56 protein-coding genes and 3 pseudogenes (1 of these 59 only partly in view) are annotated in these 55,536 nt (G+C 70.5%); 27 read left to right on the top strand and 32 right to left on the bottom strand.

The annotated features are described in order from the left end of the window. The 4 genes from AB0K37_RS00295 to AB0K37_RS00280 all read right to left on the bottom strand — a co-directional run. On the bottom strand, positions 1-102 hold the start of the coding sequence (locus tag AB0K37_RS00295) for a carboxylesterase family protein (RefSeq protein ID WP_363972437.1). The gene continues 1,413 nt to the left of window position 1, outside the view; the window shows 102 of its 1,515 coding nt (coding positions 1-102); the start codon lies at positions 100-102; the stop codon falls past the left edge of the window. 100 nt (positions 103-202) lie between these two features. Then, the gene (locus tag AB0K37_RS00290) at positions 203-616 is read right to left on the bottom strand and encodes a hypothetical protein (RefSeq protein WP_363972434.1); all 414 of its coding nucleotides are present in this window, start codon (positions 614-616) and stop codon (positions 203-205) included. A gap of 395 nt (positions 617-1,011) precedes the next feature. After that, the gene (locus tag AB0K37_RS00285) at positions 1,012-1,323 is read right to left on the bottom strand and encodes a hypothetical protein (RefSeq protein WP_363972431.1); all 312 of its coding nucleotides are present in this window, start codon (positions 1,321-1,323) and stop codon (positions 1,012-1,014) included. Positions 1,324-1,568: 245 nt separating this feature from the next. Beyond that, positions 1,569-2,372, bottom strand: coding sequence for a class I SAM-dependent methyltransferase (locus tag AB0K37_RS00280; RefSeq protein WP_363972428.1), 804 nt, complete (start codon positions 2,370-2,372; stop codon positions 1,569-1,571). A 473-nt stretch (positions 2,373-2,845) separates the two neighbouring features. On the opposite strand from AB0K37_RS00280, the gene AB0K37_RS00275 reads away from it, so the two are divergent. Then, positions 2,846-3,391, top strand: coding sequence for a hypothetical protein (locus AB0K37_RS00275; protein ID WP_363972425.1), 546 nt, complete (start codon positions 2,846-2,848; stop codon positions 3,389-3,391). 241 nt (positions 3,392-3,632) lie between these two features. On the opposite strand, the gene AB0K37_RS00270 is transcribed toward AB0K37_RS00275, so the two are convergent. Next, positions 3,633-4,622, bottom strand: a complete 990-nt coding sequence (locus AB0K37_RS00270) for a DJ-1/PfpI family protein (RefSeq protein WP_363972422.1) — start codon at positions 4,620-4,622, stop codon at positions 3,633-3,635. A 172-nt stretch (positions 4,623-4,794) separates the two neighbouring features. Here AB0K37_RS00270 and AB0K37_RS00265 point away from each other — a divergent pair, with 172 nt between their 5' ends. Continuing rightward, a complete protein-coding gene (locus AB0K37_RS00265; protein ID WP_363972419.1) occupies positions 4,795-5,379 on the top strand; it encodes an HD domain-containing protein in 585 nt (194 codons plus the stop codon). A gap of 336 nt (positions 5,380-5,715) precedes the next feature. Here the strand turns inward: AB0K37_RS00265 and AB0K37_RS00260 are convergent, their stop codons facing one another. Continuing rightward, positions 5,716-5,958, bottom strand: coding sequence for a hypothetical protein (locus AB0K37_RS00260; RefSeq protein ID WP_363972416.1), 243 nt, complete (start codon positions 5,956-5,958; stop codon positions 5,716-5,718). A gap of 17 nt (positions 5,959-5,975) precedes the next feature. On the opposite strand from AB0K37_RS00260, the gene AB0K37_RS00255 reads away from it, so the two are divergent. Further along, positions 5,976-6,452 carry a hypothetical protein gene (locus AB0K37_RS00255; RefSeq protein ID WP_363972413.1) on the top strand — a complete coding sequence of 159 codons (477 nt, stop codon included), beginning with the start codon at positions 5,976-5,978 and terminating at the stop codon, positions 6,450-6,452. Here the strand turns inward: AB0K37_RS00255 and AB0K37_RS00250 are convergent. Beyond that, complete coding sequence (locus AB0K37_RS00250) at positions 6,447-6,794, bottom strand: hypothetical protein (protein WP_363972410.1); 348 nt, start codon at positions 6,792-6,794, stop codon at positions 6,447-6,449. The two genes, AB0K37_RS00255 and AB0K37_RS00250, sit on opposite strands and share 6 nt — an antisense overlap. A 452-nt stretch (positions 6,795-7,246) precedes the next feature. Between AB0K37_RS00250 and AB0K37_RS00245 the strand changes: the two genes are divergently transcribed. From AB0K37_RS00245 to AB0K37_RS00230, 4 genes are all read left to right on the top strand, one after another. Continuing rightward, positions 7,247-7,732 (top strand): hypothetical protein, encoded by a 486-nt coding sequence (locus tag AB0K37_RS00245; protein WP_363972407.1) that lies wholly within the window; start codon positions 7,247-7,249, stop codon positions 7,730-7,732. 242 nt (positions 7,733-7,974) lie between these two features. Then, a complete protein-coding gene (locus tag AB0K37_RS00240) occupies positions 7,975-10,647 on the top strand; it encodes a LuxR C-terminal-related transcriptional regulator (RefSeq protein ID WP_363972404.1) in 2,673 nt (890 codons plus the stop codon). A 79-nt stretch (positions 10,648-10,726) separates the two neighbouring features. Then, a complete protein-coding gene (locus tag AB0K37_RS00235; RefSeq protein WP_363972401.1) occupies positions 10,727-11,974 on the top strand; it encodes a M24 family metallopeptidase in 1,248 nt (415 codons plus the stop codon). Continuing rightward, positions 11,971-12,393 (top strand): SRPBCC family protein, encoded by a 423-nt coding sequence (locus tag AB0K37_RS00230; protein ID WP_363972398.1) that lies wholly within the window; start codon positions 11,971-11,973, stop codon positions 12,391-12,393. The genes AB0K37_RS00235 and AB0K37_RS00230 overlap by 4 nt, the downstream gene beginning before the upstream one ends. 567 nt (positions 12,394-12,960) lie before the next feature. Here AB0K37_RS00230 and AB0K37_RS00225 read toward each other — a convergent pair. Together AB0K37_RS00225 and AB0K37_RS00220 are read right to left on the bottom strand one after the other, a co-directional pair. Beyond that, complete coding sequence (locus AB0K37_RS00225; protein ID WP_363972395.1) at positions 12,961-13,272, bottom strand: histidine kinase dimerization/phospho-acceptor domain-containing protein; 312 nt, start codon at positions 13,270-13,272, stop codon at positions 12,961-12,963. 42 nt (positions 13,273-13,314) lie between these two features. Then, entirely contained in the window at positions 13,315-13,947 is a 633-nt protein-coding gene (locus AB0K37_RS00220; RefSeq protein ID WP_363972392.1) for a TetR/AcrR family transcriptional regulator, read from the bottom strand. 820 nt (positions 13,948-14,767) lie between these two features. On the opposite strand from AB0K37_RS00220, the gene AB0K37_RS00215 reads away from it, so the two are divergent. Then, positions 14,768-15,760: a hypothetical protein gene (locus AB0K37_RS00215; RefSeq protein WP_363972389.1), complete on the top strand. Its 993-nt coding sequence runs from the start codon at positions 14,768-14,770 to the stop codon at positions 15,758-15,760. Positions 15,761-15,900: 140 nt separating this feature from the next. Next, complete coding sequence (locus tag AB0K37_RS00210) at positions 15,901-19,569, top strand: helix-turn-helix domain-containing protein (RefSeq protein WP_363972386.1); 3,669 nt, start codon at positions 15,901-15,903, stop codon at positions 19,567-19,569. Positions 19,570-20,020: 451 nt separating this feature from the next. Here AB0K37_RS00210 and AB0K37_RS00205 read toward each other — a convergent pair. The 5 genes and pseudogenes from AB0K37_RS00205 to AB0K37_RS00185 all read right to left on the bottom strand — a co-directional run. Next, positions 20,021-20,386: pseudogene (locus tag AB0K37_RS00205) on the bottom strand (hypothetical protein); the annotation flags it as partial. A 99-nt stretch (positions 20,387-20,485) separates the two neighbouring features. Beyond that, entirely contained in the window at positions 20,486-20,767 is a 282-nt protein-coding gene (locus AB0K37_RS00200; protein WP_363972383.1) for a hypothetical protein, read from the bottom strand. 447 nt (positions 20,768-21,214) lie between these two features. Then, the gene (locus tag AB0K37_RS00195) at positions 21,215-21,523 is read right to left on the bottom strand and encodes an MFS transporter (protein ID WP_363972381.1); all 309 of its coding nucleotides are present in this window, start codon (positions 21,521-21,523) and stop codon (positions 21,215-21,217) included. Positions 21,524-21,633: 110 nt separating this feature from the next. Then, positions 21,634-22,464, bottom strand: coding sequence for an SDR family NAD(P)-dependent oxidoreductase (locus AB0K37_RS00190; RefSeq protein ID WP_363972378.1), 831 nt, complete (start codon positions 22,462-22,464; stop codon positions 21,634-21,636). Further along, positions 22,461-23,801 carry an NAD(P)-binding domain-containing protein gene (locus tag AB0K37_RS00185; protein WP_363972375.1) on the bottom strand — a complete coding sequence of 447 codons (1,341 nt, stop codon included), beginning with the start codon at positions 23,799-23,801 and terminating at the stop codon, positions 22,461-22,463. Before AB0K37_RS00185 ends, AB0K37_RS00190 begins: the two co-directional genes overlap by 4 nt. A gap of 131 nt (positions 23,802-23,932) precedes the next feature. Here AB0K37_RS00185 and AB0K37_RS00180 point away from each other — a divergent pair, with 131 nt between their 5' ends. Together AB0K37_RS00180 and AB0K37_RS00175 are read left to right on the top strand one after the other, a co-directional pair. Beyond that, complete coding sequence (locus AB0K37_RS00180) at positions 23,933-25,060, top strand: helix-turn-helix domain-containing protein (protein WP_363972372.1); 1,128 nt, start codon at positions 23,933-23,935, stop codon at positions 25,058-25,060. Positions 25,061-25,123: 63 nt separating this feature from the next. Then, positions 25,124-25,918, top strand: a complete 795-nt coding sequence (locus tag AB0K37_RS00175) for an SDR family oxidoreductase (protein ID WP_363972369.1) — start codon at positions 25,124-25,126, stop codon at positions 25,916-25,918. A 473-nt stretch (positions 25,919-26,391) separates the two neighbouring features. Here the strand turns inward: AB0K37_RS00175 and AB0K37_RS00170 are convergent, their stop codons facing one another. The 3 genes from AB0K37_RS00170 to AB0K37_RS00160 form a co-directional block, all read right to left on the bottom strand. Continuing rightward, positions 26,392-26,985, bottom strand: a complete 594-nt coding sequence (locus AB0K37_RS00170; RefSeq protein ID WP_363972366.1) for a hypothetical protein — start codon at positions 26,983-26,985, stop codon at positions 26,392-26,394. A 218-nt stretch (positions 26,986-27,203) separates the two neighbouring features. After that, positions 27,204-27,335: a hypothetical protein gene (locus AB0K37_RS00165; protein WP_363972364.1), complete on the bottom strand. Its 132-nt coding sequence runs from the start codon at positions 27,333-27,335 to the stop codon at positions 27,204-27,206. Between the two features lie 409 nt (positions 27,336-27,744). After that, positions 27,745-29,031: a hypothetical protein gene (locus tag AB0K37_RS00160; RefSeq protein WP_363972361.1), complete on the bottom strand. Its 1,287-nt coding sequence runs from the start codon at positions 29,029-29,031 to the stop codon at positions 27,745-27,747. A gap of 154 nt (positions 29,032-29,185) precedes the next feature. On the opposite strand from AB0K37_RS00160, the gene AB0K37_RS00155 reads away from it, so the two are divergent. From AB0K37_RS00155 to AB0K37_RS00145, 3 genes are read left to right on the top strand one after another with little or no spacing between them, the layout of a single operon-like run. Continuing rightward, positions 29,186-29,593, top strand: a complete 408-nt coding sequence (locus AB0K37_RS00155) for a site-specific integrase (RefSeq protein ID WP_363972358.1) — start codon at positions 29,186-29,188, stop codon at positions 29,591-29,593. 14 nt (positions 29,594-29,607) lie between these two features. Beyond that, the gene (locus AB0K37_RS00150; protein ID WP_363972355.1) at positions 29,608-30,066 is read left to right on the top strand and encodes a hypothetical protein; all 459 of its coding nucleotides are present in this window, start codon (positions 29,608-29,610) and stop codon (positions 30,064-30,066) included. Between the two features lie 54 nt (positions 30,067-30,120). Further along, positions 30,121-30,720 carry a hypothetical protein gene (locus AB0K37_RS00145; RefSeq protein WP_363972352.1) on the top strand — a complete coding sequence of 200 codons (600 nt, stop codon included), beginning with the start codon at positions 30,121-30,123 and terminating at the stop codon, positions 30,718-30,720. 81 nt (positions 30,721-30,801) lie between these two features. Here AB0K37_RS00145 and AB0K37_RS00140 read toward each other — a convergent pair whose 3' ends face one another. Next, positions 30,802-31,524 carry an alpha/beta hydrolase gene (locus tag AB0K37_RS00140; RefSeq protein WP_363972349.1) on the bottom strand — a complete coding sequence of 241 codons (723 nt, stop codon included), beginning with the start codon at positions 31,522-31,524 and terminating at the stop codon, positions 30,802-30,804. 145 nt (positions 31,525-31,669) lie between these two features. After that, the gene (locus AB0K37_RS00135; protein ID WP_363972346.1) at positions 31,670-32,728 is read right to left on the bottom strand and encodes an alpha/beta hydrolase; all 1,059 of its coding nucleotides are present in this window, start codon (positions 32,726-32,728) and stop codon (positions 31,670-31,672) included. Between the two features lie 264 nt (positions 32,729-32,992). On the opposite strand from AB0K37_RS00135, the gene AB0K37_RS00130 reads away from it, so the two are divergent. From AB0K37_RS00130 to AB0K37_RS00100, 7 genes are all read left to right on the top strand, one after another. Continuing rightward, positions 32,993-33,790 (top strand): alpha/beta hydrolase, encoded by a 798-nt coding sequence (locus tag AB0K37_RS00130; protein WP_363972343.1) that lies wholly within the window; start codon positions 32,993-32,995, stop codon positions 33,788-33,790. Then, positions 33,787-34,473, top strand: coding sequence for an ATP-binding protein (locus AB0K37_RS00125; RefSeq protein ID WP_363972340.1), 687 nt, complete (start codon positions 33,787-33,789; stop codon positions 34,471-34,473). The genes AB0K37_RS00130 and AB0K37_RS00125 overlap by 4 nt, the downstream gene beginning before the upstream one ends. Before the next feature lie 78 nt (positions 34,474-34,551). Continuing rightward, positions 34,552-35,475 (top strand): alpha/beta hydrolase, encoded by a 924-nt coding sequence (locus tag AB0K37_RS00120; protein WP_363972338.1) that lies wholly within the window; start codon positions 34,552-34,554, stop codon positions 35,473-35,475. Positions 35,476-35,660: 185 nt separating this feature from the next. Next, entirely contained in the window at positions 35,661-35,861 is a 201-nt protein-coding gene (locus AB0K37_RS00115) for a hypothetical protein (RefSeq protein WP_363972335.1), read from the top strand. Positions 35,862-36,114: 253 nt separating this feature from the next. Then, positions 36,115-36,960: a Bax inhibitor-1/YccA family protein gene (locus AB0K37_RS00110; RefSeq protein ID WP_363972332.1), complete on the top strand. Its 846-nt coding sequence runs from the start codon at positions 36,115-36,117 to the stop codon at positions 36,958-36,960. Then, a complete protein-coding gene (locus tag AB0K37_RS00105) occupies positions 36,960-37,412 on the top strand; it encodes a nuclear transport factor 2 family protein (protein WP_363972329.1) in 453 nt (150 codons plus the stop codon). Before AB0K37_RS00110 ends, AB0K37_RS00105 begins: the two co-directional genes overlap by 1 nt. Further along, the gene (locus AB0K37_RS00100) at positions 37,409-37,846 is read left to right on the top strand and encodes a hypothetical protein (protein WP_363972326.1); all 438 of its coding nucleotides are present in this window, start codon (positions 37,409-37,411) and stop codon (positions 37,844-37,846) included. The genes AB0K37_RS00105 and AB0K37_RS00100 overlap by 4 nt, the downstream gene beginning before the upstream one ends. A gap of 303 nt (positions 37,847-38,149) precedes the next feature. On the opposite strand, the gene AB0K37_RS00095 is transcribed toward AB0K37_RS00100, so the two are convergent. The 5 genes from AB0K37_RS00095 to AB0K37_RS00075 form a co-directional block, all read right to left on the bottom strand. Further along, a complete protein-coding gene (locus tag AB0K37_RS00095) occupies positions 38,150-38,494 on the bottom strand; it encodes a hypothetical protein (protein WP_363972323.1) in 345 nt (114 codons plus the stop codon). Positions 38,495-38,563: 69 nt separating this feature from the next. Further along, positions 38,564-39,421: an SDR family NAD(P)-dependent oxidoreductase gene (locus tag AB0K37_RS00090; RefSeq protein WP_363972320.1), complete on the bottom strand. Its 858-nt coding sequence runs from the start codon at positions 39,419-39,421 to the stop codon at positions 38,564-38,566. A 30-nt stretch (positions 39,422-39,451) separates the two neighbouring features. Continuing rightward, complete coding sequence (locus AB0K37_RS00085) at positions 39,452-40,309, bottom strand: oxidoreductase (protein ID WP_363972317.1); 858 nt, start codon at positions 40,307-40,309, stop codon at positions 39,452-39,454. 79 nt (positions 40,310-40,388) lie between these two features. Continuing rightward, positions 40,389-41,840 (bottom strand): NAD(P)/FAD-dependent oxidoreductase, encoded by a 1,452-nt coding sequence (locus AB0K37_RS00080; RefSeq protein ID WP_363972315.1) that lies wholly within the window; start codon positions 41,838-41,840, stop codon positions 40,389-40,391. Positions 41,841-41,881: 41 nt separating this feature from the next. Next, on the bottom strand, positions 41,882-42,322 hold the full coding sequence (locus AB0K37_RS00075) for a VOC family protein (protein WP_363972312.1): 441 nt from the start codon (positions 42,320-42,322) through the stop codon (positions 41,882-41,884). Positions 42,323-42,784: 462 nt separating this feature from the next. Here AB0K37_RS00075 and AB0K37_RS00070 point away from each other — a divergent pair, with 462 nt between their 5' ends. Both AB0K37_RS00070 and AB0K37_RS00065 read left to right on the top strand, forming a co-directional pair. Continuing rightward, positions 42,785-44,404 (top strand): DUF6351 family protein, encoded by a 1,620-nt coding sequence (locus tag AB0K37_RS00070; protein WP_363972309.1) that lies wholly within the window; start codon positions 42,785-42,787, stop codon positions 44,402-44,404. A gap of 96 nt (positions 44,405-44,500) precedes the next feature. After that, positions 44,501-45,076 carry a hypothetical protein gene (locus AB0K37_RS00065; protein WP_363972306.1) on the top strand — a complete coding sequence of 192 codons (576 nt, stop codon included), beginning with the start codon at positions 44,501-44,503 and terminating at the stop codon, positions 45,074-45,076. A 175-nt stretch (positions 45,077-45,251) separates the two neighbouring features. Here the strand turns inward: AB0K37_RS00065 and AB0K37_RS00060 are convergent, their stop codons facing one another. From AB0K37_RS00060 to AB0K37_RS00045, 4 genes and pseudogenes are all read right to left on the bottom strand, one after another. Continuing rightward, a complete protein-coding gene (locus AB0K37_RS00060; protein WP_363972645.1) occupies positions 45,252-45,479 on the bottom strand; it encodes a helix-turn-helix transcriptional regulator in 228 nt (75 codons plus the stop codon). A 2,116-nt stretch (positions 45,480-47,595) separates the two neighbouring features. Beyond that, positions 47,596-48,024: pseudogene (locus tag AB0K37_RS00055) on the bottom strand (ATP-binding protein); the annotation flags it as partial. Positions 48,025-48,075: 51 nt separating this feature from the next. Beyond that, positions 48,076-48,699 (bottom strand): TetR/AcrR family transcriptional regulator, encoded by a 624-nt coding sequence (locus tag AB0K37_RS00050; RefSeq protein ID WP_363972303.1) that lies wholly within the window; start codon positions 48,697-48,699, stop codon positions 48,076-48,078. Positions 48,700-48,762: 63 nt separating this feature from the next. Continuing rightward, positions 48,763-49,704, bottom strand: coding sequence for an SDR family NAD(P)-dependent oxidoreductase (locus AB0K37_RS00045; RefSeq protein WP_363972300.1), 942 nt, complete (start codon positions 49,702-49,704; stop codon positions 48,763-48,765). A 201-nt stretch (positions 49,705-49,905) separates the two neighbouring features. Here AB0K37_RS00045 and AB0K37_RS00040 point away from each other — a divergent pair, with 201 nt between their 5' ends. Then, entirely contained in the window at positions 49,906-50,451 is a 546-nt protein-coding gene (locus AB0K37_RS00040; protein WP_363972297.1) for a TetR family transcriptional regulator, read from the top strand. A 192-nt stretch (positions 50,452-50,643) separates the two neighbouring features. Here AB0K37_RS00040 and AB0K37_RS00035 read toward each other — a convergent pair whose 3' ends face one another. Next, on the bottom strand, positions 50,644-51,117 hold the full coding sequence (locus AB0K37_RS00035; protein WP_363972294.1) for a MarR family transcriptional regulator: 474 nt from the start codon (positions 51,115-51,117) through the stop codon (positions 50,644-50,646). A gap of 90 nt (positions 51,118-51,207) precedes the next feature. Between AB0K37_RS00035 and AB0K37_RS00030 the strand changes: the two genes are divergently transcribed. Then, positions 51,208-52,155: a zinc-binding dehydrogenase gene (locus AB0K37_RS00030; protein WP_363972291.1), complete on the top strand. Its 948-nt coding sequence runs from the start codon at positions 51,208-51,210 to the stop codon at positions 52,153-52,155. A gap of 680 nt (positions 52,156-52,835) precedes the next feature. Here the strand turns inward: AB0K37_RS00030 and AB0K37_RS00025 are convergent. After that, entirely contained in the window at positions 52,836-53,081 is a 246-nt protein-coding gene (locus AB0K37_RS00025) for an SAM-dependent methyltransferase (protein WP_363972288.1), read from the bottom strand. On the opposite strand from AB0K37_RS00025, the pseudogene AB0K37_RS00020 reads away from it, so the two are divergent. Together AB0K37_RS00020 and trpD are read left to right on the top strand one after the other, a co-directional pair. Further along, a pseudogene (locus tag AB0K37_RS00020) lies at positions 53,066-53,548 on the top strand (Wadjet anti-phage system protein JetD domain-containing protein); the annotation flags it as partial. The gene AB0K37_RS00025 and the pseudogene AB0K37_RS00020 overlap by 16 nt on opposite strands. Next, positions 53,545-54,618: an anthranilate phosphoribosyltransferase gene (gene trpD / locus AB0K37_RS00015; RefSeq protein WP_363972285.1), complete on the top strand. Its 1,074-nt coding sequence runs from the start codon at positions 53,545-53,547 to the stop codon at positions 54,616-54,618. The pseudogene AB0K37_RS00020 and the gene trpD, both read left to right, overlap by 4 nt. Positions 54,619-54,670: 52 nt before the next feature. Here the strand turns inward: trpD and AB0K37_RS00010 are convergent, their stop codons facing one another. Beyond that, positions 54,671-54,982, bottom strand: coding sequence for a histidine kinase dimerization/phospho-acceptor domain-containing protein (locus AB0K37_RS00010; RefSeq protein WP_363972282.1), 312 nt, complete (start codon positions 54,980-54,982; stop codon positions 54,671-54,673). 40 nt (positions 54,983-55,022) lie between these two features. Next, on the bottom strand, positions 55,023-55,536 hold a 514-nt coding region (locus tag AB0K37_RS00005), incomplete at its 5' end, for a TetR-like C-terminal domain-containing protein (RefSeq protein WP_363972279.1).

Below are 55,536 nucleotides of genomic sequence, written 5' to 3'. Positions count from 1 at the left end.
CTGGGCGTAGGGAATGCCCTGATAACGCTCCATGCGTCCTGTCACGACTCCGCGCACCGGACCCAGATCGGTCTGCACCACCGGGTCTGCCCCACCCGTCATGACCGACGCGCCGACCGCCGGGACGCTCAAGGAGACTGTCAGCAGAGCCGTCACGGCCCATACCGGCTTGGCCGTCCGCCACCTTCTTCCCATGCCCGGCTCAGCCATCGCCCGACACCAGCCAGCTCTTCAGCAGGCGGGCCCACTTGCGGTTGGCGGTGGTCTCCAGGAACGTCTTGTGATCCACCATCAGGTAGATCTCGCCGGCCGTGACCGTTTCCACGATGAGCGGCCTGCCCGAGTTCAGCAGCCCGCCGACGAACCGTCCGTACAGGTCGGTGTACTCATTGGCCACCGACCTCACCTCCTCCGGCCGCAGCACGAGATCGGACCCACCATTCCAGCCGCCGATCACGAGGCGGTCGGGATGGAGCTCCAGCCGGCCGGTCCGCGAGAACAGCACCCGCTGGTCCACCCCCGCGGCGATCCGGTGACCTCGCTTGCGCCCGGCGAGCTCCTCGGCCGGGGAACCGACGTACGAGCCCGCCGCAAGGGGAACCTTCGATTCGCTCATGATCCCAGGCTCCCGCCGTGCCCGGGGTGCCCACAGCCTCCAAAAGAAGGCAACGCGATACCGACTTTGGTCGGCCGGAGCTGTCCGCCTGGTCGATCAGGCGGTACACGGCGTCGCCGTCGAGCCTGTACGGCTACGCCTCCCGGGTGATGGATCGCCGCCCCGCAGCTCCTTACGGTCCCACCGCCCCGGACGGGGACGTCGGCCGAGATGCTGCCGGTCTCCGCCCTGCGTTCGCCGAGCCTCCCGAGCCGGGACTTGATCAGCTGGTCGAAGAGGCGTTCAGCGAGGCGTCCACATGGACACAACACACCTCGTTGGACACGTTCGCGGCCGAGGATTCGATCAGGCCCGGTGTCGGCTGGTCGTGACCGCCTCTCCGCTGGTGGTAGTCGTCAGCACGGCCCTCGGTAGTCGGTGACTGTTTTACGCGCCGCCGAAACCTTGTCGCTCATCAACCCGGCTACCGCTTTGTCGGGTGGTGTGCCGGACGCCAGCTTCTTCGCCGCCTTGGCCGCGGCGTTGAGGACGATCGTCAAATCATCGCGTACCTGCTCTGGCACCTTGGCCACCAGTTGCGAGCCTGACTGCTGCATGAGGAGAACGGCACTGGTCAAGGCCTCGCGCGATGGCTTGTGATCTTTGTTCATAAGCCCGGACGCCGTCATTTCGAACGCGGGGCCGGCGGCTGTACTGAAGGAGTTCAAGTGTCCACAGAACTCGGCTATCGATTGAGGGGAACTCGACGATGGCGACGCCGGAGAAGCCGCCGATCGTGTGGGTTGCTGCTCGCTGCCACACGCTGAGGCGCCCGCCAGCAGAATCATGAGGGCCGGCAAGATTCTGTTTCTCACGCCCGCCAGCCTATAAGCGTGGGCCGGGTCCGCTCCCGGAGAATATGTATTAGGTCAGGGCCCGACTAAGCCCGAGATCTGGGTCAGCGGCGGCTCCTTCAATCGTCGAGGCGTCGGCCGATCGTGAGGACGGCTGACCAATGCCGGGTCAGCCGTCGGTCCGGGCGGAGGGCGAGGCGGCGGCGTATCTCCTGGTAGAGGTGTTCGCGTTTGGCGGGCTCCATGGCGATGTGGCCGGAGAAGGTGTCGAGCAGCGCGATGTATTGGTCTGCGGTGTAGTGCCGGGTCCAGAGGTAGCGGCGTGTCGCGGCGACCGCGAAGTGGCCGGACGCCTCGAACTCGGTGGCGGTCGGGTCTGGCTGGTCCTCGGGTGGTGGTGGCGGCCAGGAGCCGCCGTCGCCTTCGCCGAGCTCGTCGTAGACGTGCTGGATCTCGGTGAAGAACGGGTCGAAGCCCGTGGGGAAGGCGTGCCCGGCGCCCCAGACGGCCAAGTGGCCGCTCTGGGGGAGGAGGGCGGCGGCCTTGGCGTACTTCACTTCCGGGTCCACCCATTTCCAGGCGGTGGCCGCGTAGACGAGATCGAAGCGGACGCCGGTCGGCGGCTCCCAGTCCTCGAAGGACGAGGTGACCACCGAGGCTTCGGGGAAGTCGGCGAGGTTGTGCCGTGCCTGCGCCGCCAGGGCGTCGCCGAGTTCGACCGCGGTGATCCGGAAGCCCATCTGTGCCAGCGGCAGCGTGGCCTTCCCCGGCCCGCATCCGACTTCGAGCAGGTGCGCCGGCGGTTCGACCCCTGTGATCGCGACCAGGTCGCAGAACAGCTCGGCCGGGTAGTCGGGGCGCGCGCCTTGGTAGAGGGCGGCCGCATTGTCGAAGGTGGTTCGCAGCCGGTGGTCGTTGGACATGCTCCCCATGGTGCATGGCCAGCTGATCCGGGCGAGGGAGCTAAGTTCGTCGAGACGATCCCCGAAGTGCTCGCCGACGTCGTCGACGAGCGAGGCGGCGTCGCCGCTCTCGCCGAGGGGAGGGCCGGGTCTTGGGCAGGGGCGACGGGCACACGCTGCGACGACGAACGAACGATGAACATCGGTCCGTTACGAGAGTGAGCCTGCGGCGCTTGCGTGACCACCGCGTGCTCCGGACTTCGGCCCAGCGGCCCTGCATCGGCAGTACGGTCGCCCTGCCAGGGTCTCGACCATCAGAGCTCAACAATCAGCCAGTGCGGGTTTGATCAACGACCCGGACGACACCGAAGAAGAGGCCACACCATGCGTGCGAACATTCAGGTCTATGGCGACAACGCCGCCGAGGACGTCAAGAACTGGCGGGTGGCCGGATGACTAGCGCGAGCCCGGGATCGTCGCGTCTGATCGAAACGGTGGACGCCCTGCGTGCGGCGCTGGCGGAGAGCACGGACCTGCTTCGGTTCACGCTCGGCGGGACCGTCGATGAGGAGACGGCGGCCGCCGCGGAGGCCGAGGGGGTGCCCCGGGAGTTCCTGGACTTCTGCCGGGTGCTGGACGGTGTGAGTTGCGGGCCGTCCGTGCAGCTCTTCGGCTTGGAGGAGGCCGAGGAGCATCAGTTCTATTGCGGGCCGGTGGTCGACTCCCCGCTGGATCTGTCCCCGGAGAAGCTGTTCTGCGTCGGGTTGATCGGCGACACACCGGTCTTCCTGGACCGCGCGGGCCGCGGCATCCTCGGTATCCCGGACGAGCACTGGGAGTGGGTCGACGCGGAGCGCTTCGAGCGGCTCGCGCCCGGGCTGGAGGCGTTCTTCCTGGAGCGGTTGGCCACTCCGGAATACGCACGCCTTACGCGGATCGACGAGGAGTTGGTGGAGTACGACGACTGGCTGAAGCTGCTACGACGAGCCGGTCTCGTCGGCGAGCGCGGCGAGGCCACCGCGCAAATCCGCGCGCTCTGACAACGCGCACCAGCAGCAGACCACCGACGGGCAGGACCGCGCAAGCGGCCCTGCCCGTCCGCGCGTATCCCCGTTTGGGGGCGCCGTAGTACTCGGGAAAGATCGGGCGAATTACCCAGACCGCGGAAGTCGGCGCCACGTGCTTGGTGGCCTCCGGTGAGTGCGGCCCGCTGCAGCCTGCAACGCTCGGGCAGTTCATCGACCGGTCGGCCCGGCGCGGCCGGCCGAGGTCACAGTTCGGTCATGCTCTTCGGGTGGTGAACCGCTCCCGATAATCCGCAGGTGTGACGCCGAAGCGTTGCTTGAACAGCCGGTGGAGCGTCTCGAGCGAGCCGAGCCCGACCGCGTTCGCGATGGCCCTGAGCCCGTTGTCGGTGTGGAGGAGTCGCCGCGCGGCGGCGTCAACACGGACCGACTCCACATACTGTGCAGGCGTCACCCCGACCTGCTGACGGAAGAGGCGCGAGAAGTGCCGGACGCTGAGGTTGGTCCGGCGCGCGAGCGCGTCGTTGGACAGGTCCTCGGTGAGATGGTCCGGAATCCATGCCTGCAGGCGGGCGATCTGGGCATCGGTGGCCGATGGGTAGGCCAGAAGCTCGCTGAACTGGCTCTGACCACCCGGTCGCCGCATATACATGACGAGCCACCGGGCGACACGACGGGCCAACTCGGCATGGTGGTCGTGGGCGACCAGGGCGAGCGCGAGGTCCATTCCCGTGGACACGCCCGCTGAGGTCCAGACGTGCTCGTCACGCACGTAGATCGCGTCGGGCTCGACGGTCACCTCGGGATGGTCGGCGGCGAGCTGACCCGCCGTCGCCCAGTGCGTCGTCGCCCGCCGCCCGTCGAGCAATCCGGCGGCGGCCAGCATGTGCGCACCCGCGCAGACCGAGACTATTCGAGACGTTCCATGAGTGGCGGGGGTGGCCAGCCACTGGACAAGCGGCTCTGCCTCCAGCGCCTTCACCCCGCTCTCATCCAGCACCAGGCCACCCGGCACGACGAGAGTCCCGATCTCGCGAGGCAGTTCCTTCCATGAGACGTCGGCTGCGATCGAGGTACCCCCGGCACAGCGAACGAGTCCGGGCTGGGGGCCGGCGACCAGTGTTCTGTAGCCGGGGACGTCCTCATGCAGCAGGCGATCAGCGGTGGAGAACACCTCGAGCGGTCCGGCGACGTCGAGAAGCTCGACGCCGTCGAACACGGTGATCACGACGAGGTGAGGGGTCATGTCACCAACTCTGCTGGATCACCGAGTACGTCCGCAATGACAAGAGCATGTCACATCCGGACATGGCCCGCCGACCCAGCCGTGTCCGGATCTGACATATCCGCGTCCTTGCGGACACGGGTCGCGACGCCGACGATGGTGATCGTTCAATTCCTGACGAACGGACCAACCGATGATCCCCACGATCCCTCGAACGCCCACAACTCGGGCAGCCGCCGACCTCGCCGCCGAGGCCGCACCCCCTTACCTGCTCAATCACAGTTACCGCACGTACCTCTTCGGCCGGTGCCTCGTGGTCGACCCCGAAGTCGACCACGAGGCGGCCTTCGTCGCTGCGATGATCCACGATCTCGGCCTCACCGACACCTACGCCGGCGAGCGCGAGTTCGCACGCGTCGGCGCCGATCTCGCATGCCACTTCCTCGAAGGGCGCGGATGGGACCTCGAGCGCATCCACGTGGTCGAGGAAGCGATCCTGCGACACACCAACCTCATGGCCGAGCAGGTGCCCGTGTTCCGGTTGGTCCAGGCGGGGGCGGCCGTCGACGTCGCCGGACTCGGCTGGGAAGGGCTCGCCTCTGATGATCTCGCCGACATCTTGACGGCCTATCCGCGGCTGGACTTTGCAACAGGCATGCGAAGCAGCTTCCTCGATGAGGCCCACCGGCATCCGGAGGGCGCCTTCGCCCACCTGGAACGGGTCGTCGCGCTCTCCGACCGATTCGGCAGCAACCCGATCGACGCTCCGAGAGCGTGAATCCACCACATCGCCAAAGCGATCCCGATCCGAGCCCGCCAACGCTCACGGCCGAGACATCCACAACCTGCCCCATGATCAATGAGACGCGACTTCATTGATTCGTCCCGGGGCGACGACTCCTGAGAAGCCACCCAACGGCAAGACCTCATCAGCCACGCCCCACTGTCCCGGGCACCCGGAACACCCAGCTCCGCACGTCCATTCTGAGGCACCGCAGCTCATGAGGTTTCCATAAGGTTGTGGTTCGTCGTCCGGCCCGGCGGGGCCAGGTCATACCGCTGCAGCGCGCTGACCACATCCCGGAGCGCCACAGCAGCGTTCGCCCAGGCCCGGTCACGGAGCGAGCCGCCAGGCGAGCGAAGTGGGCCGGGACTTCGAAACACTGCCAGCGAAGCCACAGAACGCTCCGTCCAACGCATCGCGACCGAGAACGGCACGCTCAAGCAGCGCATCCACCAACTCACTGAGGACAACCGCACCCTGGGGGAGAAGCTCCAGGCCGCCCGATCCAACAACCGTTTCCTCGACAAACGTATCGCTGACCTGGAGGCCAAACTGGCCGAACACATCGGACATTAAGGCACACTCATCCCGTGATCGACTTCACCGACGAGTTTCTCAACCTCGAACCCGGCACCATCACCTACTCCCCGAGTGACCCCGACTCTCCTGGCGCCGGGACCTGGAGCATCGACATCCCCCTGGAGCCCTTCTCCGCGGACGACGAATATGCGCCGGAGACCTTCCGGCCCGGGCAAGCAGGGCCCGAGCTCGTTAAGACAGAGTTCCGACTCGACTGCATCAGCCTCCCGGCGGCGGACCTCTCCGAGCTCAGCGGCCGCATGTTCACGTTTCCAGTGAACCCCGAAGAGCGCTACATCGATGGGTCGATCTACATGGTCGCCACCCACAACCCCGTCGACATCACTCGAATCGAGTTCGGCCCAGCGACGCACGACGAGATCTCCGCGACCCTCCACGCCGAACTCATCCTCGAGACCGCCGAGATGAACAACCGGACCGCGGTCCTAGAGACGACGTTGCGTTTTCGCGAGCTCGCTACGTCATGAACATGTCCATGACGTCAACCCGCAGGTCACAGGGTCAATCGAACAAGAGCGCTTAGAAAAGCCCACATCCCGCATCTGCGGGCACAGCACCACCCGGGAAGTCCCGGGCAGGCCTGCTGGGAGTTGCTCTAGAACCTCGCGGCGCAGCCACAGCGGCGCGGGACGGTAGTCGACGCCCGCGGTCTCCAGCACGTCCCACACCACGTAGTGGCACGGCTCGGACGCCGCAAGCGCGGCGCGTCGATGGCCGGCGACGTGGCGGCGCTGGAGGGCCGCGAAGTCCAGCCACCCGTCCCGGCCCCAGCGGACGATCTCGCCGTCCACCACCGTCCCGGGCGGCACAACGTCGAACAGTGCGAGCTCGATCTCGGGAAGGCCTCGTCCAGCCGCTTGAGACGGCGTGACCAGAGCTGGACGTCGCCGTCCTCTCCCACCCGGGCAACGCAGCGGAACCCGTCGAACTTGGGTTCGTATCGGCATCCGCCCGGGCACCCGTCCTCGCCGGGAATGGTCTCGATGCTCGCCACCGCCATGGGCGCGATGGGGCGCCGGATGTGCATCGTCGGTGCCCCTTTCTGCGCTGGTCGTGCGGGAGGCTGACGGGGTACGCCTACCCGCGGGCCGGTGCGAGCCGCGGGACCAGGGGAGCCTTGGCCGGGGGTTGACCCTCGCGTGCCCGTGGGCCCGATAGGTGCCGGCAGTGCGGGGCCGGCATCGCCCCCCGGGGGCGCCTCTATGTGGTTCGTCAAGGGAATCGGGCTGCGTTCGGGGAACTTGGTGGGCAGCATGGTGGGGTGCCGGATCTGTTGTGGGATGACGTCAGGAACTTCTTTGATCCTGACTTGATGGGTGCTCTGCCGGATGTGTCCGTGGCGGCCACCTCGGTGGAGGACTGGCAGGCGCTGTTCGATCTGGTCCGGTTGAGTGATTGGTCGTGGGAGTACTCGGTGGGCGGTGCTGCTGAGCCGTTGCCTCCCGCTGCGGACGTGCTGGCACGCCCCGTCGATGCTGAGACGGCTGTCCTGCGGGTCTGGCCGGTCCCGAGGGTGCTGGTGATTTTCCGTCCGAGGTCCGCCGAGGAGATCGACTTCGATGTCGACCTTCGCGAACTGCAGGGCCAGGAAGGAGTGGACGTCCTGTGCCGGCTTTTGACCGTCATGGGCCGTCGGCTGCGCAAGCCGGTGATCATGAGGGCCGAAGGCGACTACGGAAACCCGGTCCTTGGGTTCGATCCCGCGGCCGACCGCGTGGTGCTCAGGCCGGACCCGCAGCTCAGCTAACCGCCGCGGCCGTTCGGGACTGTTAGAGGGTGCGCGGAGCCGTGCGAACAGCACGCTGATGCGGTGCCGGGCGAGGCGGATCAGGGCCTGGGTGTGGTTTGACGGTGCTCACGTGCGCGACTTTGACGCGGTGCGGGCGGCGCCCTCGCCTTTCTCGTCCGGCCTCGGATGAAACGTGACGACCAGCTCGCCTCCCGGCCGTCGCGGTGCGGCAGACTTGGAACGTGCTACATGGCCGCGAGGTGGAACAGGCGACGATCGATCGGCTCATCGCCGGCCGCACGGGTGTGCTCGTTCTTCGCGGCGAGGCCGGAGCGGGAAAGACAGCCCTGCTGGACTATGCCGCGGCCACCGCCCCTGCGCGGGTCCTGCGGGTGAGCGGGGTGGAGTCGGAGTCGGAGTTGCCGTTCGCCGCCCTGCACCTGCTGCTGCGCCCGATGCAGGACCGCATCAAGGCGTTGCCCGCGCAACAGGCGGACGCCCTGACGAGCGCGCTGGGGCTCGGTCGCGCAGCGTTCGGTGACCATTACCTCATCCGGCTCGCCACTTTGAGCCTGCTCACCGAGCTGGCGTCCGACCGGCCGCTGGTGTGCCTGGTCGACGACGCCCAGTGGCTGGACCGGGAGTCGGCGGACGCACTCCTGTTCGCGGCCCGGCGTCTGCACGCCGAACCCATCATCGTGGTCTTCGCGGCCCGCGATGGCCGCACCGCCTTCGCGGCTCCGGGCCAGCCGGAGCTGCGGCTGACCGGGTTGGACCCGGAGGCGGCGGCTAGCCTGCTGGCCGAGCAGGCCGGGGACCTGGCACTGGCCGTGCGGGAGCTGATCGTCGCCGAGGCGCAGGGCAATCCGCTGGCGCTGCTGGAGTTGCCGCGCACGCTCACGCACGAGCAGCGGGCAGGAGCCCTCGCGCCGCTGGTCTTCTCCCTCGGCGGCGCCGAACCGATCTCCGGCCGGGTGCTGGCGGGCTTCCGCGCCAGGGTGCAGGAGCTTCCCGCCGCCTCCCGGTCCTGCCTGCTGGTGGCGGCGCTGGACGACAGCGGCGACCTCGACGTCCTGCACCGTGCCCTGGCCTGTTTGGGCGTGGCGCTCACCGACTTCGCCGCCGCCGAACGCGCGGAGCTGGTCCGGGTCACCGCGGCGGGCGTGGACTTCCGGCACCCTCTGGTCCGCACGGCGGCGCGGCTGGCGGCGGACGTGGCCCAGCGCGTGGCCGCCCATCGGGCGCTGGCGGCCGTCACCGACCTGGACCGCCGCGCCTGGCATCTGGCGGCGGTCGCCACGGGGCCCGACGAGGAAGTGGCCGGCGCGCTGGAGGAGACCGCCCTTCGCGCCGCGGGCCGCGGCGGCCAGGCGGCGGCCTCGGCGGGCTACGAGCGGGCGGCCCGGCTTTCAGCCGATCCTGCGGCGCAGGCTCGGCGTTGGGCCGCGGCGGCGGCCGCCGCGCTGGACGCCGGACTCTGGCAGCGGGCGGAGGACCTCACCCGCCGCGCCTCGCCGGCGGCCGCGGAACCGCGGGTGGCGGCCGAACTGGCCCGGGTGCGGGCCGTGCTGGCCTTCCAGGCGGGACGGCCGCTGGAGGCCACCCGGCTGATCCACGACGGGGTCGAAGCCCTCGGAACCGGCGACCCGGAGGCGGTGCTGTCGATGCTGTGCCTCGCTTGCGTGTACACGTGGAGCAGCAGGCCGCATCCGGATCAGGTCGCGCTCGCCCGCCGCACCGCGTCCCTGACCCCGCTCGTCGAGGGACGGCTGAGCGTCCTGCACGAGTTCAACGAGGCGGTGATCCGCCTGATGGGCGGGGACGACATCGCCGCCGTCATCGTGCCGTCCGTGCTGGGCCACCAGTCGTTGATCCCGTTCGAGCTGCGGGTGATGGCCGCCAGCCTCGGTCTCGTCCATGGTGACGTGCACACGATGCTGCGGGACGCGAGTGCCCTGGTGGCCGATTGCCGGCGGGCGGGGAGGGTCGGGCGGCTGCCGCAGGCCATCATGCTGCAGATTGCGGCCGAGATACTCGCCGGGCGCCATCAGTCCGCGCGGGCCGGCGTGAGCGAGGGACTCCACATCGCCGCCGACATCGACCAGCCGCACTGGCACAACTACCTCACCGGCGTCTCCGCCTGGCTCGCCGCCGCAGCCGGAGCGGAGGAGGAGTGCCGCGAGCTGGCGGCCGAGGCGCTGGACGCGGACACGTGGATGACGGGCGCCGGATGGGCGATCTACGCTCTCATCATGCTGGACCTGGGAGCGGGCCGCTACGCGTCGGTGCTGGACCGCATGGACGCGATCGCGGCCGGACCCGCGCGGCACGCGTTCGTCTGGCGGTTCGCCTACCCCGACTACGTCGAGGCGGCCGTACGGTCAGGTTCCGCGGGGCGTGCGGAGAAGATGTTCGACGACTTCGCCGCCTGGGTAAGGGCCAGCAAGCCGCCGTGGGCGTGGGCTGTGCTCGAGCGCTGCCGGGCGCTGATGACCGGCGACGCCGCGGCGTACGAGCGCGCCCTCGCCTTGCACCAGGAGAGCGATCATCCCTTCCAGCAGGCCCGCACGCAGCTGCTCTACGGTGAATGGCTTCGCCGCCATCAGCGCCGCGCCGAGGCCCGTGCGCATCTGAACGCCGCCATGGACGCCTTCGCCCGGCTCGGCGCCGATCGATGGTCGGAGCGCGCCGCGGCAGAACTGCGCGCCACCGGCGCCTCGCTCTCCGGCCGGAGCCGCGGCCGGGATCCGCTGACGGCGCTCACCCCGCAGGAGCTCAATGTGGTCCGGCTGGCCGCGGGCGGCGCGTCCAACCGGGAGATCGGCACGCAGCTGTTCCTCAGCCCGCGCACGGTCGCCTACCACCTTTACAAGGCGTTCCCCAAGCTCGGCATCGCCTCCCGTGCCGAACTGGCCAGGTTCACGATGACCTAAGCACTCGGTCGCGCAGGGCCAGCGACTACCGTCATGTGACGGAGGCGGCCCGGCCGCGTGCGTTTCTAGCGTTAGCGGCATGGACATTCCTTCTTATTCACTGGCGGAGCGGGACCGCCGCTGGCAACTCGCCCGCGACATCATGGAGGCCGAGGGCGTCGAGGCGCTCATCGCCTACGGCGAGCACGAGTGCGCCGACCTGGCTCCGTTCGCGCCCGACGCGTACTTCACCAACGACCGGCCTGGCGCGATCGTGGTCTTCTGCCGCGACGCCGACCCCGTCGAGCTGACCTGGTCCACCCTTGCGGTCGCCGACCACATCGAGGCGACCAAGCGGGGCGACGAGCTGTGGATCCCCCCGGAGCGCATCCGCGTCGCCAAGCACGCGGCGGGCGTCGTGGAGGTCCTGCGCGAGCACGGCCTGGACGGCGCGGCCGTCGGCGTGCTGGGCCTGGACCCCTACCCGCCGTTCCACATCAATCCGATCATGCCGCACGGGCTGTGGAACCAGGTGCTGGCCGAACTGCCCGAGGTCGCCTTCAAGCCGGTCGGGCTGAGCTACCTGTTCGCCACCATCTGCCAGTCCGAGGAGGAGCTCGCGGTCGTCCGGCATTCGGCCGAGACCGGCGACGCGATGGCGGAGGCCATGCTGGAGGTCGCCCGGCCGGGCGCCACCGAGGCGGACGTGTACGCGGCCGGCATGGCGGCGGCCTACCGGCGCGGCCTGGCCGCCCCCGGCATGCTGCTGTCCACCGGGCCCGGCTTCATCTCCTGGGGTCCTCCGGCCTGGTCCTACCGGCCGCAGGCGCCCCGTGTCATCGAGGACGGCGACGTCATCATGGCCGAGGTGTTCTGCCGCTTCGGCATGAAGGAGACCCAGCACCAGGTCGCCATCGCCGTCGGTGACCCGCACCCCGACATCGAGGCCGCCGCGACGGTGGCCCGTGCCAGCTACGAGGCGGGACTGGCCGCGGCCCGTCCGGGCAACACCTTCGGCGACCTGGCGGACGCCATGCGGGCGCCGCTGCTGGAAGCCGACGCCTGGAACATCCACCCGCTGGTCCACACGCTCAACCCGATGGGCCCGGTCTGCGGCTTCGGCGAAGGCCTGCGGAGGATGCCCGAGGCGGCGAACTACGGTCGGCTGTTCGACCTGCCGACCATGGGCGGCGAGCTGCCGCTGGCGCCCGGCATGACGTTCGCCTTCGAACCCAACGCCGTGATCGGCGGCCACCTCACCAATATCGGCGGCACCGTCGTGATCGGTGAGGACGCCCCCATCGAACTCAACCCCTTCACCGCACAGCTGCTCAGGAGCAAGTCGTGATCATCGTTGAGCACAACGCCGACTTCCCGTACCCCGCGTCGGCCGTTTTCACCGTCCTGGCCGATCTGGAGCGCTATCCGGCCTGGCAGCAGGACGTCCTGGAGGCTCAAGTGAACGGCCCGGTACGTGAGGGCGCGGCCGTGGCCCAGGTGCGCAAGGTGATGGGCCGCCGTACCGAGCTGTCCCTTACCGTCACCGAGTACGTTCCCGGCGAGCTCATCGCGATCCAGACCGTCGCCGGTACCAGACCCGCTGTGACGCAGAGGTACGCCGTGCACGCGTCTGGTGCCGGCTGTCGCGTGGAGTTCCTGCTGGAGCTCGACGGCGTGCCGAGGATGGCGGAGCACCTGGTCCGTGCGCAGCTCGGCAAGCAGGTGCCGCAACTGTTCCAGCGGCTCGGCTCGCTCCTGGAGGCGTGAGGACGACGCGCTGGGGCACCGCCGTAGCCCTCGGCCCAGCTGCCCTGGCAGGGCGGGGGCAACGGCGGTGAAGGCCCGGTCGCTTCTCGCTCGGGCGTGAGGACCGGGGAAGTGTTCGCGGTCCGCCTGGGTGATGGCGGGTGTGCGGAGGCGACCGGACTTGATGAGCCGTGGTCATCACGGCGGTTCGCAGTTCGGGGATCGGCGGTTGCGGGGACGGCTGGTGCCGTGGTGGTGGTCGGAAATGGCGGGCAGATCTGACCGGTGTACACGGCCGCCTGGTCATTGGCGAACACACCTGCCAGCTCGCCGACTGAATGATCTTCTGAGTGTAGCGCTGGTCGGAGATCGAGATATTCGCCCTCTGGATGGACTACTTCCGGAGGACGTTGTCGCTGACGAAGCGCGGGCTGTGGCGTGCCGACTTGCCTGCTGGAGCGACTTCTCGGTCTGCGGGTGGTGGAGGATCTTCAAGGTTGCCGAGACCGTCGTCCAAGCGCGCGTGGAATGCGCGATGTTGCGGGCGAGTGGGTGTCGGTATAGGTGTCCGGGTGGGATGCCTGCAGCCTAAGGGCGCTCCGAAGCGTCCTTTTGGAGCGACCAGAGCAGGGCGATGACCGTGTTCTCCAAGCGCTCGACGCTCTGCAACGCTTCCTTCAACGCCGCGAAGGGGTCGGCGACATCCCTGTTGGTGAGGGCTTCTTCCAACTCCAGTCGCAGCGCGGCAAGCGGTGTGCGCATCTCGTGCGAGGCCTGGACGACGAATCGGCGCTGCCTCTCCGCCGGTGCCTCGCCGTTGAACCAGGCGAGCCGGTCGGCGTCGAAGCTCTTGCGTGCCTCGGTCGTCCCGGCCGAGATGAACTCGATGTCCTGGCACATTGTGCGGGTCCTTTCGCTGGTGTGGCGGGTGTGCGCCGCGGCCTATGGAGGGCCGGGGGATCGGGCGGGGGTGAAGGCGCCGCTGAGGGCGGCGGCGTAGGCGGCTGCGGCGGCGCTCTCGGCGACCTGGTCGTCCACCGGTCCGCGGGTGATGAGCATGCGGTAGTAGATGGGGGCGCCGACGGCGCTGGTGATGGCGATGCCGTCGGTTCCCGGGGGCAGTTCGCCGCGTCCCACGGCCCGTTCGACGATCCGGGAGGCCAGGCGGTTGCGTTCGGCGATCACCGTCGCCCAGGCGGTGGACGCTTCGGGGGACCGGACGGCGGCGGCCACGACGCCCTCGACGAGTGCCCGGGTCCTGGGCTGCCGGTAGAGGGCGGCGATGTCCAGGGCGAGCGCCCGGAGGTCGTCCTTCAGCGAGCCGGTGTCGGGTATCGGGATCTCGGTCTTGCCCATTTCGTCCAGCAGGTCGACGACGAGTCCCTCGACCGTCCGCCATCGCCGGTACAGGGTGGCCAGGTGCACGCCCGAACGCTCGGCCACCTTCTCCAGGGTGAGCCCGGCGTACCCGCCGGCCTCCAGTTCATACCGGGCCGCGGCCAACACCGCCGCACGGGTGCGCGCCGTCCGGCCACCGGGCCGCACGGCCCCCGCCGCGCGCGGCTTCGCGTTCATCCGGCGCCCCTTCCTGTGGGTCACGTCACAGGGTAACGCGAAATCGTTCGCATTAACAGTGGGGCGTCAGGTGAGCTGGAGGTGCGCCCGCCTGGTGGCCCTGCTCGGCCGAGTGCCGGGCAGAATCGCCTCGGCGCACGACGCCGGCTCGCCGCGCAGTCAACCGGCCCGCCTACTAGGCGCCGCCGACACGGCAGCGCAGACCGATCCTGCTGATGCGGGCTGGGATGGTCGTCTCGGGCGAGCTGCAGGGCGACCCGTTCCGACGGAGGGTGGACAAGGCCGCCCGCGACTACGGGATCAAGGTGGCCGACCTGCTGCCCACTGCATAGCATCCGAGCCGGGGGCCGCTGCCCGCCTCATCGCAGACGGTGCGGGCGGCCCGGCGGATGCCGCGGACCCGCAGGCCCATCGCCCGGCTGTGTGCCGCACCGCCGAGCACTGGGTCGCGGCGTACGCCGACCTCGCGCGTTGCCATGCCCTCGCGGGTGCGCAGGTGACCTAGGGGCGACCATCGCCAGGGTCTGCAGGAACAGCCGACCGAACGGGTCGTTCCGGCCGTAGGCCGATCCGCCCCGTCGAGCATGCGGGCGGGATGGTGTCGAGATGCCTCGCGTGAGTCCACCAGGCCGGCGCTTGACCCGATGCTCCCTACGGTTCCTTTCGGTCTCCAAGTCCCCTCCGGTCGGCTTTTGTCGACGGGCCTGTTCGGACTTGTTCGGTTATCCCCGCGGGGGTTCCACCGCTGGTCATGGGGCCGCTGCAATGGCGGGGCGGCGCCCGTGCGTGCGCCGGACGGCACAAGCGAGATGGGAGAGACATGAGAACGAGGAAGAGGGCCCTCGCGGCCTTGGCGGGCGCGGCGGCTCTCGCTGGGACGCTACTCGGCGCGGGACCGGCGGCCGCCGAGCCTTTGGAGGAGCACTTCTGCGCCCCCGGGGCCAGAGAGGACATCCTCCTGACGTTCAAGACCGGCGCCGACGACCTCCGCGGCGACAACTGGCTCGGCGACTCCAACCTGGCGATAACCGTCGTGCTGCGGAACAAGCCGGCGTTCCGCATCGAGAACGTCAACCGCGGAAAGAACTGGGGTGGCGGCGAGATCAGTCCAGTCCGGATCTGCCTGGACAGCCACGGGGTGGTCGCCGACGAAGTCAGCGGGCTGCGCCTGGAGGTTGTCAACGACCCGTTCGGCGTCTTCGACAACTGGAACATGGACCGTGTACAGGCGGTGACCCGCTCGTTCACCCTCGGCGCGTTCCAGACGGTCTCCAGCGTCGACCTGTCGGGCGCACCCCTGCACCGCTTCGACGGCAACTACCCGACGTGGGACCTGCAGGTCGAGGACCTGTTCAACGGCGGCTTCGAGTTCGACCGGCCGCTCAACGGCGACCCGCGTCCGCCGGTCTCCTCCCCCTGGTTCACCGAGGGCCCCGACTGGAAGGGCGTCGACGTCGGTCTGAACAACATGCTCACCGGCAGGAACAACGCGTTCGTATTCTCCACCGCCTCCAACTGGAACGCGATCCTGCAGACGGTGCCGGTGTCGCCCAACGCCCACTACGAGCTCACCGGCTGGCTCCGCACCTCCGACAAGGTCAACACCGGGTTCTTCGGCGCCCGGCTCGCCGGGACGTGGCCGCCGCCTGGCGAGGTGCACTTCGGGCCGATCAAGAAGGACTACGTCCAGCTCACATCGGTCTTCCGCACGACGACCCAGACCCAGGCCACCGTCTTCGCCGGGCTCTGGGGAGTCGGCAACGGCGGCGAGTGGATCCAGGTCGACGAGGTGAAGCTCCGCAGGATCCCGTGATCGGGGCGGGCACGTCAGGCAAGGGTCCGCGCCCTGTCCCGGACGTGCCCCTTCCCGGCCACAACCGGCAACTCCGCTCATCGATGCGTGCTCGCGCGATTACGCTCGGCTCGGCGCACTTCCCCACCGAGGCGGTGTTCTTGACCACGGAGCCACGACCCGACCGAGCCCCGCAGAACCGAACCGAATTCGCCGAGGCGCTCTCGCTGCTCCGCGAGCGCGCCGGGCTCACCATCCGGGACGTCTCCTGCGCCACCGCGATCCCGGTGGCGACGCTCGGCGGCTACTTCTCCGGCCGTCACCTGCCCAACCAGCAGAACCTGCGCGCGATCCTGACCGTCTGCGGCGCCACCAGTCCCGAGCCGTGGACGGACGCTCTGGCCGCGCTCCGTCGGGCTCCCGGGCCGCGGGCGGCGAACGCCGAAGCGCCCTATCCGGGTCTGGCCGCCTTCCAGCCGGCCGACGCCCGCTGGTACCACGGCAGGGAACGACTCACCGGCGACCTACTGGGGCGGGTCCTTGGCCTGGCCGCCGCAGGCGGCGGGACGCTGGCCGTCGTCGGGCCGTCGGGTTCGGGGAAGTCGTCGCTGCTCGGCGCGGGGCTCGTCGCGGCGCTGAGCTCGGACCGGCGGCTCCCACCCGTCCAGATGACCCCTGGCAGAGACCCGATCGCCGCCCTGCGTGCGCTGTGCCTCAACGCCCCGTGCTGCCTGGTCGTCGACCAGTTCGAGGAGGTCTTCACCCAGTGTGAGGACGAGGCCGGGCGTCACGCGTTCGTCGCCGCTCTCACCGGCGACGGGGTGCCCGCCGGGTCCGTCGTCGTCGTGGCGCTCCGCGCCGACTTCTACGGCGAGGCGCTGGCTTGCCCTCCGCTTGCCGAGGTCCTGCGCGCGGGGCAACTCCTGATCACTCCGATGGACGAGACCGAGGTGCGAGGCGCGGTCCTCGGCCCGGCCCGCGAGGCCGCCCTTGACGTCGAGAACGGCTTGGTCGAGCTGGTGCTGCGGGACCTGGCTCCGGCCGAGCGCGGCACCGCAGCCGCGCACGATCCCGGCGCGCTCCCGCTGCTGTCCCACGCGCTGCGCACGACGTGGGAGCACGGCAACCGCAAGCGGCTCACCGTCGCCGACTACACCGCAGGAGGCGGGATCCATGGCGCGATCGCCAAGTCCGCCGAGGCAGTGTACGAGACGTTCGACGGACCGGAGGGCGAGCTGGTCAAGGCGCTCTTTCTCCAGCTCGTGCGTATCTCCGGTCCCGGGGCGGCGACCCGGCGACGGATCCCGAGCGCCGACGTCGACGGGCTCGCCGATGTCGCGGCCCCCTTCGTCGCTGCGCGGCTGCTGACCCGGGACCGTGACGGCCTGGAGATCACCCATGAGGCGCTGATCCGCTGCTGGCCGCGGCTGTCGAAGTGGATCGAGCTCGACCGCGACCGGCTGCTGTTCGGCCAGCGCCTCGCGGAGGCCGCACAGGAATGGGAACGCCACCCCGGCGAAGACGCGCTCCTCTACCAGGGCCTGCGCCTGGCGGAGGCGCGGGCGTGGGTCGAGGGGGCCGCACCGGGCACGGTGCCGTCACGGATGCGGGAGTTCGTCGTGGCGGGCGCACGGCGTGAACGCGTCCGGATCCGCCGGCTCTACCGGCTCGTCGCGTTCCTGAGCGTCCTCGTGCTGGTGACCGCCGTGACGAGCCTCGTCGCGCTGCGGGCGACGGGCACCGTCTCCCGCCAGCGTGACAACGCGCTGTCGGCGAAGGTCGCCAACGAGGCGGCGTCGCTGCGGGCGGCCGATCCCGCGCTGGCCGCGCAGCTGTCGCTCGCGGCGTTCCGGCTCGCCCCGACGGCCGAAGCGCGCGGCAGCCTGCTCAGCGGATACGCGGCGCCGTACGCGGTCCAGATGTCCGGCCATACCGGCGCCGTCTACCAGATCCAGTACAGCCCCGACGGCAGGACCCTGGCGAGCGCGAGCCTGGACGGCACGGTCCGGCTGTGGAACGTCGCTGACCCGCACCATCCCGCGCCGCTGACCGTGCTGACCGGCCACTCCACCGCGGTGACGGCTGCGGTGTTCAGCCCGGACGGCCGCACCCTCGCGACCACCGGAGACGACCGGACGGTCCGGCTGTGGGATGTCGCCGACCCGGCGCGCCCAGCACCGCTCGTGACGCTGTCGGGCCACTCCGACGGCATCCGGGCGCTCGCCTTCGCCGCTGACGGCCGCACCCTCGCGTCCGGGGGATACGACCGGACGGTCCGGCTGTGGAACGTCGCCGACCCGGCACGGGCGAAGCCGCTCGCGGTGCTGTCCGGTGCGGGCGCGGGGGTGAGCGCCCTGGCCTTCAGCCCCGACGCGCGCGTCCTCGTCGCCGGGGCCTACGAGCCGGACGCGCACGTCTGGGACGTCTCGACGCCCGGCCGGCCGCGCCGCCTGCCCGATCTGAAGGGCAACTCCGACCGGATCCTGAGTGTCGCGTTCAGCCCGGACGGCGGCGTCCTGTCGGCCAGCGGTTTCGACGGTCTCGTCCACCTGTGGGCGGTCTCCGGAACCCGCTTCGAGCGCACCGCCAGCCCGCAAGGCCACACGAACGGCGTGAGCGGCGCGTCCTTCGCCGGCCGGACGCTCGCCACCGGCTCCTACGACCACTCGATCCGCCTGTGGGACACGACGGATCCGCGACGGCCGAGCGCCCCGGTCGTCATGGAGGGCCCTTCCGACACCGTCTACTCGCTGGACTTCTCCCCGGACGGCCTGACCCTGGCGAGCGCGGGCGCCGACGACACGATCCGCCTGTGGGACCTGCGCCGACCGATCCTCGGCGGCAACAACGGCGAGGTCGACTCACTCGCCTTCAGCCCCGACCGGAGGCTGCTGGCCATCGGCAGCTACCAGGCGTTCCGGCTCTGGGACGTCACCGATCCGCGCGTTCCACGCGCCGTCGCATCGGTCGGCGGCCTCGGCGACCATGTGCAGTCGGCCGCGTTCAGTCCCGACTCCCGGCGTGTGGCGGCCGGCAATCTCGACGGGACGGTCGGCGTCTACGACGTGGCCGCTCCGGCCCGTCCCCGGCTCGTCGTGACACTCCGTCCGGACCACGGCAACGTGTTCGCCGTCGCGTTCTCGCCCGACGGGCGGCATCTGGCTGTAGCCGGAGAGGAACCCGACGTCACCGTCTGGGCCTCCGACGCGCCACAGAGCCCGCCCGCCGTGCTGCGCGGCCATGCCTCCGCCGTCCAGGCGCTCGCCTACTCACCGAACGGCCGGCTCCTCGCCACGGCCGGCGCAGACCACACCGTCCAACTCTGGGACACCCGGGGCCTCTCCAGGACCGCGACCCTGAAGGGCCACGCGAACGGCGTCAACGCCGTTGCCTTTTCCCCCGACGGCCAACTCCTCGCCAGCGGCGCCGCCGACCGCACCACGATCCTCTGGGACGTCACCGACGCCCATCGGCCGCACGAGGTCCACCGCCTGACCACGGGCTCCGACGCCGTCTCCTCGGTGGCCTTCAGCCCTGACGGCCGGCTCCTCGCCACGGCCGGCTCCGACGGGGCCACCGCGCTGTGGACGCTCGGGGCGGAACCCGTCCAGTCTGCGCTGCTCACCGGGCATCACGGGACGGTCTACGCGGTCACCTTCTCACCCGGCATGCCGTATCTGGCGACCGGCGGCGCCGACTACACCGCCCGCCTGTGGACCACCGACACCGCGGCGGCCTCCCTCTGCCCCCTCGGCCCACCGCGTATCGCCGACGTCACATGGCGCTCCCACTTTCCCGGCATTGCATATCGCCCCCCATGCCGAAGTTGACCGGGCTGTGCGCACGTGTGACGTGTTTCGATTGATGGGGTGCAGTGCTGGTGAGCTCGCGTCATCCTCAAGGAGTCCGACTTCGTCACCGGGTTCACCGACGCCTTCTCCACCGTCGCCACCCGACCGGCAAGATGCTGCCTGCGGGTGCGGAGCGAGCGCCGACGCCGCCGCTTGCCACTTTCAAGCAAGGGGATACGGATGATTTGGCTTCGGTGGACCACGGCCCACGACCGGGCCGCCGACTACACCGCCGCGGTGGGTCGCGGCGCTGACCCCCAACTTCCCCGACCTCGCCGATAAACACCTGGCCGGCGTCGTGCGCGAGGCCGTAACGGCGCACGCCACCGACCCTGGTCCCGGCCTTCGAGGTCATCCTGGACGCGGCCGCTGCGGCGCACGGGCGGCTGGGCGCCCACCCCACCAGGCGGCGCCGCGTCCGGGTGGCGTGCTATCGCCTCGCGTCGACGGCCGCCGATGACGCTCGCGGTTGGTCGCGATGGTGATGCCTCTGGCCGCGGCGATGTTGTAGCACTGTTTGTCGATGGGGTAGACCAGTTGGTTCGGCGAAGGCGGCGTCGGCCCTGGTGCGGGCGCCGCCGAGCACGAGCGGGTTACCGCAGGAGAGCGCGAACGGCTGGTTCCTGCCGCGGCGGAGCAGGGCGGTGTTGTCGCCGTAAGCCTCGTCGCCGGTCACCCACCCGAACACCAGCAGCGGAGCATCAACGGCGCGTTCGATCATCCGCCAGGCCAGCTCCGGCTTGGTCGCAAACCGCGTGTGCCCGGGGGCGCCCGCGTCGACCAGCCGGCCTGGGGCGGCGAACCAGGAGTAGTGGCCCCCGCCGTGCGGGGGCCACTGTGGGTGTGAAAGACCGCCGCCAAAAGGGGCGGCGTTCTTCTATTTCAAGGCACCCCCTCAATGCCGGTAGCGGGTGAAGGCCTTCATGGAGGGGTCCTGCTTGAAGGCGTCCAGCGCCTCCGCGTGCGAGAGTGTCTCCCGTGCGACGGCGTATGTCACCAGCGGGATGTTCTTGACGTGGGCGTCCAGCACCTCCTCGTGCGGGACATCCATGTCGCGCAGGCACCAGTAGATCCCCAGGTTGATCCCGTTGGCGTCGGCCTCCGCGTACTCCTGTTCACTTGCGTGAGTGGTGCCGAAGATGGCCTCGGTCTTTGCTTTGTGGTCGGTCGGAGCCATGAGGACTCTCCTTGTTGTTTGGTCACGCCTGGGTGACCGGGCGTCCTTCGCTCCGTGACCGTCCAAGTGATGGGCAGCAGCGCAATACCGCGCACGGGCGGCGAGACTCTCCTGCTCTCTCCACGGTGTTCCGTTGTCGCACGCGCGACCCGGTCGACATCGGCGTACAGCAGGAACCGGGGGTCGTCTTCAACTAGTCCCGGCAGCATGCCGCCCGCGGCGGCGTGCGCGGCCAGATGCCGGAGCACGTACCGGCTCGCCCGCGCCCAGTCACGTCCTGCAGCCGGTGGCAGGTCGATCATGCCTCGGTACTCCCCACCGTTTCCGTCCCGCTCATCTTGATGCGCACCTGATGGAGAAAGGCCCTAGGTCGGTTGTGGTGCGTGCAGCAGCCGCCAGACCACAACCGCATGGTCTTCGGCGCCAGAAGCCAGTGACGTCTCGCCGTTAGGGGTGGCGCCGAACGCCACCGCAGATACTGGGCCGACGATGAACCAGCCGCCGACCCACAGCGCCCGGGACGCCGGACAGGCGGCCGGGGACCGGGAACATCGCGATCATCGCCCCGGCGAGCAGCAGGCCTACGCGGAGCATGCCGCGCCGGTGCCCGCCGCGGCGGGCGTCCCGGTCCGAGCGGCTGCCCAGCACCCGGTGGACGACCACGTCGACGACCTTCGGCAACACAAGGGTCAGCCCCGCCAGGAGCGGCGCGACGCCGAGCGTGTGGGTGAGGAAGTACAGCAGCAGCCCGGGCATGGTGACCTACACGCCCATCCCCACCGAGCCGGCGGCGTATGCACAGAGGTCGCCCGCCCTGGTCCGCGGTTCGTCCTGGCCGGCGTCCGCGCCCTGGTCGCGCAGCGTCGTCATCTGGCGGACCGGTGCCGCGCGACGACGCCGGCGGCCAGTTCGGCGCCTTTGAAAGCGCCGGAGCGGACCCGGTCGGCCAGCGTCCGGGCGACGATCCGGTCGGTCAGTGCGGGCAGGTGGCGGGCCAGGAAGAACTCGACGGTTCCCCGGCGGGTCGTGGGAAGGTCGCGGCGCGGGCGTCCGGCCAGGGCGGCGCGGAGCACGGTGCGGACCACGCCCTCCAGCGGCTCGTACTGGCTCATGCCCTCTAGCGAGAGTCCTGCGGCGGCCGTCGAGTCGTGGATCGGGCTCCGTACGGCGGACGGGTACACGCAGGTGACGTCGACGTGGGTGCCGATCTCCAGGCGGAGCGCGTCCGCGTACGCCACCAGCGCGCGCTTGGAGGCGCCGTACGCGGCGGCCAGCGGCAGCTGCATGACGGCCATCCGCGAGGAGACCATGACGACCCGGCCGCGGGAGGCGACCAGAGCGTCCACGCAGGCGGCGGTCACCCGCCAGGTGCCGAGCAGGTTGATGTCGAACTGGCGGCGCACCTCCGCGCCGGGGGGCAGCTCGGCGGGGGCGGGTCCGCCGATCCCGGCGTTGTTGATCAGCAGGTCGAGCCCGCCGAGTCTGCCGATCGCCTCGGCCACCGCCGCCGGGACGGCGTCGTCGTCGGTGATGTCGCAGGCCAGGACGTCGACCGGGTCGTCCTCGCGAGGCGTCAGGTCCAGGCCGACGACATGGGCCCCGAGCCCGCTCAGCCGGGCGCAGATCGCCCGGCCGAATGTCCCGGAGGCGCCGGTGACGAGGACGCGCATACCGTGGGGGGCGCGGCGGGTGCTCATACGAGGGTCTCCTTGGGAGTGAACGGGCGTGCCCCGCGGGCGAGGCGGGAGCGGCCTGCCGCGATCTCGCGCGGCAGGTCGGCGACGTACTGGTCGAAGTCGATGCGCATGTGGGGCCGTGCATCCTCGCCCCAGCGCCGGCCGGCGGCGCGCAGAGCGCGGGCGACGGCGCGGCGCTGCTCGTGAGCCGGGGGCAGGGCATAGGAGCCCGACAGGTACGCGGCAGCCAGCTTGGCCTGGGCCTCCACCACGGGGAGCGCCGCGCCCGTGGACTGCATCAGGCCCACGAACGCCAGGCTGGGGTCGGCCAGGTGGAAGACCCGCTTGTAGAGCGGCAGCCGTTCCGGGTCGGGCCCCAGCCACCTCGGGGACAGGAACGGGATGCTCACGCGGTAGCCGGTGGCCCACACGATCAGGTCGACCGGGTCGGCGGTCCCGTCGGTGAAGACGACCCGGTCCCCGCCGAGGCGGTCGATGCCGGGGCGCGCGGCCACCTCGCCGTGGGTGAGGCGGTGCAGGATCGTGTCGCTGATCGTGGGATGGCTCTGGAAGAGGCCGCCGGCGGGGGCCGGAAGGCCGTAGCTCTGCGGGGTCCCCACGGCCAGCCGCAGCATGGCCTCGGCGACGAGTTGGCGCAGCCGCCACGGCAGGGCGGCCAGGGCGCCGCCGGTCGCGTCGGACGGGCGGCCGAACAGGTACTTGGGGACGATATGGACTCCGTGCCGAGCCGACAGCAGGACGGGGCCTCGGGCCGTGTACGAGGCGTCCACGGCGATGTCCATGGCGGAGTTGCCCATCCCGACGACGAGTACCCGCTTGCCTTGGAAGACGTCGGCGGTGCGGTAGTCGTGGGCGTGCATCTGGACGCCGTCGAAGGTCCCGGGATACATCGGGTCCGGGAGGCGCGGGTCCCAGTTGTGGCCGTTGGCGACGACCACGGCGTCGTACCGTTCCGTGTCACCGGACTCGGTCGTCACCGTCCACGCTTCCCCGCGCTCGACTCGGGCGACGGCGCTACGGAAGCGGATGTGAGGCGCGAGCCCGAACCTTCCCGCGTAGTCGGACAGGTAGCCGGCGATGTGGTCGGCCGACGGGTAGTCGGGCCATCCGGCGGGCATCGGGAAGTCGGCGAACTCCGTACGGCCCTTGCTGGTGTTCAGGTGCAGGGAAGCGTACGCGGGGGACAACCCGCTGCTGTTGTCCCTGGCCCACAGACCGCCGGGCCGGTCGCCCTTCTCGTACGCGACGGCCTCGCAGCCGGCGTCGAGTAGCGCCTTCAGCGTCGCGAGACCGGCTGCTCCTGCGCCGATCACGGCGACACGGCGGGGAGGGGCCATGGCATTTCTCCTTGAACGTTGTGGCGCTCGCCAAACCGTAGGGCCTGCCCCACCGGGCTGGACATGGTCCACGGAACGCGGTTCGGGGCCGAGGTTGTGGGCCGCCACAACGACGGGGCAGCATGAGCGCCATGGACGCACCTGACGGCTGGACAGCGGTGATCGACCTCATCGAACGGGTCGTGGGGGAGGAGGACCTGCTCCCGTCGGTGATCGCCGGGGTCCGCACGACGGTACGGGAGGTCGCGGCGCTGCCCCCGTCCGACATCGCCGGGCACACCCGCGCGCTCCTGGCCGCGGCGACCCGGGCGCTGGCCGCCCGTCGCGGCCCCACCGAGGCCGAGTTGTCGTTCGTGGAGGAGCTCGGCGTCACCCGCGCCCGGCAGGGCATACCGATCGAGGCGGTGCTCGCCGCCGTCCACGTCGCCGAGCGTGCGATCTGGGCCCGGGCCCGGGAGATCGCCCGCGCCGAGGGGGTAGGGCCCGACCGGCTGCTGGACGCGCGGGAGCTGTACGACGACTGGGCCGAGACGGTCCGGTCCCGGCTGATCACGTCCCACCGGGCCACGAGGGCGGGCGCGGACCCGCTGCCGGGCGACCGGGACGCGGCCATCCTGCGGCGGCTGCTGCAGGGCGGCTCGGCGGCCGCGCTGGCGGTCGCCGAGGCGGGCCTGCCGGCCGCCGGCGGACTGTGGGTGCTCGTCGCCCGGCCCGCCGCCGCCTCCCTGGTGGAACGGGCTCTGCGGGAGCATCCGCCGGTCGTGTGCGCGATCGTGAACGACCTGCTCGTCGGCGTGCTTCCCCGGGCGCCTTCCCGCGCGGTCGCGGCGGCCGGGACAACGGCCGGGATCGCCGGTCCCGCCGAGCCGGAGGAGCTGGCTCCGGTCCGGCGCCTGGCCGCCGCCGCCCTGGCCGCCGCCGAGTCGGCCGGGCGGACGGGAGCGGTCCACATCGCCGACGTGGCCGCGCTGGCCGCGCTCACCGAACGGGCGGACCTCGCCGCTGTGCTGCTCGACCGCCACGTGTCCTCCTGGGCCGCGCTCGGACCCGGCGCCGAACCGGTGGCGCGCGCCGTCCTGGCCTGGCTGGAGAACGACCGCGACGTCACCGCCGCCGCCGGGAAGCTGTTCGTTCACCCCAACACGGTGCGCAACCGGATCCAGCGCTTCGCCGAAGTGACCGGCATCGACCCGTTCAGCACCTTCGGTGCCATGAACGGCTGGTGGCTCTGCCGCACCTGGCTCAAGGAGGCGACATGAGCCGCCAGGAATCTCCGGGGGCTCGAACGCTCTGACCGGCGTCGACGGGGGAATGTCACCGCCATGGACATCGATCTCAGCGGGCGGACCGCCTTCGTCAGCGGTTCCACCAAGGGCATCGGCCGCGCCATCGCCGCGGGGCTGGCACGGGCCGGGGCGGCGACCATCGTCAACGGGCGGACCGAGGACAGCGTCGCCGGCGCCCTGGACGCACTGCGGACGCGGCTGCCGGACGCGGACCTGCGGGCCGTGGTCGCCGACGTCGCCACCGCCGAGGGCGCCGAGGCGGTGCGGGCCGAGGCGCCCGACGTCGACATCCTGGTGAACAACCTCGGCATCTTCTCGGCGCGGCCCGTCCTGGAGATCGACGACGAGGAGTGGCGGCGCTACTTCGAGGTCAACGTGCTGTCGGGAGTGCGGCTCGCCCGCCTCTACCTGCCGGGCATGACCGAGCGGGGCTGGGGGCGCGTGCAGTTCATCGCCAGCGACTCGGCGGTCGTGATCCCCGCGGAGATGGTGCACTACGGCGTGTCCAAGACGGCGCTGCTGGCGGTCTCGCGCGGCTACGCCAAGGCCGTCGCGGGGACGGGCGTCACCGTCAACACCGTCTTGGCCGGGCCGACCCACACTGCGGGGGTGGAGGACTTCGTCGCCGAAATGGTCGGGGAAGACCTGCCGTGGGACGAGGCGCAGCGCCGCTTCATGACCGAGCACCGCCCGAACTCGCTGCTCCAGCGGCTCATCGAGCCAGAAGAGATCGCCGCCATGGTCGTCTACCTCAGCTCACCGCACGCGTCAGCCACCACCGGCGGCGCGGTCCGCGTCGACGGCGGCTACGTCGACGCGATCCTCCCCTGATCCCATCCGCCCACCCCCTCGACAAGCCGGACCCCGGATCGAGACCCGGCCGGAGCCTTGCCCGACAGCGTCCAGTTTCCCTATGCACGCTCCAGTTGGGCTGTTGCCGGGCCCGACCCACACCGACAGACCACGCCCATCGGCATACCTGATTTACCGTGGATAACTTTCTGCACCCAGACCCATACCAATGACCCTGAAGACCCAGAACCGGTAAATACCGGTAAGTCCGTACCTCTCGATCAGGCGCTGACTAATAGTCGCGCTCTCGAACAACAGCGACGACGGGACGGAAATACCGCCGGGACGATGGTATGGCCATGGACACAACAAAGGGAGACTAAAGTTCCCCCGAGCGACTCGCCCTACTGATGACCCGCCGCCTCACCCGCAACCAGCCACAGCCCTACCAACCCGCGACCGCTTAACGGGCACGCGACGCGCTCCTCTTGAACGGCAAGCAAACACCCTGATCAAAGCTTTCCCGCCAGCAGCACGGTACGGTGACCGCCCAGCTGCCGGCCGACCTCGGCGACAAAGTCCTGCTTCAGCTCCGGCCAGTTCCAGAACGTGAAGCCGAGGTGGCCCAAGGCGAAGTAGTCCTCCGCCCATTTCCAGGCGGACGGCTCCACAGGCTTGCCGCAGGACGGGCACGCGATGACGCCGTCGTATCCTTCCGACCATTCCGTGAAAACCTCGCTGAACGGGGCCCAAGCCTCGTCGATCGGCTGCCAGTGGTCGTCGACGAGTCGGATCTCACTCGTGCAGTGCGGACAAGTCACCGCCACCGGGTCGCCCTGCCCCGCATCAAAGATCGTGCGTCCCACGGTGATGTCCAGGCCGTTGGTCCACAGGCTCTGCCACCCGTCATCCGACGACGGATCCTCCAGCGCCTGCCCGACAGCGGGCCCGGGCGGATGGCCGCCCTCGGCCCCCAGTACGCAATCCGTGCGTTCGGCGAGGACGATCCCCCCGGATATCAGCCAGTCCCGCACCCTGACCGCGAGGCGTTCCGCGTCCTCCGCACCCGCCTCGACGTCGATGATCTTCTGAAACCAGTCGCCCATTTATCGTCCTGCCTCCGCCGGGAACAACCGTTGTCGCCCGCTCAGCGATCATCATCGAGCCGGTCGGCCATCGGGGCAGGAAGCGTAGCCGACCTCGGAAGCGCCAGCCAGCATGGCGTGACTTCGGCGCACGATGGGGGATTGAAGACAAGCTCTCAACACTCGTCGCCGGGCCGCCCGGTGACGAACAAGAGAATGCGAGGCTCCTTAAACCCGCGCTAACCGCCCGCCACGGCCTTTGCGACATCACTCAACGCCCGTGCCTGCCGGTCGGGGTCGGTGAGGGAGCGGGCGATGCGTTCGGCCTCGGACAGATCGTGCATGGCCGCCGCCCGCGCACTTCGGTACATGACGGGGAATCTCACCTCCAACCGCAGCCTGCAACGCCTCGTCTACGGCTACCGTTCAAGGCCAGTGGAGATCTTGGGCCGCCCGTTGAAAGCGATCGTTAATGGACGCTCCGCGCGTCTCGGCGCCGGTCCGATTTTTGAAACCGCGTCCCGTCCAATAGGAGCCACCGCAGGTCAGGGCGCCTCCGAGGGCGAGGTCTTGCGCCGCGGTCGCGCTGCCGGCGACTCGCCCACCAGCGGCAACGCCTATTGACACCCCGCGGCGCAGAGGTACGACCGTCCTACTTCGGAGCCGAACGGAGCTAGACCGCGGCGCCAGCAACGAGCATCAGGACCACGAGAAGGTCGAGGCTGGTGGTATAGGAACGGCGGGGAGGCATTTGCCTCCCCGCCGCGGTTCATGTGGGGATCACCGTTTCGTGATCTGGATACGGTCCGCCACCGGTTGCAGCACCGAGGTGAGCAGGGCGGCGGCTTCGGTGTTGCCGCGCTGGACCAGCGGCCACAGCACGGCCGCCACCTCCAGCCAGTGGCCGTCGGCCGTGCCGGAGGCCGGTGCTTCCGGCTGCCGAGTCCCGGTGACCGCCAAGGACGATCGCCGGGCATCAGTCATGATTGGCACACCACCGGCCATGTCGGCGGGCACGGTGCCCGCCGCCGCGGGGTCGGCCGCACCTCCCGAAGGAATCGCGGCCTCGGCGGCGAGGTGATGTACGTGCGACAGCCCGCCGGACCGCATGGTGAAAAGCCGCCGGACCAGAGGCCGGTCCAGTTCAGTGGTGTTGGCCGCGATGGCCACCGCGAGGATCACCACCCCGCTGGCCAGGAACCAGCCGGGGACCTCTCCCAGCAACAGCAGCCCGACCGGCAGGCCCATGATCGGCTCACCGGCGGCCAGCACCCCGAACTTCTCCTTGCCGAGGTAGCCGATGGCCCGTGCCTCCAGCACCGGAGCCACGGCCACCGTGACCAGGCCGGTGAGCACGGCCAGCCCGATGATGCGGGGCTCGAGCCATTCCAGCCCCCCCGAGAACATCAGCCAGCCGGCCGCGCCCGGGATGGTCAGCAGACCGGCCAAGGCCAGGCCGACCGTCTCGGCGCCCCGCTCCTCCAGCTTCTCCATCGCGCTGATGTTGACGGCGAAACACGCCGCGGCCGCGGCGGCGAAGGCATAACCGAGCCAGTCGGTGTGCGCCTCCTCCTGCAGCGACATGATCCACAGGCCCGCGCCGGCGAGCACCGGCCAGAGCACCGCGGTGTGGCGGGACTCGCGCACCGCGCCCCACACCGCCACCAGCAGCGGGCCGCAGAACGCGATCGCGATCACCGTGGCGAAGCTGGCCACTCGCTGAGTCGCAGCGACCAGCAGCGGCAGATAGAACACGTTCGCCACCGCCACGCACCCGATCGGCCACCGGGCCGACCGTGCCGAGGCACGCTCCCGCCGGAACACTTCGGCGGCCGCGCCGTTGGTGCGGAACGGCCGCACCTCCAGACCGAACTTGAGCGCGGCGTATCCCGCGAGGAACAGTCCACCGAAGATCGCGCCGAGCGCGCCCGGCGCGAAGGGGAACTGCTTCTCATCTTCGGCGCCCAGGGCGGAGAACGCGTCCCCCGCCACACAGAACAGCAACCCCAGCAGGCCGATGACGGCCCCCCGCAGCGTGCTGTTCCCAGGCAATCGCACCTTGGACATGAGCAAGCCTCTCTTGTTTGTCGTGTCTCCCCGGCGCAGAGCCGGGCGGCGGGCAGCCTCTGCCCACAACGAGTACAGTCCCGTGTGGGGTGATAATGACAACCGTTATCAATCTCACGGTTCGTCGGCGAGGGGTTCGGGCGTTCGTCCAACGGTGGCCGACGCTGACGTCGCGGTGACCGCGCGGACCGGAACCGTCCGGCTGCACGGCAAGCGCGACCAGGTCCGCACCGTCCCGACCCCGGCGCAGGCCCGCGCCGCGCTGCTGGACTACCTCGCCGAGCGCGGCCGCGCCGACGGGCCGCTGTGGGGCGGGCAGCGCGGACCCCTGACGATCTCCGGAATCATTCAGGTGGTGCTCGCGGTCGGCGAGGACGCCGAGGCCACGGACCTGCGGCCGCACCGGCTCCGGCACACCTACGGCACCCGGTTGCGCCGCGACGGCGCCGCCCCTGCCCAGGTGCAATACCTCCTCGGCCGCGCCGACCTCAAGACCACCGGTCGGTACTTCCAGGCCGGTCAGCGCGAGGCCGCCGAGCTGGTCGAGCGCACTTTCCCGTAGCCGCGCCTCCGCACGTGACCGCCTGCAATCCAGGGGGACACCGCCGCTACTTCGCACTTGTCGACGGTGTGCCGGCTGGAGCGGCCGACTACCGCTCCACGCTGGAGCTGGCGGCCAAGGCCAACGCCGCGGCGTTCACCGTGAAGCCGACCATCCAGGTCCAGGGATCGACCCTGCCCGCGGGATCGGCAGCCGACTTCGAACACGATTGCGACCACCCCTGCGCCACCAACAGCTCGCTCACCGGCTCGATGGCCAGGTCGCTTTGGCCGGCGACCTCCGGAAAACGTCCGCCGTCCACGCCGGCGGGGCTGCATCTCACCGGAAGGGGCACCAGTCTCGACGGCCGCCGCCAAGTCCGCGCGTCCCGCACCGCCAAACCGGGTGAAGTTCCGGAGGTGTTCGGTGCCCGGCTGGCCGACCTGCTGCGTGCTCGTGGTGCCGAGGCGCTGCTGACCAGTACGGAGGAGTGAGAGGCAAGCCCCGAGGCCCGACCTCTGGTCGGCCGTGTGCATTCTCACCGCCGGGTGGACCTCACGAGGTACACGCTCGCTGCCCGTGACGCCGGCCTCCCCGACGTCTCCCCGCGGCTGGCCCTGCTCACCTACGGGGCGCTGGCGATGACCGCCGACGGGGAGAAGGAGGCGGCGGAGATGTACGCGCGGGCCGAGGGCCACCCGGCCGCGGCGCGGTTTCCCTTCGAGCTGGCGCGGATCCGGCTCCCGTACGGGATCCGGGTGCGCCATGTCCAGGGTCGCGCGGAGGCGCGGCGGCTCCTGGCCCTGGCGGCGGAGTCGTTCGACCGGCTCGGTGCCGGGGGCTGGGCCGAACGGGCCCGGACCGAGGTGCGGGCCACCGGCGCGCCCTCCCGCGCCTCGACGCTGAACCTGGCCTCGTTGACGTGGCAGGAGCGCCGGATCGCCGACCTGGCCGCCGGGGGCCGGCCTGACGAACAAGGAGATCGGCGCGCGGATGCACCTGTCCCGCGTACCGTCAGCTCGCACCTGTACCGCGTCTTTCCCAAGCTGGGCACCACGACGCGGGCCGCCCTCCGCGACGCCCTCGGCCGGACGGACGGCCCCGTCCCGCCCGACCGGGCGGCGGGTCTGCCCGGACCCGAGAACTGACGTCGCGGCGAGGACGACGGCAAGCCGGCGCCCCGACCGTGCGACGCCTCGGTGATCGGCCGCGTTCCGCCATGACTCGTCTCAGCGCGCTGCGCGCGCGGCCTTCTCGATGACGCCGGCCACGGTTCCCGGATGTGAGACGGCGACGGAGTGGGAGGCGCGAACCTCGACGGTGTGCGCGTGAGCGCGCTCGGCCATGTAGCGCTGGACGGCTGCGGGGATGTTGAGGTCCTGGGTCGTGATGACGTCCCAGGTGGGTTTGTCCTGCCATGCGGCGGCCCTGGTGGCCTCCTCCAGGGCGGACTGGGCGATGGGCCGCTGGGTGGCGGCCATGAGCGCCGCCTTGCCGGCGGGCACGTCGGCGGCGAACTGGTGGCGGAAACTGTCGGGCCTGATGTAGAGGTCGGTCCCGGTGGTGCCGTCGGCATTGGTGAAAGGAGCGGGGTCGAGGGCGTCGGGGAGGGTGGAACCCGGGTACTTGTTCGTGAGTCCGAGGGCGGTCTCGCCCGGCGCGGGCAGGAAGGCGGCGACGTAGACCAGGGCCTTGACCTGCGGATCGTCGGCGCCGGCTTCGCTGATGACCGAGCCGCCGTAGGAGTGCCCGACCAGGATCTCGGGGCCCTTGACGTGGTCGAGGACGCTTCGCAGCGCGGCCGCGTCGTGGGCGGGCCCGCGCAGGGGATTGGCCGCGGCGACGACCGGGTAGCCGTCCGAGCGGAGCCTGTCGATCACGCCGTTCCAGCTGGAGGCGTCGCCGAACGCGCCGTGCTCCAGCACGATGGTCGGCTTGGCCTGCTTGTACACCGCGAGGGCGGGGGTGGCCCCGCTGGCGTTCTGGGGCGCGGCTGTAGGAAACGCCTGATCGCAGGCCGAGAAGCGAACGCCACGAGCGGCGTTACTGCCGCTCGTGGCGTTCTCATCGGCGGAGCCGGTGGCCCGAGGTGCCCTGTCAGAAGCGAGCCACGTCGAGGACGGCTTGGGCGAAGGCCGTGGGCGCCTCCTGCGGCACGTTGTGGCCGATGCCCGCCAGAGTGCGGTACTCGTAGGCGCCGGTGAACCTGTCGCGGTACGAGCTGTCGCTTCCCGCCGTGAAGGGGTCGCGGTCGGCGTCCAGGACGATGGTCGGCGCCGTGATGGCCGGACGCACGGCGAGCCGATTCTCCAGGCCGTCGTAGCGCCGCTCGCCCTGGGCGAGGCTCAGCCGCCAGCGGTAGTTGTGGATCACGATGGCCGCGTAGTCGGGGTTGTCGAAGGCCGCGGCGGTGCGCTCGAAAGTGGCGTCGTCGAAGGACCACGTGGGGGAGACGGTGTCCCAGACCAGCCGGTTCAGCTCGTTGCGCTTGGTCTCGTCCTCCATGGCGAGCCGGCCCCGCTCCGTGGCGAAGTAGTACTGGTACCACCACGCGTACTCGGCCTTCGGCGGCAGCGGCTTGAGGTTGGCCTCCAGGCTGGTGATGAGGTAGCCGCTGACCGATACCAGGGCCTCGCAGCGCTCCGGCCAGAGGGCCGCGATGATGTCGGCCGTCCGCGATCCCCAGTCGAAGCCGGCGAGGACGGCCTTCTCGATCCTGAGGGCGTCCATCAGGGCGATGATGTCGAGGGCGATCGCGGACTGCTGGGCGTTGCGGAACGTCCGCGACGACAGGAAGCGGGTCGTGCCGTGCCCCCGCAGGTAGGGGACGATCACGCGGTAGCCCTGCGCCGCGAGCAGCGGAGCGACGTCGACGAAGCTGTGGATGTCATAGGGCCAGCCGTGCAGGCAGATGACCACGGGGCCGCGCGCGGGCCCCGCCTCCGCGTAGCCGATGTCCAGCAGCCCCGCCCTGACCCGCTTCAGCGAGGTGAAGGACGCGTGCGCGCCCGGCGTGACCGCGGGCACGGCCGGAGCCGGGGTCGGGCCCGGCGTGGCGGCGGACGCGGCCGGCAGGCTGGCGAGACCGGCCAGCGATGCGGCGGCCCCGCCGGCGGCCAGCCCCAGGCCTTTGCTGAAGGTGCGCCTGTCCATCATCTGGAATCCTCCATGTGGGTCGGTGTGCGTGTGCGTCTGTGTGCGCACGCGTGTCGGTGTGCATTCGTGCGCCGGTGTCCAGCCGACTCTCGCCCGGCGGGCGGAGCGACACATCCGTCACTTGACGTTGAGACGCGGCGAGCACCCGCGGCCGGGGCCCCGGATCATTGAGTCATTCGACTGTTCCCGCCCCCGAGCCCTCAGGGCGATGCTTGGCCCTGGCCCGCATCTCCTCGCGCTTCGCGCTCGTCACCCGGAGGCTCCGTGACCGTCACTCCCGTCGTCTTCATCCATGGCGCGTGGCTCCACGCGTCGTCCTGGGAGTCATGGATCGAGCGCTTCCGCGGCTTCGGCTTCGCCGCCTCCGCGCCGGCCTGGCCCGACGAGCCCGCCACGGTGGAGGAGGCCCGGCGGCGCCCTGCGGCGTTCGAGGAACTGGGGCTCGACGCGCTCACCGACCACTACGCCCGGATCGTCCGCTTGCTCGACAGCCCGCCCGTGGTCATCGGCCACTCGGTCGGCGGGCTCATCGCGCAGCACCTCCTCGGCGCGGACCTGGGCCGCGCCGCGGTCGCCATCGCCCCCGCGCCGGTCGACGACGCGTCCCTGCCCGACCGGACGCCGGGATCCTCCCCACCCGGCCGGTCCCACCCGCCATGGCCGGTGTCACTCGATGCCGGGGACTTCCGGCACGTCTTCGCTAACGCGGTCACTCCGGAGGAGTCGGACGAGCTCTTCGAGCGTTACGCCGTCCCCGCGCCACGCCGGCTGCTGGCCGAGCTGGGATGGGGCGGCGCCACCCGGCACCCCCGGGCCATCGTGAACACCCGCAACGCCGCCCGCGGCCCGCTGCTGCTGGTCTCCGGGCAGGAGGACCGCCTGGTGCCCGACCTCCTGATCCGCGGCGTCTACAAGCTGTACGGCGACTCGACGGCCGAGAGCGACCTCAAGCAGTTCCCCGACCGGGGTCACTCACTGGTCGTCGACGGCGGGCGGCAGGCGGTCGCCGACCACGTGCTCGCCTGGCTGGCCCGCCGCGGCGTCCACGCCGGAGGGAGATGATCGACCAGGCCTCCGGCGACGGCCAATGCCTCGTCCTCCTCGGAGGCCCTGGCATAGGCAAGACGGCCCTGCTGCGCGCCGCCCGGGAGGCCGCGCGCGCCGCGGGCTTCCGGCTGCTGGCGGCCGTAGGCGTGCAGTCCGAGGCGCAGCTGCCGTTCGCCGGGCTGCACCAGGTGCTGCGTCCGCTGCTGCGCCCGGTGGGCGGCCTGCCAGACCAGCGCCGGCGGGCCCTGCTGACCGCATTCGGCCTGGCCGAGGGGGATCGGCCGGACATCTTCGCCGTCGCGCCGGCGGCGGTGGATCTGCTCGGGGCGGCCGCCACCGAACGGCCCGTCGCCATCCTGGTCGACGACGCGCAGTGGCTGGACGAGCAGAGCCAGGAGGTGCTCGCGTTCGTCGCTCACCGCCGCGCGCCGCTCCGGATCGCCATCGTCGGGACCGTCCGGACCGGGTACCCGGGGCCGTTCGTCTCCGCCGGGCTGCCCGAGCTGGCGGTCTCCGGCGTGGACGGCGACGCCGCCAAGGAGATCCTGCGCGGCCCGGCCGGCGTTGCCGGCGTTGTCGACCGGCGCCGCATCAGGGACCAGGCCCAAGGGAACCCGCTGGCGCGCTGGGCGGCATCGGCCGTCAGGCCGAGTCGGCCTGACGGGCCGCGGCGGCGCCGAGGACTGACCGTCACATGACGGATGTGACCGCACCCCTCGCGTGACGAGAGTGATGGCACCCGACCGAACGAGTAAGAGGAACACAAGGAGCCTTCCATGGCACGAACCAGCGTGACCTTCGACAGCGCCGGCATCCCGATCGCCGCTCACCTCCACCTCCCTGACGCTCCGGCCGCGGGCCCGCGTCCGGCGATCGTGGTCGGCCATCCCGGCACCAGCGTGAAGGAGCAGTCGTCCGGTCTGTACGCACGGCACCTGGCGGAGCGCGGCTTCGTCACCCTCGCCTTCGACGCCGCCTATCAGGGCGAGTCAGGCGGCCTGCCCCGCGGCCTCGAAGACCCCGGTCAGCGGGTGGAGGACTTCAAGGCCGCCGTCTCCTACCTCACCACTCGCGACGACGTCGACGCCGGCCGCGTCGGGCTCCTCGGCATCTGCGCCTCCGGCGGCTACTCCCTTTCCGCCGCCGGCGGCGATCACCGGGTCAGGGCCGTTGCCACTGTCTCCGGCGTCGACGTTGCCCGCCAGTTCCGCCTCGGCCCCGACGGCACCCAGGACCCGGCCGTCTTCCAGGGGCTGCTCGACGCCGCCGCCCATGCCCGTACCGCCGCGGCCCGTGGCGAGGACCCGGGGAGCCTGCCGATCTTCCCCGAGACCGCCGAACAGGCCGACGCGCTCGGCGGAGAGCACGGCGTGGAGGGCTTCGAGTACTACTGCACCCCCCGGGGCTGGCACGAGCGCTCGGCGAAGTCCTTCGCCTGGTCCAGCATCGACAAGCTGGCGGGCTTCGACGCCTTCCACGCCGTCCCGCTGATCGGCCCCCGTCCCCTGCTCCAGATCATCGGCACCCGTGCCGTCACCTCCTGGATGGCCGTCGAGGTGCACCAGCGCGCCACCGGCCCCAAGGAGCTCCACTGGATCGAGGGGGCCAGCCACGTCGACCTCTACGACAAGAAGGAGTACCTCGACCCGGCCGTGGACAAGCTCACCACCTTCTTCACCGGCAACCTCAGGACGGCCTGAGTCCGCCGGAGGCCAGAGGCCCGGCCCGGCGTCTCCGGGCCTCTGCCCATGCGGCCGCTGGGCGCCGTCGGCGGCGGCATGGACAGACCGGTCGCATCTCACCGTCATGTGACTGATGTGCCGGTTCTCGTAGCGGACAACAGTGAGATAGGTCAGTCGGTTCGGCGTCTCGGAAAGGAGCCGTCATGAGTGACAACGAACCCGGTGCACGGGATGCGTCGGTGGTACTGCCGGGATCGCGCTTCAGAAAGCTGCCCGTGCGCATCCCCTACGAAGAGATGGTCGAGGAGAAGTCGGTCAATTCCAGGAGCCAGTCAGAAGGAGCGTACGCCACCGAGGCCTCGTGGGCGCAGTTCGGCTGCTTCATCGCGGACCTGGGTCTTTAGGGACGGAGAGCCTCCTGCCGCCAGGTGATCGGGCCGGCCTGGCGGCGAGGAGCATTCGGCGACCGCACACTTCCCCGGTGTTGTGGCGTCCGCCTGCTGGCAACCGCGCATTCATCGGGCTGTCAGTGCCGCCTCCGAATTCCGGCAGTGTCCGCACAGCCCTATACATCAACAGCTCGCACGTTTCGTGCGGAGAGCCGTCCTAAAGGAAACATCCCTGCCGCACGGCGTGCGGCCGATTGTGAGGAACACCGTGAAATCGAGCAACCCGATTCTCATCCGCGGGGGCCGCAGCCGCGACGACGGCCCCTCGGCCCCCGGCATGCCGGTCGGCGCCGGGATCGGCGGCGCCGGGGACGACCCCGGCTCCGCCCCCGGCGGTCTGCTCCTGGCCAAGGACGCTTCGACCGACCACGTCGCCATGACGTTGGACGATGTCGTGGCCCGCACGGCCGCGACCCTTGGAATGGTGGCGCTCGCAGCGGTGCTCTCGTGGGTGCTGCTGTCGGTGGACAGTGCGAATATTGGCCGGTCCTATGGCATCGGCGTCGGTGCTGCGCTCGCCGCCTTCGTTCTGGCGCTCGTCCAGACGTTCAAGCGCAAGCCTTCTCCGGTACTGATCCTGAGTTACGCGGCCTTGGAGGGCGTCTTCCTCGGGGTCGTCTCCAGCGCCACGTCGACGTACATCGCTCCGGGCGTGGTCGTCCAGGCGGTCCTGGGCACGTTCGCGGTCTCGGCCGGCGTGCTGATCGCCTACAGGATGCGCTGGATCCGCGTCACCCAGCGGTTTCAGGGCTTCGTGCTGGCCGCGGCCACCGGTTTCGTGCTGCTGATGGTGGCCGATCTGCTGTTCTCCGCCTTCGGCGGTGGCAACGGCCTCGGCTTCGACAGCGGCGGCCTCGGCGTCGTCTTCGGCATCGCCGGCATTCTTCTGGGTGCGTGCTTCCTGGCCCTCGACTTCAAGCAGGTCGAAGACGCGATCGCCCAAGGAACCCCGCGTGAGGAGTCGTGGCGGGCGGCCTTCGGACTCACCCTGACCTTGGTGTGGATCTACCTCGAAGCGCTGCGCGTGTTGTCCCTCCTGCGCGGGGATGAGTGATGAACATGAGCACGGGTGCGGCTACGGCCGCTGTGACAAGTCTGATCTTCCGGTACGCCGAGTTGGTCGACGCCGGCGACTTCGACGGCGTCGGCGAGTTGTTCGCCGACGCTTCCTTCATCAGTAGTGGTGGATCGTTCCATGGCGGGGAGGCCGTCGAGGAGATGCTCCGGGACACCGTGATCCGCTACGAGGACGGCACGCCGCGGACGCACCACGTCACGACCAACCTCACCGTCGATGTTCACGAGGAGGCTGGAACGGCTACGGCGCGTTCCTATGTCACGGTGTTTCAGGCCGTGCCAGGCCTTTCGCTGCAGCCGGTGGCCGCAGGCCGCTACAGTGACCGCTTCGAGCGCCGCGACGGGTCCTGGCGCTTCGTTGAACGCCAGGTTCGAATCCACCTGGTCGGGGACGTCAGCTACCACCTGCGTTCGGCGAGGAGCCCGTGATCACGCTCATCGACGGTCGCGCGTCGGGGAGTGGTGCGGCTGGTGTGCAGACGCCCCGAAAACCCGCGGCGGGCCGCACGCGGCGCCGAGCAAGGGCTCAACGCGAAAGGCGGGAGCTGCAGCAGACCCGCGAGCGCGCCGGGCGCCGGACGAGCAACGCGGCCCGCAACCCCGAGAACGCCGGCCTGCCGCGCATCTTCGCGGGCGTTATGAAGCGCGGCGCCCAGGAGCTGGCCGACCGGGCAGGCCGGATGCACATCGCCCACGTCAGCGACGTCCAGGCTCGGCTCGACGAGGCCGGACGTGCCCTGCTCAACGAGCAGAAGATCACGCTGCAGCTACCCGCCACCCATGTACCTGCACAGGCCGCACCGTCTTCCACGGCGAACACCTGCAAGAACGCGACCCGCTCGCCGAGCCCGGCATCGACCTGACGATCCGCGACCCCGAGACGTATGGCGCTGACCGGCCCCGGCGGAGCCGGCAAGTCCACCCTGCTCCACCTGATCAGCGGCGACTGGAGCCCGTCGGCGGCGCCATCCGGCGGCCGTCCCCCCCGGGAGGCCCGCAGACGAATGACGCGCACACATGGCCTGGACGCGTTGACGATCATGTCGTCGTCGAACGCTTCCGGACGGCCGCCGTGCCGCCCACGCTCGCGGGCTGAGGCCTGGCCCTCCAGGGACTTCTCCCGAACGTATGCCCGCTCGGACTCGGCCATCCCGGCGATGAAGAGACTAGGGAACGGCCCTGCGCTCCGACCGCATCGGCGTCGTGCCGGACAGTTCCTCACGGAGGTGCCGTCGGGGATGCCGCTCGATCGCCTCGCGCATGATTTGCGCTGCTCTGGGGCTGGGCGCCGATCTCAGCATGAGGAGGAACGGTCCGAGTTCCTCCGCCTCCGGCGCCGTTCTGGTCGCCAGTGTCCGTGCTGTCTCGCCGGCGAGGTCCGGGCCCGTGCCGGCGATCACCGTGCGCGGGGAGACGGCCAGTCCTACCGCCTCGGTGAACAGCTGTTCGGTGGCGCCGAAATAGCGGTTGATGCTTTCGTCGCCGTCGGAGGCGTGTCGTCCACCCTCCATTAGGCGAACTGCTCTACAGGTGCTCCTTGCCCCGCTGAGCGGGGCGAGGAGCGTCGAACCCTTCAAGAGTCACAGGACTGCGTGGTCGGCGCTTCCGGGGAAGTCGGTGCTGAGCGCGAGCTGCGCGCCGGCGTCGAATTCCGCCTGGTACCGGCTGAGCTTGTCGCTGATCCTGCGGCGGGCGTCGCTGCCGAGAATGACCCAGTGCCGCAGTGGCCCGGCGGTGACCGCCTCGTAGATCACCTTCGCCGCGCGGACCGGGTCGCCGGGGAACATCTCGGGCGTGAGGGTGCCCATCATCGCCCGGAAGGCGCCGGCCGTCGCCTCGTAGGCGTCGATGGGGGCGCCCGAGCTCCGGGTCCGGTGCTGGATGCCGGTGCGGAAGGACCCGGGTTGGATGATCATCGCGTTCAGGCCGAGAGGCTCGATCTCCTGCCAGAGGGCCTCGGTGAACCCTTCGAGGGCGAACTTGCTGGCCGAGTAGTACCCGTTCGCGGGAAGGCTGGCCAGTCCGTCCATCGATGAGACGTTGACGACGGTGCCGCGGCCGCGGGCGCGCATGCCGGGCAGGACGAGCCGGGTCAGGGCCACCGCGCCGAAGAAGTTGACCTCGAACAGCCTCCGGTAGTCGCTCTCCTCCTGTTCCTCCAGGGCGCCGATGAAGTCGATGGCCGCGTTGTTGACCAGGACGTCGATGCCGCCGAAGCGCTCCTCGGCCTTCTTGACCCCGTTCTCGCGCTGCCGGGGATCGGTGACGTCGAGGGGCAGCGCCATTGCGGTCCGCGGGTGGCGGGAGGCCAGTTCGGTAGTGGCCTGGGTGCTGGATGCGGTGAGGACCGCCTGATCTCCCTGGGCGAGGACGTGTTCGGCGAGAGCGTGCCCTAGGCCGCTCGACGCGCCGGTGATGAGCCAGGTTCTGGGATCCATCGGGACTTCCTTTCAGGGACGGTGCGGGCTTCAGGGACGGTGCGGGCCGCGTTCGTCGGGCGGGAAGTCGGCGGAGCGGCTCACGTCCGCCCACTTCTCGGTCTCGGCGGCGCGGATCTCGGCGGCCTTCTGGGCCAGGGCGACGGCGTCGCCGCCCAGGACGAGCCGCCGGGGCGGGTCGTCGTCCGCAACGACGTCAATGATGACCTTGGCTGCGCGGGCAGGGTCGCCGGGCTGGGTGCCGTCGTTGACGCGCCGGTACTCGTTGACGGCGCCGACCGTCTCCTCGTAGTCGGGGCCGACCGGGTGGAGTTCCATGGACGAGCCCTGCCAGTCGGTGCGGAACGCGCCCGGTTCGACGATCACGACCTTCACACCGAACGGCGCGACCTCGGCGGCGAGGACTTCGGAGAACCCCTCGACCGCGAACTTCGCGGTCTGGTAGGCGCCCATCCCGGGCGTGCCGCCGACGCGTCCTCCGATGGAGGAGAACTGGACGAAGGTCCCCGAGCGCTGGGCGCGCAGGACCGGCAGGGCGGCCCGCGTCACGTTGACGACGCCGAAGAGGTTGGTCTCGATCTGGGCGCGGAAGTCGTCTTCGGCCATCTCCTCGATCGGCGCGCTGTTGGCGTAGCCGGCGTTGTTGACGACCACGTCGAGGCTGCCGAAGGCGTCGGTGGCCTCCTTGACCGCCCGGGAGGCCGCGCGGGCGTCGGTGACATCCAGTGGGACCGCTCGTATCCGGTCGCCGTGGAGGGCGACCAGGTCTTGGAGTCGCCTGGGGTCGCGTGCGGTGGCGACGACCTGGTCGCCCTCTTCGAGGGCGGCTTCGGTGAGATGGCGTCCGAAGCCGCGTGATGCTCCGGTGATGAGCCATGTCCTGGCCATGGGTGTGCTCCTCGGTCGATGTACTATGTGTCTCATCAATGTAGCACTTGCCTCATCAAAGATCCCGCAAGTGGGACCGTTATTTCGCTTGCTCGTACTGGTCCCGGTACGTCTCGAGCAGTCGCAGCCACACCTCGCTGATGGTTGGGAAGGGGGGTACGGCGTGCCAGAGACGTTCGAGGGGAATTTCCCCGGTGATCGCCACGGTGGCGGAGTGGAGGAGCTCGGCGACACCCGAGCCCGCGAAGGTGGCGCCCACGAGGACGCGGCGATCGGGGTCGATGAGGGCGCGGGCTCTGCCCCGGTAGCCCGGGTCGTGCTGGAGGGCGCCGGCGAGGTGGCCGATGTCGTAGTCGACGACGTTGACGCGGCGGCCGGTACGCCGGGCATCGAGGGTGGTGAGGCCGACACCGGCGACCTCGGGGTCGGTGAAGACGACCTGAGGTACGGCTGCGGTGTCGGCGGTGCCGACGTGCCGGCTCCAGCGTTCGGAGCCGAGCGGGGTGCCGCAGGCCCGGGCGGCGATGACTGCTCCGGCGATGCGGGCCTGGTACTTGCCCTGGTGAGTGAGCAGGGCCCGCCCGTTGACATCGCCCACGGCGTAGAGCCATTGACCCGGGACGCTGGTGACGGTGAGGGTGTCGTCGGTGGTGAGCCAGTCCCCGGGGATCAGGCCGAGGGTCTCAAGGCCGATGTCGCCGGTGCGGGGCGTGCGGCCGGTCGCGAAGAGGATCTCGTCCGCGATGAGCCGACCGCCGTCGGAAAGGTCGACGCGGACCTCGCCGCCCGTACGGGCCGCGGTGGTGACGGCCACGCCGAATCGCAGGTCGGTGCCCGCTTCACGCAGGCGGTCGGCGACGAGTTCGCCGGCGAAGGGCTCCATCCGGTCCAGCAGGCCGGTGCCGCGGACGAGGAGCGTGACCTCGGTGCCCAGGGCCCGCCAGGCGGTCGCCATCTCGGTGGCCACGACCCCCGCGCCGACAATGGCCAGTCGTCCGGGCGGCCGCGGGGCGCTGGTGGCTTCGCGACTCGTCCAGGGCCGCAGGGCGGCGAGCCCGGGCAGGTCGGGGAGGGCGGCACTGCTGCCGGTGCACACGGCCACGGCGTACCGGGCCTCCAGGCGGACGGCCCCGCCGTCGGGGGTGGACACGGTCACGCGTCGTGGCCCGTCGAGGCGGCCGTGGCCGCGTTGGAGGTCGATGCCGGCCGTCTTGAGCCATCCGACCTGCCCGTCGTCGTTCCAGTGTGCGGCCATGCGGTCGCGGTGCGCCAGTACGGCGGTGGTGTCCAGCGGTCCGGCGGCGCCCGGGGCCAGGCCGGGTACCCGGCCTGCCTCGGCGCGCAGGAGTGCGGGCCGCAACAGGGCCTTGCTCGGTTCGCATGCCCAGTACGAGCATTCGCCGCCGACGAGTTCGCCTTCCACGATGACGGTGCTCAGGCCGGCGGCGGTGGTCCGGTCCGCGACGTTCTCGCCGACCGGGCCGGCTCCGATCACGATCACGTCATAGGTACGGGTGTCTTCGGCGCTCATGGGTCCTCCAAGGGGTTGCTGCATCTCGGCGACGCCGCTGGTCAGCGGCCGGGGAGGCGCTCGGTGACCTCCTGCAGGAACCAGCCGTTGCCGTCGGGGTCGGAGAACGAGGCGAAGGAGCCGTAGCTGGCGCGCTGGGGGTGCGGGCCGGGGATCCGGGCGAGGTCGCCGGCGTGGTGGAAGGCGCCGGTGGCGTCGTGGAAGGGTCCGGTGACGTCGACGCCGCGGCCGGTGAGCTCTTCGCGGGCCTGTTCGATGTCGGAGACGATCAGGTGGAGTCCCTGGACCGTTCCGGCTGCGGCCGTGGTGAGGCCGTCGCCGAAGATGATGGAGCAGGACGAGCCGGGAGGCGTCACCTGCACGATCCGGTAGCCCTCCTCGATGAGGAAGTCCGCGTCGAGCCGGAAACCCATCTGCCGGGTGTAGAAGTCCTTGGCGCTGTCGACGTCGGTGACGGGCAGGACGACGACTTCGAGCTTCATGTCCATTGCTGTTTTCTCTCTTTCAGGGCTCCACGGGCAGGAGCGACTGGATGACATCACCTTCGTCCGGGAGCGGTTCGTTCACATCCGTCACTTGACGGTCGGTCGCCACCGGGCCGCGGAGCAGGCGTCCGCGCACCATGCTCCTCGTCACTGCTCCACTGGAGCTGATCATCGGCGCGTCATCGCAGGTAGACGGCCCTGTCCGAGCTGGGGTATTGGTCCGGACGGCCTTAAGCCATTCGACTCACCGGCCTCCGCCGGACAGGTGGACAGCTCGGCTCGCACCAGGGCGGACCTGCACCATACGGCGTGGATCCGCACTCACCCGGCGTCCCGAATCTGGGCCGATTCGCTGGCCCTCACCGTCAGTTGACCGATGTGCCGGCCACCGTTCACCGACGAAATTGGGACGCACCCCGATGGTTTCGATCTGGAACCACTTCAGTGAAAGGGAAGTCCATGAAACGGCTTCTGATCACCCTCGCGGCAGGCGTGCCGCTGGTGGCGGCGTCGCTCCCGGCCGGTGCGTCGGCGAGCACCGGGAGCATCGCCGCCGCGTCCGGCTGCTCGTCCATCTCCGTGCGGCCTCCGGCGGGCACGGCGGTGGAGTCCGTGACGGCGGTGGGGCAGGCGGCGGGCACCGCGCACGTCCCCGCAGTGCCCCCGCTGCCCGCGGTCGACGTCCCCGGCGTCCCGGCCTACTGCGATGTGACGGTGACGCTCACCCACCCGGGGGCAGGCGACCACGCCAAGGTGAAGGTCTGGCTGCCCCAGACGGGGTGGAACGGTCGTTTCCAGGCGCTGGGCGGCAGCGCCTACGCCGCCGGTGACTACGGGGCGGGGCTGGCCGACGCGGTCAAGAGCGGCTACGCCGCCGCGACCACCGACGCGGGCGTCGGCGCCTACATCGACACCGGATGGGCGCTGACGGACACGGGGACGGTCAACACGGCGCTGCTGGAGAACTTCGCCGACCGGTCCCAGCACGAGATGGCGGTCGTCGGCAAGCAGGTCGTCGACGAGGTCTACGGCAAGCCCGCCTCCTACTCGTACTGGAACGGCTGCTCGACCGGCGGCCGCCAGGGCTACATGGAGGCCCAGCGTCACCCCGATGACTTCGACGGAATCCTCGCCGGCGCTCCGGCCGTCAACTGGGACGAGTTCGAGGTCGCGACCCTCTGGCCGCAGGTGGTGATGAACGAGGAGCACACCTTCCCGTCCCAGTGCGAGTTCAACGCCTTCAACAAGGCCGCCGTCCAGGCCTGCGACGGCCTCGACGGCGCCACCGACGGCCTGATCGGCGACCCGGCCAAATGCGACTATGATCCGCGCCGGCTCATCGGGACGACGGTCGAATGCGACGGCGAGCGGGTGACCATCACCGCGGCCGACGCGGCCGTCGTGCGCAAGATCTGGGACGGTCCGCGGACCTCGTCGGGCGAGAGGCTGTGGTACGGCGTCCCGGTCGGAGCGGGCTTCGACCTGGCCGGCACCGAGGCGAAACCGGACGGCACCCGCCGGGGCGTGCCGTTCATCGTCCCGGCGCTCTGGGTCTCGACGTTCCTGAAGCGGCAGCCCGCCTTCGACGTCTCCACGATCACCTACGCACAGTTCACCCGCGTGTTCAGGCAGTCCCAGGTCGAGTACGACCGGATCATCGGCACCGACGATCCCGATCTGTCGGCGTTCCGCAAGTCCGGCGGCAAGCTGCTCTCCTGGCATGGCCAGGCCGACCAGCTGATTCCCACCCAGGGCACGGTCGACTACCGCGAGCGGGTGGAGCGGGACATGGGCGGCGCGCACAGGGTCGACGGCTTCTACCGGCTGTTCCTGGCGCCGGGCGTCGCGCACTGCGCCGGCGACACGAGCACCGGGCCCAAGCCCACCGACCCGCTGGGCGCCCTGACGGCCTGGGTCGAACAGGGCAATGCTCCGCGGACGCTGAGCGCCTCCATCAAGGACTCCGCCGGCCAGACGGTCACCCGCGATCTGTGCCTCTACCCGGCCGTCTCCCGGTACATCGGCCACGGCGACAAGCGCGCCGCCGGCAGCTACCGATGCGTGGCGCCCCGGAACTGACACAGACGAAGCCGGGCCAGGAGCCTCGGCCCATTCATGTCACCGTTCACTCATCCTGCAAGGAGTCTCATGAATTCCGACAGCACGACTTCCCGGGTGCCGGCGCCAGCGGGTGCCGAGCGTTCTTCCCTGCTGAAGCTGTACCTGGGGCGTGGAGTCCTGGCCGTGGCGTGGGCCTTGGCGTTCGCCTCGGCCCACGACTCGCACGGCTCCCTCGGCGCCCTGGCGATCACCCTGCTCGTGGCCTATCCGCTGATCGACGCGGTCTCCTCGCTGATCGACCTCCGTCTCCTCGCGGACGGCTCGGAGCGGCGGGTGACGCTGCTCAACGGAGTGCTCAGCGCCCTCGCCGCCGTTGGCGTCGGCCTGGCGGGCGCCGGCGGGGCGGCGGCGGTGCTCCATGTGTTCGGCGCCTGGACCGTCGTCTCCGGTGCGGCCCAGGTGCTGATCGGTCTGCGGCGGCGCGGACCCGAGCTGGGCAAGCAGTGGCCGGTGCTGATCGCGGGCGGCCTGTCGTTTCTGGTGGGGATCTTCTACAACATCCAGGCCGCCGGTGACGCCCCGTCGCTCGACGTGCTGTCCGTCTACGCCACCGGCGGCGGCGTGTTCTTCATCGTCCAGGCCGCCCTGCTGGGCTGGCGCGCCCGCCACATGCGACCGCAGGTCGTCTGATCGAACGCCACGGGCAGCATCCCCGCTGCCCGTGGCGTTTCCGGCCGGCCGAGCCTTGGGCGGCCAGGACCTGCAGTCATTCGACTGTCCCGTCCCGGCGCCCCTGGTGAGGCTTGGGGCCGGGCCGCTTCTCCTTCTCCCGTCTCTCCGGGCGCTACGCGTTCGTCCGTACTGGTCATCGGCCACTCGGTGGGCGGGCTGGACCATGCGTCCCTGCCGGGCCATCGGGGACCCTGTCCAGCGCGTCGCGCAAGGCGGCACGGGCCGTGATGCCCAGCTTCGGGAAGACGCGGTAGAGGTGGGAACTGATGGTTCGTGGAGACAGGTGCATCCGTTCTCCGATCTCCTTGTTGGTCAGTCCTGTGGCGGCGAGCTCGGCGATCCGGCGTTCCTGCCAGGTCAACGGGGTCAGATACGAGAGCGGCGCGCCGGCGGTCCCCCGAAGCCTGGAGCTCCGCCCGGGCGCGTCCGGCCCACCCTGGGGCGCCGAGCCGCTCGAACCCCTCGGTGGCGCGGACGAGGACGGGCCGCGCCGCCTTAGGCCCCCGGGCGTGCCTCAGCCGGACGCCGCGGGCGAGACGGACGCGCGCGAGTTCGAACGGGAAACGCGCTGCGTCCGGATGCGCCTCGGTCTGCTCGTACATCCGCTCCGCCTCGTTCTCGTCGGCGGCCGTCATCGCCAGCGCGCCGTACGTGATCACGGCGAGCCGGGGAGAGACGCCGGGCAGGCCCGCGTCCAGTGCCGCGACGGCGTGCCGGCGGGCCTGTTCAAGGCGCCCGGTGTGCACCGCCGCTTCCACCAGGTCGAGCAGGGTCCGCGACGCCTGGTGGGCACTGTCCGCGAACTCTCCCGGCGAGGTGATGCCGATCGCGTACAGGTAGGCGGCTTCGTAGTCCCCTTCGCTCAGGGCCGCCGCCGTGCCGATGGCGTCCGCGATCTGGGTCAGGAATCCGACACCGCGCGGGCGGGCCCAAGCGTCGACGACGGCTTGCAGTTCACGTGCGCGTTCCGTCTCGCCGCGCATGGCGGCGAGGAGGCCGAGGTAAGCGCGGCCGTGGTAGGCGAACAGCGTGTATCCGTGGGACGTCGTCAGTTCAAGCGCGCGCCGTCCCGTCTTCTCGGCGTCGTCCCATTCGCCGGTCGCCATCTGGTCGAGCATGATGAGGTGGAGCATGGTCATGGCGTTCGCCACGGCGCCGGTCTCCACCTCGCGGTCGACCGCGCGGCGTAGGTACGGGCGGAACCGGCTCAGCGTGTCGACGTGGTAGGCGGCGACGGCCAGGCGCGAAAGGTCCCACGGCTCCAGGTCCGACGGGTCGGTGAACACGCGCTCGACGCGCTCGCGCACCCCCGCGCCGTGACGGACGACGTCGCTCCACGCGTCACGGTAGATCGCCGACCTCGGCTCAATCCGGTCCTGCAGTGAGTCCATGAGCTCTCTGGTGCGCGTCCATGCGGCGCTGTCGCTCGCGTACTGGCTGATGGCGAGGAGAGTGTTGACGAGACGGGCGAGCATTTCGGGAGGTTCTTCCGCTCCGTCCTCCCGCAGCTTCTCGATCACTGCCGCGACCCGGCGGTGCGAGGACCGCACGTCGCCGTCCTCATAAAGAGCCATGTAGGCCGCGGTGAGGGCCGAGGAGGGCGATTCGCTCCCGTCCGCCGACGGGTATGCGTGAACAAGCTTCCGGGTATTGTCCAAGAGGGCGGCGTGCCCTGCGATGAAAGCCGCGTCACCGAGCCGTCGGGAGCGGTCCACGGAATTCTCGCTCAGCTCCGCCGCCCGGGTCAGCCAGGCCACGGCCGCCACCGCGTGCCCGCGCCGCGTCGCCGAATCCGCCGCGGTCTCCAGCGCGGCGGCCACCCCCTCATCGGGATCGACCACCGACGCCGCCAGGTGGTGGGCGCGCCGCTCAACGTCGCCGCTGTGCACCCGCGCGAGTTCGGCGTGCGCCGCGCGGCGCTGGTTCGGGGTCGCCAGCTGGACGACGGTCGAACGGATCAGCGGGTGCCGGAAGACCAGATCGCCGCTGAGCGGGTCGGCAAGCAGCAGGCCAGACGCCACCGCCTCGTCGGCATAGCGCATCCGGTAGTGCGTGCCGGCCTCGTGATGGCCTGCCCGGCCCGTTCCAACGCCGTCCAAGGCGCCCCGCAGCAGTTCCTCCCGCGCGGAAGGACCGAGACGCTCGATCCGGGTGCCGTAGACATGCTGGAGGCGGCGCGACAGCGGGACGCCACCGAGTTCGGCGAGTTCATCCACGGCGCGCCGGGTGCGGCCGTCGGCCAGGTAGGCAGGCAGTTCCAGGAGGGCCAGCGGGTTGCCTTCGGCGTGGTCCAGGACGATTTGCCGGGTCCGCGGGTCGAGGCCCGGGTGGCGCAGGTCCAGCAGTCGCCGGGCGGCCTCGTCCCGTAGGACCGTCACCGTGAGCTCGGGGAGTGCCGCCGTGTCGAACGGTGAGGACGTGTCGGACCGTACGGCGACCAGCATCTTGACCGAGCCGCCGGCGAGCCTGCGCCCCACGAATCCGCACACGTCCGCGCTGTGCGCGTCCAGCCACTGACCGTCGTCGAGCAAGAGGAGCAAGGGCCTCTTCGACGCGGCGACCGACAGCAGGTCGAGGACGGCGATGCCGAGGGACATGACCGACGGCGCCTTCCCCTCGCCTCGGCCGAAGACGACGTCGAAGACGGCGCGGTACGCATCGTCCAGCCCGGACAGGTGGGGGAGAAGGGGGTACAGCAGCTGGTGAAGACCGGCGAAGGGCAGTTCCGACTCCGCCTCGACCCCCGCGGCCCGGACGACCTCGTAACGTTCCAGCACCGACTGGGCCACATGGTCGAGCAGGGCGCTCTTGCCGACCCCGGTCTCGCCCCTGAGGACGAGCGCCTGGCCGCCGGCCGCCGCCGCGAAGGCCGACAGCCGCTCCTGCTCGCCCTCCCGGCCGATCATCGTCGAGACGAGCGCTTCCACGGCTCCCCACTTCCTCTCATCGTCGGCCGGTCAGGACTCGGCGGGTCGCCGGTAGGCGCCGTACCACCAGATCCGTGCGAGCTCGCGGGCGAAAACGGCGTCACCGCTGCCGTCGTCGACCGAGATGTGGTGCGCGATCGCCTGGTTGCCTCCCCAGACGATGATCCGGCTCGCGGCGACGGCGTCCAGGTCCGCCGCCGTCGAACCCGCGGCCTGTTCGGACAGCAGGGTCGCTACCACCGCCTCGTCGAAGCCCTCAAGGTCGGCGGTGTAGAAATCGCCGACGGCGGGATCGTAGGACGCCGCCTCCCGGACCGCGGTGAGCACTCCCTGGTGGGCCCGGTGGATGGCGATCACCTCGCCGAAGAACCGGGCGAACCGGTCGGCGCCCTCCTCCCCGGCCGGGTCCCACTGCCGGGCCAGCGCCAGCAGTGACTCCCGCAGGTCGTCGGCGAGCCGTATCAGGATGTCCGACTTGCTGCGGAAGTGCGCGTAGAACGTAGCCCTGGAGACCTCCGCCTCCTCGATGATGCGCTGGATGCTCAGCTCGGAGAAGGACTCGCCGGCATCGAGCAGCCGCACCAGGGTGGACAGCAGATGTGCCCGGGTCGCGGCCGAACGCGCGGCATGGTGGTCGGCCTGGGGTCGGGTCACGGGCCTCATCGGACACCTTCCGTTGGTCGTGGGGCGGCGGCTCGGCCGGCCGCTTTCGGCAGATCAGGGTCGGCGCACCACGGGGAGAGCGAGGTCCCACAGGCGGTCGGCTGCGTCGGGGTCGACCGACCATTCGGCGACCCCGGCCATCACGTCGGGGCCTCCGTCGACGACCGGAGCCTCCTGATTGTCCTCGAAGTAGCGTCCGGTGACTCCGTCGATGAGGGGTGACGCGGCCAGCAGCACCGTGGTGGCGGCGCCCTGAGCCGGGGTCTTGTAGTGGTCGGGCGTGAGCAGGTTGCCGTCCTCGTCCATGGCGCCGAGGGCCTGCATGGTCGCCGTGTCGAGGTGGCGTGTCAGGTTGGTGTGGACCCACCCAGGCGTGCAGGCGTTGGCGGTGATGCCATGTTCGGCCCACCGGCGGCTGATCCCCACGGCGAGAAGCATGTCGGCCGTCTTCGACTGCGCGTAGGCGACGAACGGGTCGTAGGGGCGCCACTCGAACTGGGGGTCCTCGAAGTCGAAGCCCGCCCTCAGCTGGGCGCCGGAGCTGAGCACGACCATGCGCGGGCCCTCGGCCTTGCCGAGCGCGTCGCGCAGGCCGACGGCCAGGGCGAAATGGCCGAGGTAGTTGGTGGCGAGCTGCATCTCCCAGCCCTCCGCCGTGACCTGCCGGGCCGGGAGCATCATGACGCCGGCGTTGGCGACGAGGCTGTCGAGCGGCCCGCTCCAGGCGTCGCAGAAGGCCCGCACGGAAGCGAGGTCGGCGAGGTCGAGCGCGACGGCCCGCGTTCCTGGAAGCTCTCGGATCAGCGCCCCCGCGGCGGCGGGATCGCGGGTGGCGACGGTCACCTCGGCTCCCGCGCCGGCGAGCGCGCGCACCGTCTCGACGCCGAGACCGGAGGCCCCTCCGGTGACGATCATCCGGCGTCCGCTCAGATCGACGCCGTCGAGTACCTCCGCGGCGGTGGCGCGCATGCCGAACGGAGTGGTGGTCGGTGTCATACCTGGTCCTGCTTTCAGGAGCGAGTGCTCGCGCCATGACCATACAGCGTGTTCAGACACGCAGTCTATGTGTTCACCGGCACTGGCATCGGAGTCGATAGAGGCCGCTAACTGTCTCATTGCTGTCGCACTTAAATATACATAGGCCATCATGGTGCGTCTATTGGAGCACTACATGCCACGATGCGGTACGTTAAGCGCATGAGAGCAGATGCGGCGCGCAACCTGGAGATCGTCCTGCGCACGGGGGCTCGCCTGCTCGCGGACGATCCCTCGGCGAGCATCGCCGCCATCGCCGCCGCGGCGGGCGTGGACCGGCGCACCGTCTACCGGCGTTTCGCCTCCCGCGAGGAACTCCTGGTCGGCGTCTACCAGGCCCGGTACGACGCGGTCGAAGAGGCCATCAAGGCCGCCCGGCTGCGCGAGGCTCCTGTCGCGGTCGCGCTGCACCGGTACGTCGAGGGGATCGTCGCGGTCAACCGCACATGGCCGGTGGAGACGAACCGCATGCTCAACGAGACGACGATCCAGGAACGCCGTCGGCTCCTGATCGACGAGGTGGACGCCTTCATCCGTCGTGCCACCGACGAGGGCCTGCTGCGATCCGACGTGCCGCCCGGCTGGGTAGCCTCGCTCCTGCCTCCGCTGATGCTGCACGCCGCGGAGGAACTCCACGAGCTGAGTGCCGCTCAGGCCGCCGACGTGGTGGTGGACACGCTGCTGCAGGGCGTCGGGGCCCCAAGATGACCGGTGAGACCCACCGGACCACCTCCGAGATCTTCTTCGAACCCAGCCCCGGCGGCCTGATCGACAAGGGTGCCAAAGGCAAGCGGGCAAGCTCTGGAGGTCTGCCAGCAAGCGCTGAACCTGCTGAGACGTCGTCTCATTTGGTGAGGTGGTGGTCGCAGATGAGGACGGCGGCGATCCAGGTGTCAATGCTCATCTGAGCGACGGAGCGGACTTGGATCCGGGTTGCGGTGTCTGCTGGATGAGGATCGTTGTGGCGCGTTCGAGAAGTTCGATCAGTGAGTCGCGCTCGGTAGGGGTGAAGGCGTCGGCGAGGGCTCGTTCGAGCACGATGACTTCTTGGTAGGCGCCGTCCAGGAGGCGCCGGCCTTGGTCGGTCAGCGAGGCGATGAGGACCTTGGCATGATCAGGTGAGGGCTTGCGGGCGATGAGGGCCTTGTTCTGCAGTCCGGTCAGGACTGGTGCCATGGTCTGCTGGGTGACGCCGCAGGAGCGGGCCAGCTGGGCGCCGGACATGCCGCCCTCACGGGACAGCGTCAGCAGTACTGAGTACTGGGTCATGGTGAGCCCGTAGCCGCGCAGAACCGCCTCATGATGGGCCATCAGGGCCTGCTCGGTGCGTCGGATCCGAGTGCACAGGTATTCCTCGGCCGGGATCTCCGTCATCGCTTTAACAGCCTCCTGGCTTGACTCAGGCACCTGATACTCATACGGTCTGGTTATCAGGATACTGATTCAACCCAGGGAGCAGAAACTATGAAGGCCGTTGTCCTCGACACCGACGACCAGTTCACCCTCACCGACATCGACGAGCCTGTACCAGCCGCCGGGCAGGTCGCGATCGCCGTCGAGTACGCCGGGATCCAGTACGGCGACGTGCTCGTCCGCAGCGGCCACTTCCCAGTGCCGCGCCCCTTCGTGCCCGGGTTCGAGGCGGCCGGTCGCATCATCGCGGTCGGCGAGGGCGTCGACGCCGCCCGCATCGGCCAGCATGTCACCGCCCTGACCAGTGCCGGAGCTTACGCACAGGTCGCGGTGGCGCCCGCCGCGCTCACCTTCGACACCACCGGCGTGGACGCGCGGACGGCCGCCGGGTTCGGCTGGGTCACCCCGACCGCCTATGACCTGATCAACACCCTCACCCGGATGCGTCCCGGCGAGAGCGTGCTGATCCACGCGGCGGCAGGCGGCGTCGGCACGCTCGCCGCCCAGTTCGCCAAGGCCGCCGGCGCCGCCCGCATCGTCGGCGTGGTCGGCGGCGCCGCCCAGGCCGACTACGCCACCCGGTTCGGCTACGACCTGCTGGTGCTACGCGAGGAATTCCCCGACGCCCTGGCCGCCGAGCAGTTCGACGTGATCCTGGACCCCATCGGCGGCCCGACCCGCCTGGCCAGCCTGGAGCGGCTCGCACCACACGGCCGCCTGGCGATCTACGGCAACATCGCCACCTTCGACCCCGTCGAGATCAACGCCAACGACCTGCTCATGAACGGCAAGTCGGCCCTGACCTACAACAGCAACCTGCTCAGCCAGACCCACCCGGAGCGTCTGGCCGACAGCGCCAGCATGGCACTGCGGCTCCTGGCCGACCGAAAGGTCCAGGTGGACGTAACCGCCGTGTACGAGATGGCCGACCTCGACACCGCCATCCAGCGTCTGGCCGACGGCGGCACGAACGGCAAGAGCGTCCTCCGTATCGCCTGACTCGCTGGCTGCCAAGCCCCCGCCTCCCGCCCGTCGGAGGGCACGAACTCGCCTTACATGCCTGAAAGACACTCAGGCCTCTGACCAGTGGCCCACTTCCGCGTCGGCCAGCGCGTCATTCGCGCTCGGCCGACCGCCTCATCTTCGTAGAGTTCATCGCGCAGAGCGCTCCGGCTGCCGATGGGCCAGCGCAGCACCTGGCCGAGGGCCCAGCCTGCGGGTGATTCGGTAGGCGAGGGTCGATTTCCCGATGCCCGGCTCTCCGGTGAACAGAAGAGGCTGCGGGCTGAAGGAACCGAGGCTGCGGCCGAGATCGCGCTCGTCGCTGGGCCGGGGGGCCGAGCGGCGAGCCGCCCCGCTGGGAGGAGCCCTCCGGTGCCGCGATAGGTCCACCGCGGCCGCGGGGCATCCGATCCGCGGTGGGGCGTCATTCTGCCCGCGCTTGTGTCGGTCACCTGGCGGTCGCCCCAGTCCTGTCACGATCCACCACGTGGAAGGCGACTGCCGCCTCTCCTGCCCTTCGAACGGCGGCGGGGCCAGCCTGTCCAAGGCATCACGTCCACTGGTCGACATCTGAGTCGATCAAGTTCAGCGGCAACACGAACTCCAGCACAGGGGAGTCGCGAGTTCGTGACCCCACCCGGGCCCGGCATCGAAGGTGCCCTGTTCGAGGCCCACGGCTACGACCGGACCTTCCGCTCCCAGCTGCCGGGAGGCTCAGGGCTTTCTGGCGACGCCGCCGTAGGCCTCGACGGTGTCGGGGGGATGGGGGAGGGGTCGGGTCGCCAGTGCGGTAGGGGCACGACTCCGGGGTCGATGAGGTCGAGGCCAGTGAAGAAGCCGCGGATCTGGTCGGGGCTATGGAGCTGGTAGGGCGCGGCGCCGGTGGCGTCGTAGCTTCGGGGAGGGGTTCGGCGCCGCGGCACTCGCCCGCATCCCCTGGATCGCTGCAGCGCCGCACCTGATCTACTGGGGCGACATGGACGCCTACGGGTTCGAAATCGTGGACAACTTCCGACGCGAAGGCCTCCCGGTCCGCACCATCCTCATGGACGAAACCGCCTACCAGCAGTACAAGAAGTACGGCTCATCCACCGACGCGCACGGTAGACCCCTCAAACACGCCCCCCGCAAACCCCTGCAACATCTCACAGCCTCCGAAAGAACCCTGTACGAACGCCTGACCGACCCCGACTGGACGGGGTTCCTGCGCATCGAGCAGGAGCGGATCCCGCTGCAGATCGCCGCCGAAGCCGTCGGTCGAGCAACCGCACAGGCAAACATCGGACGCCGGGCGGCCGTGACTGGGCCAGCGAGCACCGGATCACACGCGGTCAGCCGCACGTCCCAGCCCGCTGACGCCGGGCCGACAAACCAGGGGAGACTTGGATGAGCGCACCCACCTGGCCTGCGCTGCTGAACCGGCTTGTGGCGGGGGAGAACCTGACGGCCGCCGACACCGCGTGGGCGATGCACCAGGTCATGGACGACGATGTCGAGCCCGCCGTTCTCGCTGGGTTCCTGGTGGCGCTGCGCGTCAAGGGCGAGACCGCGCAAGAGATGACCGGCCTGATCGAAGCCGTCTTGTCCGCCGCGGCCCCGCTGCCGATCAACGGCGACGCCGTCGACGTGGTCGGCACCGGCGGCGACGGGGCCCACACCGTCAACATCTCCACCATGGCCGCGGTCGTGGTGGCCGCTGCTGGAATCCCGGTCGTCAAGCACGGAGGCCGATCGAGCTCATCGGCCTGCGGCTCGGCGGACGTGCTGGAAGCGCTCGGCGTCTCTCTCGCGCTGTCACCTGCGGCGGCGGCGCGCTGCCTGGCCGAGGCCGGGATCTGCTACCTGTTCGCACCCAATGTCCACGCCGGGCTGCGGCACGCCAGTCCCGTCCGCCGCGCCCTGGGCGTCCCCACCGCGATCAACTACATCGCGCCGCTGGTCAACCCGGCCCGGCCCCGGGCCGCCTGCGTCGGATGCTCCAATGCCGATGTCGCGCCCGTGCTCGCCCAGGTGCTCGCCGACCGCGGCTGCTCGGCGCTGGTGGTGCGCGGCCACGACGGTCTCGACGAGATCTCCACCGCCGCACCGACCCACGTGTGGGTCGTGACCGGCAACACCGTCACACCCACCACCATCGACGCGGCCGAATTCGGCCTTCCCCGGTCCGCTCCGGGGGACCTGCGAGGCGGTGACGCCCCCCACAACGCCGCCGTCGCACGCCGGATCATCGAAGGCGACACTGGTCCGGTCAGGGATGCCGTACTGATCAACGCGGCCGCCGCGATCGCCGCCTACCGCGGGCTGGACGGCGATGTGCGCGCCCGCATGACCGCCGGCCTTAGCGAGGCGGCAGCGGCCATCGACTCCGGCGCCGCCAAGAAGACGCTGGACCGGTGGGCTCAGGCCGCCGCCCAGCAGAACGGCTTCCCATCTCAGTCCGTTGACCGGGCCCTCCCCTGACCGACCCGCCATGCCGGTGTCGGCGGCGGTAGCACTCGCCCGCCGCCAGAGCCTAAGGGTGCTCCGAAGCGTCCTTTTGGAGCGACCAGAGCAGGGCGATGACCGTGTTCTCCAAGCGCTCGACGCTCTGCAACGCTTCCTTCAACGCCGCGAAGGGGTCGGCGACATCCCTGTTGGTCAGGGCTTCTTCCAACTCCAGTCGCAGCGCGGCAAGCGGTGTGCGCATCTCGTGCGAGGCCTGGACGGCGAATCGGCGCTGCCTCTCCGCCGGTGCCTCGCCGTTGAACCAGGCGAGCCGGTCGGCGTCGAAGCTCCTGCGTGCCTCGGTCGGCCCGGCCGAGATGAACTCGATGTCCTGGCGCATGTGCGGGTCCTTTCGCTGTGCGGCGGTTGTACGCCGCGGCCTATGGAGGGCCGGGGGAGTCACCCGGGGTGAAGACGCCGCTGAGGGCGGCGGCGTACGCGGCCGCGGCGGCGCTCTCCGCGACCTCGTCGTCCACCGGCCCGCGGGCGACGAGCAGCCGGTAATAGATGGGGGCGCCGACGGCGCTGGTGATGGCGATGCCGTCGGTTCCCGGGGGCAGTTCGCCGCGTCCCACGGCCCGTTCGACGATCCGGGAGGCCAGGCGGTTGCGTTCGGCGATCACCGTCGCCCAGGCGGTGGACGCTTCGGGGGACCGGACGGCGGCGGCCACGACGCCCTCGACGAGCGCCCGGGTCCTGGGCTGCCGGTAGAGGGCGGCGATCTCCAGGGCGAGCGCCCGGAGGTCGTCCTTCAGCGAGCCGGTGTCGGGTATCGGGATCTCGGTCTTGCCCATTTCGTCCAGCAGGTCGACGACGAGTCCCTCGACCGTCCGCCATCGCCGGTACAGGGTGGCCAGGTGCACGCCCGAACGCTCGGCCACCTTCTCCAGGGTG

Origin of the sequence: Actinomadura sp. NPDC049753 (assembly GCF_040674655.1) — a bacterium.
Taxonomy (GTDB): Bacteria; Actinomycetota; Actinomycetes; order Streptosporangiales; family Streptosporangiaceae; genus Spirillospora; species Spirillospora verrucosospora.
Note: the sequence above shows the minus strand (reverse complement) of the source record. Positions and strands in the feature narration are given on the sequence as shown.

Excerpts from the sequence above, each read along its gene's own strand:
- AB0K37_RS00290 (WP_363972434.1), bottom strand. The coding sequence starts at position 616 with ATGAGCGAATCGAAGGTTCCCCTTGCGGCGGGCTCGTACGTCGGTTCC.
- AB0K37_RS00280 (WP_363972428.1), bottom strand. The coding sequence starts at position 2,372 with ATGTCCAACGACCACCGGCTGCGAACCACCTTCGACAATGCGGCCGCC.
- AB0K37_RS00270 (WP_363972422.1), bottom strand. The coding sequence starts at position 4,622 with ATGACCCCTCACCTCGTCGTGATCACCGTGTTCGACGGCGTCGAGCTT.
- AB0K37_RS00265 (WP_363972419.1), top strand. The coding sequence starts at position 4,795 with ATGATCCCCACGATCCCTCGAACGCCCACAACTCGGGCAGCCGCCGAC.
- AB0K37_RS00260 (WP_363972416.1), bottom strand. The coding sequence starts at position 5,958 with ATGTCCGATGTGTTCGGCCAGTTTGGCCTCCAGGTCAGCGATACGTTT.
- AB0K37_RS00235 (WP_363972401.1), top strand. The coding sequence starts at position 10,727 with ATGGACATTCCTTCTTATTCACTGGCGGAGCGGGACCGCCGCTGGCAA.
- AB0K37_RS00225 (WP_363972395.1), bottom strand. The coding sequence starts at position 13,272 with ATGTGCCAGGACATCGAGTTCATCTCGGCCGGGACGACCGAGGCACGC.
- AB0K37_RS00220 (WP_363972392.1), bottom strand. The coding sequence starts at position 13,947 with ATGAACGCGAAGCCGCGCGCGGCGGGGGCCGTGCGGCCCGGTGGCCGG.
- AB0K37_RS00215 (WP_363972389.1), top strand. The coding sequence starts at position 14,768 with ATGAGAACGAGGAAGAGGGCCCTCGCGGCCTTGGCGGGCGCGGCGGCT.
- AB0K37_RS00200 (WP_363972383.1), bottom strand. The coding sequence starts at position 20,767 with ATGGCTCCGACCGACCACAAAGCAAAGACCGAGGCCATCTTCGGCACC.
- AB0K37_RS00195 (WP_363972381.1), bottom strand. The coding sequence starts at position 21,523 with ATGCCCGGGCTGCTGCTGTACTTCCTCACCCACACGCTCGGCGTCGCG.
- AB0K37_RS00190 (WP_363972378.1), bottom strand. The coding sequence starts at position 22,464 with ATGAGCACCCGCCGCGCCCCCCACGGTATGCGCGTCCTCGTCACCGGC.
- AB0K37_RS00185 (WP_363972375.1), bottom strand. The coding sequence starts at position 23,801 with ATGGCCCCTCCCCGCCGTGTCGCCGTGATCGGCGCAGGAGCAGCCGGT.
- AB0K37_RS00180 (WP_363972372.1), top strand. The coding sequence starts at position 23,933 with ATGGACGCACCTGACGGCTGGACAGCGGTGATCGACCTCATCGAACGG.
- AB0K37_RS00175 (WP_363972369.1), top strand. The coding sequence starts at position 25,124 with ATGGACATCGATCTCAGCGGGCGGACCGCCTTCGTCAGCGGTTCCACC.
- AB0K37_RS00170 (WP_363972366.1), bottom strand. The coding sequence starts at position 26,985 with ATGGGCGACTGGTTTCAGAAGATCATCGACGTCGAGGCGGGTGCGGAG.
- AB0K37_RS00165 (WP_363972364.1), bottom strand. The coding sequence starts at position 27,335 with ATGTACCGAAGTGCGCGGGCGGCGGCCATGCACGATCTGTCCGAGGCC.
- AB0K37_RS00160 (WP_363972361.1), bottom strand. The coding sequence starts at position 29,031 with ATGTCCAAGGTGCGATTGCCTGGGAACAGCACGCTGCGGGGGGCCGTC.
- AB0K37_RS00135 (WP_363972346.1), bottom strand. The coding sequence starts at position 32,728 with ATGATGGACAGGCGCACCTTCAGCAAAGGCCTGGGGCTGGCCGCCGGC.
- AB0K37_RS00125 (WP_363972340.1), top strand. The coding sequence starts at position 33,787 with ATGATCGACCAGGCCTCCGGCGACGGCCAATGCCTCGTCCTCCTCGGA.
- AB0K37_RS00120 (WP_363972338.1), top strand. The coding sequence starts at position 34,552 with ATGGCACGAACCAGCGTGACCTTCGACAGCGCCGGCATCCCGATCGCC.
- AB0K37_RS00115 (WP_363972335.1), top strand. The coding sequence starts at position 35,661 with ATGAGTGACAACGAACCCGGTGCACGGGATGCGTCGGTGGTACTGCCG.
- AB0K37_RS00105 (WP_363972329.1), top strand. The coding sequence starts at position 36,960 with ATGAACATGAGCACGGGTGCGGCTACGGCCGCTGTGACAAGTCTGATC.
- AB0K37_RS00095 (WP_363972323.1), bottom strand. The coding sequence starts at position 38,494 with ATGGAGGGTGGACGACACGCCTCCGACGGCGACGAAAGCATCAACCGC.
- AB0K37_RS00090 (WP_363972320.1), bottom strand. The coding sequence starts at position 39,421 with ATGGATCCCAGAACCTGGCTCATCACCGGCGCGTCGAGCGGCCTAGGG.
- AB0K37_RS00085 (WP_363972317.1), bottom strand. The coding sequence starts at position 40,309 with ATGGCCAGGACATGGCTCATCACCGGAGCATCACGCGGCTTCGGACGC.
- AB0K37_RS00080 (WP_363972315.1), bottom strand. The coding sequence starts at position 41,840 with ATGAGCGCCGAAGACACCCGTACCTATGACGTGATCGTGATCGGAGCC.
- AB0K37_RS00075 (WP_363972312.1), bottom strand. The coding sequence starts at position 42,322 with ATGAAGCTCGAAGTCGTCGTCCTGCCCGTCACCGACGTCGACAGCGCC.
- AB0K37_RS00070 (WP_363972309.1), top strand. The coding sequence starts at position 42,785 with ATGAAACGGCTTCTGATCACCCTCGCGGCAGGCGTGCCGCTGGTGGCG.
- AB0K37_RS00045 (WP_363972300.1), bottom strand. The coding sequence starts at position 49,704 with ATGACACCGACCACCACTCCGTTCGGCATGCGCGCCACCGCCGCGGAG.
- AB0K37_RS00040 (WP_363972297.1), top strand. The coding sequence starts at position 49,906 with ATGAGAGCAGATGCGGCGCGCAACCTGGAGATCGTCCTGCGCACGGGG.
- AB0K37_RS00035 (WP_363972294.1), bottom strand. The coding sequence starts at position 51,117 with ATGACGGAGATCCCGGCCGAGGAATACCTGTGCACTCGGATCCGACGC.
- AB0K37_RS00030 (WP_363972291.1), top strand. The coding sequence starts at position 51,208 with ATGAAGGCCGTTGTCCTCGACACCGACGACCAGTTCACCCTCACCGAC.
- trpD (WP_363972285.1), top strand. The coding sequence starts at position 53,545 with ATGAGCGCACCCACCTGGCCTGCGCTGCTGAACCGGCTTGTGGCGGGG.
- AB0K37_RS00010 (WP_363972282.1), bottom strand. The coding sequence starts at position 54,982 with ATGCGCCAGGACATCGAGTTCATCTCGGCCGGGCCGACCGAGGCACGC.